This window comes from Pseudomonas sp. USTB-Z (genome assembly GCF_019691255.1).
Lineage (GTDB): Bacteria > Pseudomonadota > Gammaproteobacteria > Pseudomonadales > Pseudomonadaceae > Aquipseudomonas > Aquipseudomonas alloputida.
The window spans coordinates 57,672-115,342 of the sequence record NZ_JAECZP010000018.1 but is presented as its reverse complement, the minus strand read 5'-3'; the positions used below and the strand labels follow the sequence as shown (position 1 = coordinate 115,342).

Below are 57,671 nucleotides of genomic sequence, written 5' to 3'. Positions count from 1 at the left end.
AGGCCATCGGCCTGGCGGACTGCTTCCCGGTGGAACACATTCTCGGGCGTGACGAGGCTGCGCCGAAGCCGAGCCCGGATGGGCTGCTGAAGATTGCCAGCGCCTGGGGCGTGACGCCGAGCGAACTGGTGATGGTGGGGGATTACCGCTTTGACCTGGACTGTGGGCGGGCGGCGGGGGCGCGCACGGTGCTGGTGAACCTGCCGGACAATCCCTGGCCGGAACTGGTGGATTGGCATGCGGCGGATTGCCGAGCGTTGAAGGTGATGCTGGGCTGATGCGTGTGTTGGCCATGCGGGCCTCTTCGCGGGCATGCCCGCTCCCACAGGTATTGCGCACGTCTCGGGGCCTGTGGTGCCTCTGTGGGGGTGGGCGTGCCCGCGAAAGGGCCGGATCTGTCTATGCTGAACCCCATTCTTTGCTCTGATACGGAGACCCACCCATGAGCAGCAAGGCCATCTACGTACAACCCGGCGGCGGCTACGACAAGGTCGAGGTCGGCACCTGCGAGGCCCAGGCCCCCCAGGCCGGCGAGATTACCGTGCGCCTGCACGCCAGTTCCCTCAACTACCACGATTTCGCCGTGGTCAGCGGCATGTGGGGCCCGAGCGAGCGGCGCATCCCCATGGCCGATGGCGCCGGCGAGGTGGTTGCGGTGGGGGCTGGCGTCACTGAGTTCCAGGTCGGCGACAATGTGGTCAGCACCTTCTTCCCCGACTGGCTCGATGGCCAGGCCAATGTCGAGGGCTTTGCCCGGGTGCCCGGCGACGGCATCGATGGCTACGCCCGTGAACAGGTGACTGCCCGCGCCACCGCCTTCACCCTGGCACCCCAGGGTTTCAGCCATGCCGAGGCTGCCACCCTGACCACCGCCGGCCTTACCGCCTGGCGGGCGCTGATGAGCGATGATCACCTCAAGCCCGGCGACACGGTGCTGGTGCAGGGTACCGGCGGTGTGTCGATTTTCGCCCTGCAGTTCGCCAAGCTGGCGGGCGCGACCGTGATCGCCACCTCGTCCAGCGATGCCAAGCTGGAGCGCCTGAAGGCCCTGGGTGCCGACCACCTGATCAACTACAAGAGCACCCCGGCCTGGGGTGAGAAGGTGCGCGAGCTGACTGGCAACCGTGGTGTCGATCATGTGATTGAAGTGGGCGGCCCGGCGACGCTGGAGCAGTCGATGATTGCTGCGCGCATTGGCGGGCATGTTTCGCTGATCGGCATCCTTACCGGGGTGGCCGGGCAGTTGCCGTTGGTGCAGGCGCTGGTGCGGCAGATTCGGCTGCAAGGGGTGCTGGTTGGCAGCCGAGCGCAGCAGCAGGCGATGGTGCGGGCGATCGACGCCAACGGCCTGCGGCCGGTGGTGGACAAGCATTTCGAGCTGGAACAGATCGTCGAGGCGTTCCGTTACCAGGAGAGCAACCGGCATTTCGGCAAGATCTGCCTGACCTGGTGAAGTGAGGGCAGGGTAGCTGGATGTAACGGCCACCCTGCACGCCACTCTGTTCGTAGCATCAAGCCCGAGGCCTTGCACTGCCTGACAGTCAGTCCGGCAGTAGCCGGTCTCGGCTGTTGGACAGGTGCAGGCACACTGCCGCCCGAGCGGCATCCGGGTCTTGTCGGCGGATGGCATTGAGGATCGCCTCATGCTCCAGGTTGGCCAGGTACGCTTGCCGCGCCAGCTTGGCCCCCGCGCGCTCGGCCAGGGCCATGCGGTTGCGCGGTATCAGGCCGTTACCCAGTTGCAGCAGCATCTCGGTGAAATACAGATTGCCGGTGGCCTCGGCAATCAGCAGGTGAAAGCGCCGGTCGGCTTCGATGCAGCTGTCGCCGGCAGCGGCCAGGTCCTGATAGTCATCCAGCGCCTGGCGCATGCGCGCCAGTTGCCCTTCATCACGACGCAGTGCGGCCAGCGCGGCAGCCTGGCCCTCAAGGCCAATACGCAGCTCCAGCAGGTCGCGCACATTCGCCGCGCTCTCCGCCGCAACGCGCAGGCCGGCCTGGGCCTGGCGCTCCATCACGAACGTACCGATCCCGTGGCGCGGCTCCACCAACCCCGAGGCCTGCAGCTTCGACAAGGCTTCGCGAACCACTGTGCGGCTGACCCCGTGCTCGCGCACCAAGGTGTTTTCCGAAGGCAGTTTGTCGCCTGGTTTGAAGGTGCCCAGCAAAATCTGCTGGGTCAGGCTGGAAACCAGGTCGTGGGCACGGCTGTGGCCGCGTTTGCGCGCGTGTTCGGGTTCCATGTGTGATCCGCTTCTTGATTGGCTTGTACGACAAGTTAATCGATAGAAATATTTTTTGCCGATTTTTCGCGCATCCAATTCAGCATGTAGTTGATCTGTTTTTGCACGTTAGGATCAAATTGGCATTGTGACAGCTTGTATTTTGCTATTTTGCCGACGTTAATGATCTTGTCGTACAACCTCGCTGCGAATAAGCTCCTCCCCACTGCCATGTCAGACAACCCGACCCGCACAAAAACAATTAGTGGGAGATCCGCAAGTGAACGACACCCTCGCTCCGTCTGCCCGGCATGAAGGCGACGCGTTGGCCAGTGCCGTGGCCAAGGTCAAGCGCCACGTCCTGCCGCTGTTCGTCATCATGTTCATCGTCAACTACCTCGACCGCGTCAACATTGGCTTCGTCCGCCCGCACCTGGAAAGCGACCTGGGCATCAGCGCTGCGGCCTTTGGCTTTGGTGCCGGGCTGTTCTTCATCGGTTACGCGCTGTTCGAAGTCCCTTCGAACATGCTGCTGCAAAAGGTCGGTGCCCGGCTGTGGCTGACCCGTATCATGTTCACCTGGGGGCTGGTGGCCACGGCCATGGCCTTCGTGCAGAACGAAACCCAGTTCTACGTGTTGCGTTTTCTGCTCGGAGTGGCCGAAGCAGGCTTCTTTCCTGGCGTGATCTACTACTTCACCCGCTGGCTGCCGGCGGCAGAGCGCGGCAAGGCCATTGCCATCTTCCTCAGTGGCTCGGCGCTGGCTTCGTTGATTTCCGGGCCGCTGGCCGGGGCGTTGATGCAGATCCAGGGCCTGGGCCTGCATGGTTGGCAGTGGATGCTGTTCATTGAAGGCATGGCCTCGGTGGTGCTGTGCTTCTTTGTGTTCTTCTGGCTCGACTCCAAGCCGCAGGACGCCAAGTGGCTGAGCAAGGCCGAGCAGGACGCGCTGGTCGCCACCATCGACCGCGAGCAGCAAGCGCGTGAGGCCATCGGCGCGGTCAGGCCGTCGGCCTGGAGCCTGCTCAAGGACCGCCAGATCGTGCTGTTCTGCCTGATCTACTTCTGCATCCAGCTGACCATCTATGCCGCCACCTTCTGGCTGCCCAGCATCATCAAGCGCATGGGCGACCTCAGTGACATGCAGGTCGGTTTCTTCAACTCGATCCCTTGGCTGATCTCGATCCTGGCCATGTACGCCTTCGCCGCCGGTTCCGCGCGCTGGAAGTTCCAGCAGGCCTGGGTGGCCGGCGCCCTGCTGGTCGCTGCCACGGGCATGTTCATGTCCACCACGGGTGGGCCGGTGTTCGCCTTCGTCGCCGTGTGCTTCGCCGCGATCGGCTTCAAGTCAGCGTCGTCACTGTTCTGGCCAATCCCCCAAGGCTACCTGGACGCCCGCATCGCTGCGGCGGTGATTGCCCTGATCAACTCGGTCGGCAACCTCGGCGGTTTTGTTGCCCCCACCACCTTCGGCTTGCTGGAGCAGCAGACTGGCTCGATCCAGGGCGGGCTGTACGGCCTGGCGGTGACCTCGGTGCTGGCGGCGATTGCCATCTTCTTCGTACGCACTCGCCCCAAGGGCGCCCCTTCCGATGACCTCAAGGCCCCTTCGGCCCTGGGCCAGACCCACTGATGACTGCGAGACAACAACCATGAATATGCAGACCAATCCCCCCGTACATGCCAGCACCCCGGTGGTCACCGACCTGCGCGTGGTCCCCGTGGCCGGCCATGACAGCATGCTGCTCAACCTCAGTGGCGCCCATGGCCCGTACTTCACCCGCAACGTGGTGGTGCTGCGCGACAGCGCCGGCAACACCGGCCTGGGTGAAGTGCCCGGTGGCGAGAAGATTCGCCAGACCCTGGAGGACGCCCGCAGCCTGGTGGTCGGCCAGCCGATCGGCCATTACCAGCGTGTGCTCAATGCCATGCGCCAGACCTTCGCCAACCGCGACTCGGCGGGCCGCGGCCTGCAGACCTTCGACCTGCGTATCACCGTGCATGCGGTGACGGCCATTGAGTCGGCATTGCTCGACCTGCTCGGCCAGCACCTGAATGTGCCGATGGCGGCGCTGCTGGGCGAGGGCCAGCAACGCGATGCGGTGAAGATGCTCGGTTATCTGTTCTACATCGGCGACCGCCAGCAGACCGACCTGGCCTACCGCAACGAAGCCGACAGCGATGACGACTGGTTCCGCCTGCGCCACGAAAAGGCCCTGACCCCGGAAGCAGTGGTGCGGCTGGCCGAGGCCGCCAAGGCGCGCTATGGCTTCAGCGACTTCAAGCTCAAGGGCGGCGTGCTGCGTGGTGAAGAAGAGATGGAGGCCGTGACAGCGCTGGCCGAACGCTTCCCCGAAGCGCGCATCACGCTCGACCCCAATGGCGCGTGGTCGCTGAAGGAGGCCATCGCCCTGTGCCGTGACAAGCACAATGTGCTGGCCTACGCCGAAGACCCCTGTGGCGCCGAGAACGGTTACTCGGGCCGCGAGGTGATGGCCGAGTTCCGCCGCGCCACCGGGCTGCCCACTGCGACCAACATGATCGCTACCGACTGGCGACAGATGGGCCATGCCATTCAGTTACAGTCGGTGGACATTCCGCTGGCCGACCCTCACTTCTGGACCTTGCAGGGTTCGGTTCGGGTGGCGCAGATGTGCAACGACTGGGGGCTGACCTGGGGTTCTCATTCCAATAACCACTTCGACATTTCGCTGGCGATGTTCACCCAGGTGGCGGCTGCGGCGCCGGGTGAAATCACTGCGATCGATACCCACTGGATCTGGCAGGATGGCCAGCGGCTGACGCGTGATCCGCTGCGCATTGTCGATGGGCATGTGCGGGTACCGGCGCGGCCGGGCCTGGGCGTGGAACTGGACGAAGACCAGCTGGCCAAGGCCCATGAGTGCTACCGCAACATGGGGCTGGGCGCGCGCGATGACAGCGTGGCGATGCAGTTCCTGATCTCGGGTTGGAGCTTCGATAACAAACGACCTTGCCTGGTACGGTAAGGCGGCTGGCCGCTCCCACCGGGATTGCGCAAGATTCTAGAAATTGAGCAAGCCAGTTGTTTCCACAGGCCCCACACCAGCCTGAAGCCAGGTGCAATCCCTGTGGGAGCGGGCTTGCCCGCGAAGCATCCAACACAGTGCATGGCACCGGCTCCGCCGGTTTTCGCGGCTAAAGCCACTCCCACAGGGATTGCACCTGGCTTCAGGCTGGTGTGGGGCCTGTGGGGGTGGCAGGCCCTCAAGCGGCTTCAAAAAAGGCCCGCGCCATTGCAACGAAAGACCCCAGCACCGGGTTGGGGTTGTCCTGGCAGAACGCCAGGAAGATTTCTGCCTGTTGCTCCATCCCCTCCAACGGCCGGAATACCACCTGCTCCAGGCGCAGTGCCTGGGCAGAGGCCGGCACCACGGCACAGCCCAGTCCCACATTGACCAGGCCCAGAATCGAATGAGTCTGACCCAACTGGTGCAGGTAGCGCGGCTGCACTTCGTGCCGCGCAAACAGGTTGGCAATACGGTCATGGAAATACCGCCCTTCGTTGGCGCTGTACATCACGAACGGCTGCTGGTCGAAGTCGCTGGGTGTCAGCCGTTCGTGGTTCGCCAGCGCGTGCCCGGCGGGCAGGGCGGCGACGAAGGGCTCGCGGTGGATTGGCAAGTACTCCACCCGCGCGCTGGGCAGTACCTGGCGCACCAGCCCGACATCGATCAGCCCTGCTTCCAGGTCATGCACCTGAGTGCTGGAGACGCGCTCGCTGAGCACCAGCTCGATGTCCGGCAGCGTCTGCCCGGCGTGCACCAGCAAACGGGGGACCATGCTGTACGCCCCAACGGCGGTGAAACCCAGGGTCAGGCGGCCTGCTTCGCCGTGGGCGATGCGCCGCGCGGAGTGGCTGGCCGATTCGGCAATCTGCAAAATGCGCCGGGCATCCTCGAGGAAGCTCGCGCCCGCCAGGGTGAGCCGCGCCTGACGGTTGTTGCGCTCGAGCAGCAGCACACCCAAGGCATGCTCGAGCAGCTGGATCTGGCGGCTAAGCGGTGGCTGGGTCATATGCAGGCGGGTGGCAGCGCGGCCGAAATGCAGCTCTTCGGCCACGGCCACGAAGCAACGCAGCTGGTGCAATTCCACGATTCAAATCCTGAATTATTCAATCCAGCATCTATATTAGACCTGTATCAAATGCAGGCCTAGCATCGACTCATGTCTTCTCAATGCCGGAAGCCCGCGATGACTCACACCCCGATTGAAGTGCTGCTGACCCAGCCCGTACCCGAGGCGATCGATGCCCAACTGGTCAGCGCCTACCACGTGCATCGGTTGTACCAGCAGCACAACCCGCAACAGCTGCTGGACGAAGCCGCACCGCGCATCCGCGGCGTGGTCACCGGCGGTGCCAAAGGCCTGTCTACCGCGCTGATGGACCAGTTGCCTGCCCTTGAGATCATCGCCATCAGTGGCATCGGTACCGATGCGGTGGATCTGCGCCATGCGGCCAGCCGCGGCATCCATGTCACCACCACCCCGGGGGTGTTGACGGCCGACGTTGCCGACCTGGCCATGGGGTTGATCATCAGCAGCCTGCGTCGCCTGGGCGAGGGGGAGCGGCTGGTGCGCGATGGCTTGTGGGGCAAGGTCGACCTGCCGCTGGCGCGCAGGGTCAGTGGCTGCGCGCTGGGCATCGTCGGCCTTGGCCAGGTGGGCAAGGCCATCGCTCGCCGTGCCGCCGCCTTCGACATGAGCATCGCCTACAACGGCCGGCGCGAGCAGCCAGAAACGGGCTATCGCTATGAGCCGGATCTGGTTGAGTTGGCGCGCTCGGTGGATGTCCTGGTCGTGGCCGCTTCTGCTGACGGCGGGCAAGTGCTGGTGACGGCCGAGGTGCTGGAGGCGCTGGGGCCTCAGGGTTACCTGGTCAATGTGGCACGTGGCAAGTTGGTCGATGAAGACGCGCTGGTGGAAGCGTTGCGCGAGCAGCGTATCGCCGGGGCAGGGCTGGATGTATTTGTCGATGAACCACAGGTGCCGCCGGCATTGCTGGACCTGAACCAGGTCAGCCTGCAACCGCACCGGGGCAGCGCGACGCTGCAGACCCGACTGGAGATGGGGCGCATGGTGCTGGACAACCTTCAGGCCTGTTTCCGAGGTGAAGTGCCACCGAATCGGGTGATCGACAGTTAGCCCCCTTTCGCGTGTACAGGTACTACAAGGCCCTTGCGGCCACCCCTTCTGCGTACAAGAACAATCGCTTCCATCGAGAAGCAAGAGGGTCCACATGAACAGCAAATCCGCCGTTGCCGCACCGCAGGCCGTGGCCGGGATCGGTCGCCATCGCTTCCTGGTGCTGGCGCTGATCTTCGTCATTACCGTCATCAACTACGCCGACCGCGCCACCTTGTCGATCACCGGCACCGAGGTGCTCAAGGACCTGGGGCTCGATCCGGTCATGCTGGGCATGATCTTTTCTGCCTTCGCCTGGGCCTACACCCTCGGCCAAGTGCCGGGGGGCTGGCTGCTCGACCGCTTCGGTGCCCGCCGCGTGTACGGTATCAGCCTGATCCTCTGGTCGCTGTTTACCTTGCTGCAAGGCACTGTGGGCTGGATGGGGCTGGCCGGCGTCTCGGCAGCGGTGGCACTTTTTTCAATGCGCTTCATGCTTGGGCTGGTGGAGTCGCCGGCCTTCCCGGCCAACTCGCGCATCGTCAGCTGTTGGTTCCCGACCCAGGAGCGTGGCACTGCATCGGCACTGTTCAATTCGGCGCAGTACATGGCGGTGGTGGTGTTCGCCCCCTTGATGGCATGGATGACCCATGCAATGAGCTGGGAGCAGGTGTTCATCTGGATGGGGCTTCTGGGCTTGCTGCTGAGCCTGTTCTGGTTCCGCTTGTACCATGAGCCCCACAGCGCACCTGGGTTGAGCCGTGAAGAGCTGGAATACATGCGCGAAGGTGGCGCCCTGGTCGACCTGGAAAAGGAACGCAAGGCTGCCAAGAGCAAGCCGACCCGGGCAGAGCTTGCGCAACTGTTCACCAGCCGCAACCTGTGGGCGGTGTACCTTGGCCAGTACTGCATCACTGCGCTGACTTACTTCTTCATCACCTGGTTCCCGATCTACCTGATCAAGGGCCGTGGCATGACCATCATGGAGGCCGGCTGGGTGGCCGCACTGCCGGCAATCTGTGGTTTCACTGGCGGTATTCTGGGTGGCTTCGTATCCGACTGGCTGATCCGCCGTGGCGTGCACCCGTCCAGGGCGCGCAAGACCCCGTTCATCATCGGCATGGGGCTGTCCACCAGCCTGGTGCTGGCCAACTATGTGGATGGCAACGCGGCGGTCATAGCCCTGATGACCCTGGCGTTCTTCGGCAAGGGCCTGGCTGCGGTGGGCTGGGCGGTGCTGTCGGACGTGGCGCCGAAGAAGATGGTCGGCCTGTGCGGTGGCGTGTTCAATGGCATCGGCAACATTGCCGGCATCGTCACCCCGTTGGTGATTGGTTACGTGGTTGCCAGCACCGGCTCGTTTCACAACGCACTCTGGTTCGTGGCCGCCCATGGCGTGCTGGGGATCCTCGCTTACCTGTTGCTGGCCAGGCGCTTCGAGCGTACCGGGCAGGCGTAGGCAGACGCCTTGGCAACAGAGGCCCCGGGAAACCGGGGCTTTTTTGTTGGCGGCTTGCAGAAGCGGGTTCATCGAGCGTCGGCGTGCGGCGAAGATATCGGCACCGGCAACACATCCAAATGAAAAACAAAAGCACCAAATGGCCCGGTGGCGCGATCGGGCATGCCATTCGCGACATCTGGCGCTATTGGAAATGCCCTGTCGTGATCGAACAGTTCCGGGGCGTTCTCGTGTAATTAGCCACAGCCCTGCGGGGCTTAAATGAACCCCGAACCGCACTGACACCTTGCTCTGTGACGCGTGCCAAATATCAACAACAGCGCGCGAGCAACGTGTCGACTTATTGATTTCAAAGGAGATATTTTTCGCCTACGCCTGCCCGTCCTTCCTTGTGTCAGCAAAAAGAGAACAACATCAATGAACACCGTGGGATCTGATGGCAACCTTGCACAAGGTTTCAAGCCACGTCACGTAACGATGCTGTCCATCGCCGGCATCATCGGCGCCGGACTTTTCGTCGGCTCTGGCCATGCCATCGCGGCAGCCGGGCCAGCAACCATAATTTCCTATTTCGTGGCCGGGACCTTGGTGGTACTGGTCATGCGCATGCTCGGCGAAATGGCCGTGGCGCACCCCGACACCGGATCGTTTTCCACCTATGCCGACCAGGCCATTGGCCGCTGGGCCGGCTATACCATCGGCTGGTTGTACTGGTGGTTCTGGGTACTGGTGATTCCTATCGAAGCATTGGCCGCCGGGCATGTGCTGAACGCCTGGTTCCCGCAGGTGGACAGCTGGATCTTCGCCCTGGCTTCGGTGTTGCTGCTGGCCGGTACCAACCTGTTCAGCGTGGCCAAGTACGGCGAGTTCGAGTTCTGGTTTGCCATCCTCAAGGTCACCGCCATCCTGGGCTTCATCGGCCTGGGCTTCGCCGCGCTGATGGGCTGGCTGCCCAACCGCGAGGTCAGTGGGCTGAGCGGGCTGATGGCCGAGTACGGCGGCTTTGCGCCGAAGGGCTGGTCGGCGGTGGTCGGCGCGTTCATCACTGTGATGTTCAGCTTCATCGGCACCGAGGCAGTGACCATTGCCGCGTCCGAGTCCAGCGACCCGTCGCGCAACATCGCCAAGGCCACCCGCTCGGTGATCTGGCGTATCAGCACCTTCTACATCCTGTCGATCTTCGTGATCATTTCGGTGGTGCCGTGGAACGACCCGCAGCTGGCGGTGGTGGGTTCGTACCAGCGTGCGCTGGAAATCATGAACATCCCCAACGCCGCGTTCATGGTCGACCTGGTGGTGCTGGTAGCCGTTACCAGCTGCATGAATTCGTCCATCTACATCGCTTCGCGGATGATGTTTTCGCTGGCCAAGCGCGGTGACGCCCCGGCCTTCCTCAACAAGACCTCCAAGGTCGGTGTACCGCGTGCTGCGGTGTTCGGCAGCACCCTGATCGGTGCGGCCATCGCGGTCCTCAACTACTTCGCGCCGAAGGGCGTGTTCGAGTTCCTGCTGGCCAGCTCCGGCGCCATCGCCCTGTTGGTGTACATGGTTATCGCTATCTCGCAGCTGCGCATGCGCCGCCGACTGGAGCGCGAGAACACCGAACTGAAGTTCCGCATGTGGCTGTTCCCGTACCTGACCTGGGCGGTGATCATTTTCATTGCCGGGGCGCTGGCGGTGATGATGTACACGCCTGAGCATCGGGCGGAAGTGAGCTCGACATTGGGCCTGGCGATCGTGATTTCCTTCCTGGGGATCGTGACGTCGAGGGGCCATGCGCAACCGGTGGCAGCGCGATCGATGGGGTGATTCAGTTCACCTGGCTGTAAGGCAAAGGGCACCCGAGGATGGGTGCCCTTTGTTTTTCTGGGCCAGACGAAGGTTCAGCAGCAAGACATGGGGCGGTTCTTCTGGTGTGCTCCAGCAGACTTTTCAAGTAAGGAAACTGGCATGACCACGTGTAAACTCATCCTGCCCGTGCTGGCCGCCGTGGAGAGTTGTGATGCCGTACTTACCCACCGTTCGGCTGTCGACAGAGGCGCGCGCCCGACCAATATTGCGCCTGGTGACTTTATGCAGTATGTGGTGCGCTTCACCGTTTCGTCACTCTCGTGCAGGGATGCTTTGCACGGATACAAGAGCGCTTTGCGCTAAGAGAAAGGAGCTTTTTATGCACGACGAAGGCAGTTCAACTATAGCGAATGGCGCAGCCGTCGAGTTGCCGCCTGGTGTGTTTCCACCGATGGCGGGCTACACCATCGGAGATCTTCTGGCGGTAGCCAATGCCCCTTTCGAGGCATTGCTGAATAATCACGATACCGACCCTGGGCTGATTCGTGAAACGGTTACTGCGCTGGCCCAGCACTTGTACGCGGCATTCGAAAGAGAGGACGCCCAGTACCAGATTGCCACGTGGTATCAAAAGCCGTACGACCAGCCTGGGAAGCGCCAGCGCAGTATTGAGACCATCGCAGAGCAGTTCGGCGTCATCACGCTGAAGGCAACGGCTGAATCATTGAAGGGGTCACCGTTGCTCGGCCTGGGCAAGGCGTTCTATATGAGCCTTGTCGATGCCGCCGGGCAGGCCATAAAGACGCATATTCTGAAGTTGAATCAGGGCTGATGATCTGCCGATGTTCACCCTCGTAGTGTCCGTCACTACCACGCCCGCCCCTGACCTCACCGTTGCGCTCGCTGCCCTGGTCGAAACCGATACGCTGCGACCACACCTGCCAGCGCACCATGCGTGATGAGGCGATGACGAGCGGTGTTATGCACCTGCATGCGTAGCTTGGGGGCGGCGGCGATGACCTGGCGTAAACGGGCAGGGATACCCAGGGCGTCCTTGACCGTTTTCAGAAACTTGCAGCCAGTGTCCTGAAGCTCATGGCGTGACGCCCTTCAGCGCATACAGGTTTGCGTGGCGTTACTGCGTGGCACTCGGCTGGGCAACTTTGCCTTGCCTCAGGCCGAGGCCCAGCAAGCAGCTGGGAGCGAGGTAAAGATCATGCGTTGAACCCCGTCGACAGTATCGGGTTTGGCATTGACCAGAATCTAGCGGCGCATGTTTTAGGGACGCGTCGAACCAGGGAGATGGCGAAATGGACAATAACTGGGGTACGGGTAGAGCGGGCGGCGGCCTGGATGGTGGATATACCGGGTCGCTCGATCATGCAATCTCCAACCTGCATGTCGGGCGCAGTCAGGGGCGCCAGCAAGGTCGTAAAGAGGGCTTCGACGAGGGGCGCTCTCAAGGCTATGCGCAAGGCTGGGACGCAGGGGTGGTATGTGCCAACCAGAAACTGGAGCCGCTCAGGGGGTACGTGAGGCAGTACTTCGAGGAGGCGGTGCAGCTTCGGGCTGTTGTGCAGCGCCAGAAAACCATCATCGACCTGATGTACCAGCAATTGTCCCAGGTCGCCGGCGCGGCCAAGCGCGCTGAGGCTAAACCGACGGCTAGCGAGTCCGAAGCATTTGCAGCCTTGCAGAGCAGTAATGAGTTGCTCAAGGCAAGGCTCGAGGTGATGGACATGCATTATGCAGCTGCGCTCGAGCAGTCCAGGCTGAGGCAGCTGCAATACAAGCGCAGCCTGGTGTTCATGCGGGCGGTGCAAGGGCTACTGGAAGAACTGGTTCACGGCGATAACCCCGAAGCGCGGGACATCCGGCAACGCTTTGTGAAGCGTTACCAGGACCAGGTTGCAAGGGATTTGTGTGCAGGCGAAATCCAGGTCGCCCCTGAACTGGATGAGGTGTTCGGCAAGCAGCTGCCGGAAACGCAGCGGTTCATCATGGACATGCTGCAGTCGGCTGCTCCCGAACAGGATGGTGACGAATCTGCCCCGGCGCCATGAATGACATGCGCGACACAAGGCCGCTACAGGGATTGCGCCAGATGTAATTGATCAGCCCTCAGGGGCCAGGGTGCTGGCTGTTTCGCTGGCGGGGCTGTCGGAGGCAGTTGGGGGACTCGTGGCGCCAGCAGCCAGGGCCTCGACAGGCATACAGACCAAGGCCGCGCACACCTGGGCGGGGTATTGCTGCCTCTCGTAGCGCTGGGCGTTGCGGGACGACTTGGCGAAATGGCCAAGAACGCCATGCGCCCTGAGGTCAAGCAGGTCGATCGGGGTAAGCTCGCTTCGCAGGCCGTGTGCCGTCCATTCCCTGCAACGATTGGGTCAACGCTAGGCCATCCACCACGCGGTTTCGTATCGGGGTAGGCGGGTGGTTCGCGCAAGATGCCTAGTGTAAAAATAAATGAGGTGTTTTCTCATTCTCGTTCGGCATGTAGAGAAGGCCGGATTACAGGCCAGCCCGCCGACCCCCGACACGGAGCGAGAGAATGAGTTTTACCCCGGTTCCACAGCGCCACCCCTTGAGTCGTGCCCTGCATGCTGCACTGTTGGGCCTGGCAGTCAGCACCTACGCACTGCCGTCGCTTGCACAGCCTTTGAGCGCTGATCACAACAGCCCGCTCAAGCAATGGAGCATTCCCGCGGGCCCGCTGGCGCCGGCACTGGACCGCTTTGCGCGCGAGGCGGGTATCAGCCTTTCGTTCGATGCGCAGAACGTGGCCGACCGCAATACCAACGGGGTGCAGGGCGCGCTGGATACACAGTCGGCGCTGTCGTCGCTGCTGCGCGGAACCGAGTTGCAGTTTGAGCCGCAGGGCCCCAATGCGTACCTGGTAATACCGCAGCCTAAGCCTGCCGGCCCGCTGGAACTGGGCGCGACCGAGGACTACCGCCTGGCACCTGTCATCATCAATGCCAAGGTCAAGGCCAGCGCCGACGATGACGCCAACTCGGTGGTTGCCAAGGAGCTGTGGGTTGGCGGCAAGGTAGCGACCAGCATCCTCAACACGCCCGCGTCCGTGTCGGTGGTGACCAACAAGGAAATGCAGCAGCGCAGCGTCAGCACCACCGAAGAGGCGCTGCAGTACACGCCCGGCGTGGTCAGCGACTACTACGGTTCGGACGACCGCAACGACTACTTCCTGATCCGCGGCTTCCAGGCCACCACCTACCGAGACGGCCTGACCCTCAGCTCGATGCGCGGTGTGCGCGAAGACCCTTACGCCTACGAGCGTATCGAAATTCTGCGGGGTGCCAACTCCACCCTGTTCGGCCCGGCAGACCCGGGTGGCTCGGTCAACTTCGTGACCAAGCAACCGCGCTTCGAGAAGTTTGGCCAAGGCTACGTGACCTACGGCTCCTATGACCATGCCGAAACCGGGATCGATGTAGGCGATGCACTGAACGACGAACAAACCCTGGCCGGCCGCTTCACGGCCAAGATGCAGAACAGCGACCGCGAGTACGACCATTCGCAGGACGATAACCGCTTCGTGATGGGCGGCCTGACCTGGGCGCCGACCGACTTCACCTCGGCCACGGTGGTGCTGGATTACCTGAAGACCAACAGCTCGCCGAACAGCGGTGGCTACCCGCTGGACAAGGAGTACGACCGCAGTGACTTCTACGGCGAGCCCGGCTACAACTTCCACGATGTCGAGCGCACCAGCCTGAGCGGCAACATTACCCACGACTTCGACAACGGCTTCACCCTGCGCAGCAACCTGCGCTACAGCGAGCTGACCGATGACTTCGGCTATGTCTACCTGAGCGACAACGCTTCGCGTGTTGGCACCACCATTCCACGCTACGTCTTCGGCACCGACAGCGATGCCGACCAGCTCAATGGCAACTTGATGCTGCAGTACGATGCCCAGTTCGAGCACATCGACAGCAGCACGCTGGTGGGCGTCGAGTACCTCGACTCGACGACCAAACAGAGCTCGGTCTACGGCCTGGCGCCCTCCATCGACATCGCCAACCCGGTATTCACTGGCGTGCCCGGCGGCATCACGCCCTATACCCGCAAAAAGAATGACGCCACCACCAAGGCGGTTTTCCTGCAGCAGAACCTGTCGTTCTTTGACCGCGTCATCGCGACCGCAGGCGTGCGTAACGACTCGATGGACCTGTCGAGCAAGGAATACATCGGTGGCGAGCAGACGGAAAAGGACAACTTCTCCGAAACCTCCTACCGCGCGGCACTGACCTATATCGTCAACGATGAAGTGTCGACCTACGTGAGCATGGTGGAGTCCGTCTCGCCCCCGCAAGTGGGCGTTACCCCGCAGACCGGCAAGCAATACGAAGTGGGCATCAAGTACTCGCCCATGGGCATGGACGCACTCTTCTCCGCCGCTGTTTATGACCTGACCCAAGAGAACGTCACCATTGCCGTGGTGTTGCCAAGCGGCATCATCGAGCAGCAGACGGTGGGCGAGTCACGCGTGCGTGGCCTTGACCTGGAAGCCAAGGCACAAGTCACGCAAGACATCAGCGTGATTGGTGCTTACTCCTACATGGAGTCCGAGGTGCTGCGCGGGTCGCTGTATGACGGCTCTTCCTTGAAGGGCAATGAGTTCACGACTGCGCCCAAACACACCGCATCGCTGTGGAGCTACTACGACATACCTGGCACTGACGTGAGCGTCGGCCTGGGCGCGCGGTATGTGGGGGCGTACTACATGGATGCTGCCAATACCAAGAAGAGCGATGGGACCACGTTGTTTGATGCGGCGCTGAACTACAAGATCGCCAAAGGAACCGACCTGGCGCTGAATGTGAGCAACCTGTTTGACGAGCAGCATGTGGTGGGGTCGGGGACGGCGAATTACTACAACCCGGGGCGTGAGGTGACGGCGAAGGTGAGTTATAGCTGGTAAGGCGGCCAGGGGATGGCACGGGTTGCGCCCCTGTTCGCGGGTGAACCCGTGCCCACAGGTGCGCAAGACCCTGAAGCTTGCAATGAACCCCCGTATCTTCAAAGAGACTGACTTTTGAGCCGGTGTTTTTAGACCTTCAAATCGGCGCCGCTAAAACCGTTGCGCTGATAAAAGCGCTCCAGCTCACGGGCTTCCGGCTCCCTGCCGGTGAATATCTTCAGGTACTCGGGAATGTAGCGCATGCGCTGGGCCAGGGGCTCCCGGGTTTTCATGCTGATGTAACCGATTTGCGTCAGGTAGATGGAACGGGCGCGGGTAATCGCAGCATCGTGTTCAAAGCCGAAACGGTCGAACATCTGCCGCAATGCCTCGACGCGTTGCGCGTCTGCCTGGCCGATTTCCTGCGCCACTTCCGGCGACTGCAGCGCCCAACTGCGCATGGCGAACTCGAATTGCGAGTCGAACAATTCGCTGTTCAGCCAGCAGTCGAAGACGTTGAGAATCGCCTCGGTGATGGACTCGGCATAGGCCTGGGATTTGGTCACCAGGTTGAAGGTGTTCTTGTTTTTCCATTGCTCGATCAAGGCCACGAGCAAGGCATCGCGGTCTTCGAAAAACCAGTAGAAGCTGGTGCGCGACAAATTCAGTTTTTTGGCCAGCGGCATCACGCGCACGGCATCCACACCTGACTCGGTCAGGCTTTCATAGGCCGCATTGAGCCAGCCTTCCAGTGAACCTCGGCCTGCTGCTTCCGCCTTTGAGGTGGTTCCTTTCATGGGCATTTCTTCCCTTTTCAATGTGCGCTTTGTGGCAACTGTACACCATCGTCAAGAGTATTGACACCTGTGTACATACGGGCATATTGTCGGCGTGCCTGATGACCTGTTTGCGAGACCGATATGAAAAACGATCCGCTACTTCAGCCTTATCGCCTCAAGCATTTGACCCTGCGCAACCGCATCATCACCACGTCCCACGAACCGGCCTACCCGGAAGACGGGATGCCGAAAAAACTCTACCGTGCCTACCACGTTGAACGTGCCAAAGCCGGCGTAGCCATGACCATGACCGCAGGCTCCGCCGCGATCTCCCGTGACAGCCCACCCGTGTTCAACAACATTCTGGCCTACAAGGACGAAGTGGTCGGCTGGATGAAAGACCTGACCGACGAGTGCCACGAACATGGTGCAGCGGTGATGATCCAGCTCACTCACCTGGGCCGGCGTACCCGCTGGGACAAAGGCGACTGGCTACCGGTGGTGTCGCCCTCCCACAATCAGGAACCTGCCCACCGCGCTTTCCCCAAGCAGCTTGAACAGTGGGACATCGACCGCATCATTCGCGATTATGCCGATGCCGCCGAACGCATGAAGGCCGCCGGCCTGGATGGCATCGAGCTGCAAGCCTACGGCCACTTGATGGACCAGTTCTGGTCGCCACTGACCAACGAACTGGAAGGGCCGTACGGCGGCTCGCTGCAAAACCGCCTGCGCTTCACCTTCGATGTGCTCACGGCCATTCGCAAGCGCGTGGGCCCGGAGTTTATTGTCGGCATTCGCTACACCGGGGACGAAGTGCTCGCCGGTGGCCTGCAAAAAGAGGAGGGCTTGCAGATCTCTCAACTGTTGAAAGACAGTGGCATGATCGACTTCCTCAATGTGATTCGCGGCAACATCGCCACCGACGCCGGGCTGACCGACATCATCCCGATCCAGGGCATGCGCAATGCCCCGCACCTGGACTTTGCCGGCGAAATCAAGACGCTGACCGGCTTCCCGACCTTCCATGCAGCAAAAATTCCCGACGTGGCCACGGCGCGTCATGCCATTGCCTCGGGGTTGGTGGACATGGTCGGCATGACCCGCGCGCACATGACCGACCCGCACATCGTGCGCAAGATCATCGAAGGCCGTGAAGACGATATCCGCCCTTGCGTAGGCGCCAACTATTGCCTGGACCGCATTTACAACGCAGGCGCGGCCTACTGCATCCACAACGCCGCGACCGGGCGTGAAACCACCATGCCTCATGAAATACCCAAGGCTGTGCAAAAGCGCAAAGTGGTGATTATCGGCGCCGGCCCTGGCGGCCTGGAGGCGGCACGTGTGGCAGGCGAGCGCGGCCACGAGGTGGTGGTGTACGAGCTGGCGGACAAACCCGGCGGGCAGATTCGCCTGACCGCACAGTCCGAGCGGCGCAAGGAAATGATCAGCATCATCGACTGGCGCATGGCGCAATGCGAGCGCCTTGGCGTGAGGTTCCACTTCAACACCTGGGCAGACACCGCGATTGTGCTCGATGAAAATGCCGACGTAGTGATCGTGGCGACCGGGGGCATGCCGCACACCGAAGTGCTGGAGCACGGCAATCAGTTTCTGGTTTCAAGCTGGGACATCATTTCCGGCGACGTGAAGCCTGGGCGCAATGTGCTGGTGTACGACGATGCGGGCGACCACGCCGGCCTGCAAGCCGCCGAATTCATAGCCCGCAGTGGCGCCAAGACAGAAATCATGACCCCCGACCGCTCGTTCGCGCCAGAAGTCATGGGCATGAACCTGGTGCCCTACATGCGCGCGTTACAGCACCTGGACACCACCTTTACCGTCACCTACCGGCTCAAGGCCGTGGAGAAACAAGGCGACCAATTGCTGGCCACGATCGGCACCGATTACAGCGACCTGACCAAAACGCGCCTGGTGGATCAGGTGGTGGTCAACCACGGCACCCGGCCGCTGGACGAGCTGTATTTCGACCTCAAACCCCTGGCCAGCAACGAAGGTGCCTTGGAGTACATGGACCTGATTGTCGGCAAGCCGCAAACCGTTGTCAGCAACCCCGAAGGGCGCTTCCAGCTGTTCCGCATTGGTGATGCAGTGGCGTCGCGCAATACCCATGCGGCCATCTACGATGCCCTGCGGCTGGTCAAGGACCTCTAGCCGCCCTGCGTCGCCCACAACAATAAAGACAGCCGTCACCAGATTTAGAAACCTTTTAGTTACTGCCCCGAAAGTTGGTCTGACTCAGCGGAGGTTGTTGCATGCAAACGGGTTCTGATTCCATTGAGCTGCTCACGGCGTTAACCGAACGCGACCTGCGCTTTCGCAGTGATGCCAAGGTCACTGAACATGCCATCGCGCCGGTCGACACGGCGTTACTCGATGCGTATGCCGCCATCGATCGCAAAGCCTTGCGCCATTACCGCCTGGAGCGCATTCGCGAGCAACTGCGCGCCCAGGATTACGCCGGCATTCTGTTGGCCGATCCGATCAATATTCGCTATGCCACCGACACCAATAACCTTGGTTTGTGGGTGATGCACTCGCCCAGCCGCTATGTGTTCGTCGCCACCGACGGCCCGGTGGTGCTGTTCGAGTTCACCAGCAGCCGGCACAACAGCGAGCACGTTGAAACCATCGATGAAATTCGCCCGGCGATTCCCTGGCTGTATTTCCTCGCGGGCCCCCGCGTGCAGGAAAAAGCCGAGCGCTGGGCACAGGAGGTGGCGGACCTGATGGCCCGCCACGGTGGCGGCAATCGCCGCTTGGCGGTCGACCGCTGCGACCCTTGGGGCGCGCAGCGCCTGACACACCAAGGCATTGAACTGTTCGATGCGCAGCCATTGATGGAGCAGGCACGCTTGATCAAATCGGCTGAAGAAGTGGCCAGCCACCGGGTGTCCATGGGCGTGTGCGACCTGGCAATCGCCCGGATGCGCACAAGCCTGGTGCCGGGGGTTACTGAAAACCAGCTGTGGAGCATCATGCACGGCACCAACGTCGCGCACGGCGGAGAGTGGGCCGAAAGCCGCCTGCTCAGCTCCGGGCCGCGCACCAATCCGTGGTTTCAGGACGCCACCGACAAGGTCATCAAGGCCGGTGAAATGGTCTGTTTCGACACCGACATGGTCGGGCCCGGCGGTTACCTTTCAGACATCTCGCGCAGCTTCATCTGCCCCGGCAAGGCGCCGACCATGGCCCAACGCGACTTGCTGGACATCGCCTCGCAGCAGATCAACCACAACGTCGAACTGCTGCGCCCGGGCCTGTCCTTTCGGGAGTTCGCCGAGCGCTGCTGGCCGGTGCCCCAGCGCTTCGAGCACAACCGCTACATGATGATGCTGCACGGCGTCGGGCTGGTGGACGAGTACCCCAGCGTCGCCTACGCGGTGGATTTTGCCGAGTGGGGGTACGACGGCCTGTTCGAGGAAAACATGGTGGTGTCGGTGGAAAGTTACATCGGTGAGCAAGGTGGTGGGGAAGGGGTGAAGCTCGAAGAGCAGGTGCTGATCAGCGCCAACGGGCCGATCAAACTCTCGCGCACACCCTTGGTCGACGGCGATCGATAGCTGGAGCAAAACCATGAGCAGCATGACTGTGATCGAAACCGCACCCACCTTGGCGCCGCGCCCGGTGGCCAGCGCCGAACCGTTCTTGCGCCTGGAAGGCATTCATAAACAGTTTGGCCCTTACCCCGTTTTGCACGACGTGTGTTTTGAAATGAACAAGGGCGAGGTGGTGGCCATTATCGGCCCCAGTGGGTCGGGCAAAAGTACCTTGCTGCGCTGCATCAACCAACTGGAGCCGCCGACCAAGGGGCGGGTCAGCATGGATGGCGTGCACATCGAAGCTGGCAAGGCGTTGCCCCGTACAGAGCTGCTGAAGTTGCGCCGGCGCATTGGCATGGTGTTCCAGTCGTTCAACCTGTTCCCGCACTTGACGGTGCTGCGCAACGTCAGCCTGGCGCAAATCCGCACCTTGGGCCGCAGCGCCAAAGAAGCCGACGCCCGCTCCATGCAACTGCTCGAACGCGTTGGGCTGGCTGACAAGGCCCAGCATTATCCGGCGCGCTGCTCTGGTGGCCAGCAGCAACGGATCGCCATCGCCCGCGCCCTGGCGCTGGACCCTGAGCTGATGCTGTTCGATGAGCCGACCTCGGCGCTGGACCCCGAGTTGGGCCTGGAGGTGCTGGCGGTGATGAAAGAGCTGGCCGGCGAAGGCATGTCGATGATTGTCGTGACTCACGAGATGCACTTCGCCGAAACCGTGTCCGACCGGGTGGTGGTCATGGCTGACGGGCGCATCATCGAACACGGGCCGAGCCAGCGAGTGATGCGCGAGCCCGAGCATGAACGGGTGATCCAGTTCCTTCAGGCAGTGAGGAATCGCTGATGAAAGACATCCTGATGATGCTGTTGAACGGCATACCCTGGACCATTGCCGTTACCGTGCTCGCATTCTGCGTCGGCGTAGTGCTGGGGTTTCCCATCTGTGCCCTGCGCATGTCCAGGTTCAAGGTGCTGAGCATTCTCGCTGCCATGCTGGTGCTGACCCTGCGCTCAATCCCCCCGATTGTCTGGCTGTTCTTCATCTTCTTCGGCATCGGTGGCGGCTATATCAGCCTGTCGCCGTTTACCGCAGCGGTGGTTGGCCTGGGGTTGATCACGGCGGCGCATATGTCCGAGGTGTACCGCGGTGCCTTCGCGGCCATTCCCGCCGGCCAGTTCGAAGCCGCCCATGTGCTTAACCTGTCGGCGCCGCAACGGTTTTTCGATGTGGTGTTGCCGCAGTTGGTGCGTATCGCCATTCCCACCTCAGCCACCTACGCCATTGGCCTGCTCAAGGATTCGGCCGTGGCCTCGACGATTGGCGTTGGTGAAATCAGCTTTCAGGCTTACCAGGTTTCACAGCAAACCTTTCAGGGCCTGAGCGTCTACAGCGCGGCGGCGGTGGTGTACCTGGTGCTCAGCGTGCCAGTGGCCTTGTTCTCTCGTTGGCTGTCGGCCACGTTGAAACAGAGGATTGCCCGATGAGCGAACTGCTGACGATGTGGGGGCAATGGTTGCCGGAGTTGTGGAAGGGCTTTGTGCTGTCGATGCAGGTGACGGCCGTCAGCCTGGGCCTGGGCGTTGTGCTGGGGCTGTTGCTGGCACTGGGCGTTTCGTCGCCGAGCCGCTGGTTGCGTTACCCCTCGCTGGTGGTGGTGGAACTGGGGCGTGGCGCACCGGCGTTGATCCTGCTGCAGTATTTCTACTTTGGCCTGCCCAGCGTCAACCTCACCCTGACCTCGTTCTGGGCTGCTGCGCTGGCCATGGCGTACTGCACGGCGGCCTACACCAGTGAAATCATTCGCGGTGGCATCGAGTCGGTGGCCGCAGGGCAAACCGAGGCCGCCGAAGTGATCGGCCTCAACCGGTTCGACGCGCTGCGCTTTGTGATCCTGCCTCAGGCCTTGCGGGTGGCGCTGCCATCGCTGCTGGGGTTCTCGATCATGATGTTCCAGGCCTCGTCGCTGTGTTTCACCATCGCCCTGCCAGAAATTGTCAGCCGGGCGTCCTCCATTGGCTCTTCCACGTTCGAGTACATGCCGGTGCTGATACTGGCCGGTTTGATGTATGCCGCTGTCTGTGCCCCGGCGACCCTGGGTGTGGCAGCGCTGGAAAAAAGACTGGCCCCCAGCCAGCCATAACAACAAATCCACTCGCGCCGATTTCGGCTGCTGCTCTCTTATTGCAAAGGTGACGTCATGACTCGCTCATTCAAGCGTTTTACCCGTTGGATGTTCTTGTGCTCGACCTTGGCCGGCGCCCCGTACGCCTTGGCCGAATGCACCCCCGCGAACCAGTTTGAAACCATCACCCCGGGTGTGCTGACCGTGGCGGCGTATGTCTTCCCGCCTTACTCGATACCGGGGCCGAACAACCAGTTGAGCGGCGTGGACGGCGAGATCATCAAGCGTATCGCCGAGCGCGAATGCCTGAAAGTCAAAACCATGGTGGTGGACACGGCAGCCGTCGTCCAGGCAGTGGTGGCAAAGCGCGCCGATGTCGGCATTGGCGATTGGTATCGCACGGCAGAGCGCAGCAGGGCGTTGGGCTTGTCGGCACCCTTGTACCTGGACGTGATGGGCATCATTTCGGATGAGGGTTACACGAAGATTTCCGAACTGGATGGCAAGCGTATTGGCACCGTGCAGGGCTACCTGTGGGTGGACGATTTGAAGAAAGCCTTTGGCGACAACCTGGTGCTCTACCCGAACCCCGTGGCCATGGCCCAGGACCTGGCGTCCAGGCGCATCCAGGTTGGCGCGGACAGCTTCGCGGTGGCCGTGTCTTCGCAGCAGAAGGGCGGCTACCCCGGCAAGAGCATCAAGGTGTCCGAGCCCGATCAACGGGTCAAGGCCACGCTTGAGCCCGGGCAGAGCGCCTTCCCGTACACCAAGGCCAACGCCGCCCTAGGCGAGGCGCTGGGCAAGAACATCCAGGCCTTGCATGCCTCAGGCGAAATCGCAGAAATCCTCGCCTCGTTTGGCCTGGACCGCGAGGCTGCAAAAGTGGGTGAGCCGAGGATGATTCAGTAAAGATGACTAAATGAACGACCCAAATCCTGTGGGAGATTGCCCAGCCCTCCGGGCTGCGCTGTCGCGCAGAGAACAAGGCCCGTGAGCGCGCCGCATACCCTGTGGGAGCGGGCGTGCCCGCGAAGAATCCAACGCGGTGGTTGGCACCGGCTGTGCCGGTGTTCGCAGGCAAGCCCGCCCCTGCAGGTTTTCAGCCTGCGGCACACCTACTATCCGGGAACACTGAAACCATGGACGACGAAAACCCCGAAAAGCGCCTGTCCCTGACCGATGCCACCACCTTCGCCCGACAGCTCTGCCTGGCCCACGGCGCCAGCCACGCTGTGGCCTCGGCGCTTGCCGACGCCACGGTATCAGCCCAGGCCCATGGCCAACACGAACTCGGTTTCGGCCATTTGCCTGACTACCTCAGCGGTTTTGCCAGCGGCCGAATTGCCAAGGCGGCCGAGCCCATCGTGACTCAGGTCGCGCCGGCCATGATTCGCTGCGACGCGGCCCGAGGCATCGCGCAACTGGGGTTCGATCGCGCCTTCCCAGCGCTGTGCAGCAATGCGCATCAACTGGGTATCGCCCTGTTTGCGCAGTTCAACGCCTTCACCTGCGGCGAGTTGGGCTATTACACCCGTCGCTTGGCGCGCGAGGGGTTGGTTGCGTTGGCGTTCACCAATGGCTCACCGCTGCTCACCGTGGCCGGCCAGAGCCGGCCGCTGTACTCCACCAACCCCATCGCATTTGCCGCCGCCAGTGACACGGGGCGGTTACTGGCGATTGACCAAGCTAGCAGCGCCACGGCCTACGTAAACCTGGTGCGGGCCGCCGAAGCGGGGGAGGCGATACCGGCAGGCTGGGCGGTTGATGCACAAGGCAATGAAACGCGCAGCGCGCGAGAGGCATTGCATGGGACGTTGCTGGCGTTTGGGGGCGGTCGTGGGGCCAATATTGCGTTGATGGTTGAGGTGCTTGCGGCGGGGGTGACGGGGGCCAATTGGTCGCTGGATGCAGGCTATTTCCGTGCTGGTAGTGAATCGCCTGGGGCTGGGATGCTGGTGATTGGTATTGCTCCCAGGTTGCTGGATGAGTGCTTTGCTTTAAGGTTGGGCGAGCAGATGGCTCGGCTTGAAGCTTTGGGGGTTTACTTGCCGGGGAAGGGGAAAGAGCAAGCTTATGATTGTGCGGTTCGTGAGGGGATTAACTTGCCGTTATCGGCGTACGATGCGTTTAGGGGGCGGGTGGGGTAGTTATATCCTTTGCCATCGCCGGCCGCGGTAGCCTACCGGATCGGGGGGGGCTGTAGCTGAGCCGGGGTAATCTGAAACAAGTCGGTATCTATTTGTTTTGGCTGGTGAACAAATGTTTGGTCAACTTGCTTGGCATGCCAGTTGGAACGCTGCGTGGCCTGGATTCCGATGGACGGTGCTTTTTGAGGACCGCCCCCAAAAACGAATCGGCGCTGAATCTATCAAGCAAATGGTCATCCTGTAGATCGTTGCCCCTGCGCTTGCCGGTACAGGGGCTCCTAGCAAACGATGCCGTCAATGATTGCCGTGCTGGCTAAGCCGACTCTCGAAGTACTGCGCAGTTTCTTTGTCGGTGCAGTACAGGTAGCAACCCTTCATCCCGCGTGTCATCAGGGTTCGGTACGTATTTTTGATGATCAGGTCTGTTTCACTTTTCGCGAGGGTAGGTTGCTCTTTCATCATTTTTTTCCAGCCGCGAATCGATTTATCGTGCTTGTCGCGCTCATCTGGGGATGTCACGACCTTACCGTCACGTACGACTAGGTCTGGCCCGATGATCACCCCGACGTAGTCGACTTCCAAACCTTGGCAGGTATGAATGCAGCCAACCTGCTCGATGGAGTTCTCAGCGATGATCCATAGGCTGCCATCTTGATCCAGGTTCCATTGGCGTTTGTAGTCACCGATGACGATATCAGCAGCGGTGGGGTCTTTCTTGCTCAACCAAGGCCAGCAATAGCCCGCGACCACACGAGCTTTGTTTCCGTGGTTTTTCTCGTTGATTGCGTCATGCATCGCCTGAGGTGAGTCGAACACCTTAAACTCGTACTCTTGGGTCTCAAGCGTCGGATTTGCCGTCGAGCGAATGCCTAGCGTGTCATCCAGCCATGCCAGGTAACCGTCAGAACCACTGCAGCGAAACTGCGAAGACAGCACGTGTTCTTCAACCACAGCACCCTTGGCTTTTGCAAAGGCGCGTATCGCCTGCTTGCTGCCGATATCGCTCAAGGTTACACGCTGGTCTTCATCAATAAAGAAAATGGAGCATTTCGCTGAGTCAATCAGCTCCTTGATCTGGTTTTCCCCAAGGTTTCCATAAAGCCCGCTTTTCTCATTCAGCCGGTGAGCTTCGTCCACGATAAGCGCATCGAATGTGTTGGGCTCAGTATCGATGAATGCCCCAGAGCCTGAGAAGAAATTCGAGAAATGGCTGCGCTTGATGGTGCCAACCAGTTTGCTTTCGTAGACCTTGCGAGGGGCAGCATTCTTGGAGACGTATTTGCTCATCAGCTTCAATTCGGTGAGCTTCACCAGCAGATTGATAGCCAGGACAGTCTTCCCGGTGCCCGGCCCACCTTCGATGATCATCACCTTTGGTGCTTGGTCCGAGGCCTCGCTTGCCGCCGCCAGCGCCGACTCAAAAATTGCTTTCTGATCGTCAATCAATACGAACTCGGGTTTGCCTTTCATCAACCCCCCGAGGGCTTCGGCTAGCGCCTTGGATGGGCGAATTTTCCCTTCGGACAGCTCGTAAAGAACCTCTTTGTTGTCGCCATGACTTATATGCTTCTTCAGAAAGGTTCTGAGTTTACTGAGCTCTTCCGGGCCTTTTAGAAACAGCGGAGCCTTGCTGATGTGGGGCTCATAGTGGGCTGAATCTATGACCCCGTCACTGACGTAGTTATGGAGGTAGGCACACGGACGGATTTCAATGCTTTTGTCATACACTGCCTCGTTGAAGCCTTCCAGCAGCGCTGCATAAGACCATACCTGATAGGACGGGTGAATGGTCTCAATGAGGCCGCCACCCAATGTCGTTTTGACGATTGCGTCTTTGGTTGTGGCGTTGGCCTTACTCCATTGCTTCAGCTCAATCAGTACGGCCTTTTTTGCCTGGTTTTCGTCGCGACCGGTGAGTAGAAAGTCGATTCGCTTCGACGACTGCGGAATGTGCAATTCGATGGCCAGGCCTGCATCGCTCGGGAGGCCCTCATCTCTAAGGACCTTGGCCATGTACGTCAGAGACCCTTGCCACGACCTGATTTCCGAGGAGCCAACGTTCTTGCCGGTAGCTTCCTTGTAATGCCTGAGGATCACCTCCTCAATGTCATCGTTATCGTTGTCTTTAAGAAATTGCTGTTTGGTCGCAGCGTAAACGATCACGGGTTGTCCTTAGATGCGTGTTGGTCAGAGTCGGTCGTACTTTTTGCTGTTGCTTCTGGCTTTATCTACGGGGTACTTCCGGCTATTCGAGGCGAGTTTCTGAGTCACCGCCTCGTTGAGGTCAATGCCGAGTACGCTGCTCAGGCGAACCAGGTACATCAGTACGTCCGCCAGTTCATCCTTGACGGCTTGGCCGATTTCGGGATCTGTTGCGGCGGAAATTGAGTCGGCATCGCTCATCCATTGGAAAATCTCGCACAGCTCGCCTACCTCGCCAGTGAGTGCCAGGATGAGATTTTTGGGGGAGTGAAACTGCTGCCAGTCGCGATCATCAGCGAAACGCTGAAGGGATGCGGCAAGCTTCGTCATGTCAACCAGTGGCGCGGACGAGCTATCTGAGTCACTCACGGGGCTATCTCTTGGGTATCAGTGATGGGCAAAAGATCTGTAGGAAATCGGGTTTCGTATTGTAAGGCCTTTCGCTATTGACGCAGGCGTTTTGTTTTTCTCCCGCTCACTGTCTGCCAGCCGAATTGCTTGCCTGCATTCGCTATGTCATTTGAGGGAGGGAACGTGGGCCGCCTACAAGCGGATTTTCCAGTGCCTGGCGACAGCCTCCGCCGTTGCTGGCCTGGCAATTGGCGACAGGATGGTGACTGCCGTGGCGACGCACAGGATTCGTCGAAGACCGATATCGCGACTGATGGCGACACCCGGCCTGATTGACGCTGCACCAAGAGTCGAAATTCCATTTAAGGCATTGATTTATATGTACTTTGCATGAGGTTTTGTGGGCTGTATTTCATTGGGTACCCTGGGCTCAACGGAGGTTTTTAGCCCAGGAGATATGTGGGGAAGGGGCCTTGGGGGGGCGTCGAGCCCTGCCTTCTGCACATCACAGGTTTAGGAGGCCAGCCAAACCCTGTATAAATTTTCAGTGTTTGTGCTCGATCTTTCGCGCCAAACCGGTTAGAATGACCTCCGTTAGGAGGCTTTCCCATGCATACTATTGACGCCGTTGACCTTTTTTGTGGTGCTGGAGGGCTGACTGCAGGTCTGCTCAAAACCGGTATCAGCGTTCGTGCTGGCTACGACATTGATCGCAATTGCGAGTATGCCTATAAGACGAACAACGGCGCTGAATTCGTGGCCGAAAGCGTTGAGTCTGTAAAGGTTGGCGATGTTGCTGCTTGGTATCGAGACGGTCGGATCAAGCTCTTGGCGGGATGCGCTCCCTGCCAGCCCTTCTCGACCTACAATCAGGGGCGGGATACCAGCACTGATCGAAAGTGGCCGCTTCTGTATTCGTTTGAAAAGCTCATCAAAGGCATTAAGCCAGAGCTGGTCACCATGGAGAACGTCCCTGATGTTACCAAGCACAAGGTATATGTTGACTTTGTAAAGGGGCTGGAGGATGAGGGCTACCATATTTGGGCAGGGACCATCCACTGCATTGACTACGGACTTCCTCAGCAGCGTCGCCGACACGTACTGTTAGCTTCGAAATTTGGTCCCATAGCTATGATTCCGAAGACTCATGCAGGCAAGCCGGTGACAGTAGAACAGGCAATTGGACATTTTCCAAAGCTTGAAGCTGGTGGGTGTGATCCGAAGGATCCTCTGCACCGTGCGGCCACTTTAACTCCAACAAATCTTGAGCGCATCAAACGATCAACGCCAGGCGGCACGTGGAAAGATTGGCCAGAGTGGCTGCGCGCACCTTGTCATCGCAAGAGTAGCGGAAAGACTTACCCGAGTGTTTATGGTCGGATGCGCCACGATGAACCGGGGCCGACTATGACGACGTTATGCTATGGATTTGGCAACGGGCGGTTCGGTCACTATGATATGAAGCAACATCGCGCAATCTCTCTTAGAGAGGCTGCAACTTTGCAATCCTTTCCTGAAACTTATCAATTTATGCCGCCTCAGGAAATTACGTTCAAGGCAGTCGGTCGCATGATAGGAAACGCCGTCCCTGTCCGACTAGGTGAAATTATAGGGCTAAGTATTCAGCGTCACCTCGAAGAACTTGCTACCAATCAGTAGTAGGAGCAAATTCGCTTGAGTCGCAGCTCAAGTGAGGATGGTTCTATCGTTTCGCACTCCCAAACGATGATTACTCGCTAGCCCAGCGTTTCAAGCTGGGCAGACTTTCTAGCATCCCTTTCTACGTTAGCGTTAAGCTTTGGTATTCAGTGGTCTTGGCGAGTCTTTTGAGTAATTGTATATTTACAGCTCTGATGGCGGTGCCAAAAACACCCTCGCACGGATTTTGCTGATCTATATTTCGGTAGAAATATGTCCGGGCTTCCAGGAAGCGTTTTCTTGTGTAGCCTGAATTGGAAGCCCATTCGATGAGGTCAACGGCTAACCTCGATTTAAGGGCGGGTGCGCGCGCACTACAGATTTCATATCCTAGAGCGTATTTCTGAGTGTTCTGTCTCGTTTAATCATTCTCCAAATTAGGCTTGTAGTGCAGTAGGTGCTGCATATTTTTTCTTTCTTAGATATGAAGAAATTGACCATAACACGGATCTTAGATAGACTGTAGTTTGGTAGTGAACCTTGGAAAGGTACTCCGGCGAGGTATCTTGCCCGCACTGTTCAAATGATAGCCTCCCATGAGCTAGTGCATTTCTTTTATCTCTCACGTCTCGTAGTTGACGCAGCGTTTGACGGCCGTTTAAGTTTGGGTCTGCAGTTTGGAAACCGTACTTTTTAGCTGTCGTTTTTATTTCTGCGCAATCAACATTTCCGGAGAATATTTTTTCTCTATCATAACCAAGTCTAGTTATAGCAATTTCAATCGGGTGTGTTCTTCCATCCAAGGCTGAGCTATGACTGTCTTTGATGGCACGCTTGAAATGACTAAGTGCGATATTTTGTAAGTTTCCGCTTAATTGGTCAAAACCCAGGTTATCGCCGTCAACAGCTTTGTGGATCGCGTCAATTGCATTTGTCATAGTCGCTTCCACCAGATTGTAAAGAAGCAAGTAGGTGTTCGCGCGTAATGTTTTTGTGAGCTCGCGTGAGAGCTCAGCTCCTGAAATCGGAGCGATTTCACCGTCAATTTCGCCGGCAAGTGAAACAGAACGATTGTTCGCAATTATTTCTATGAAATCAATGTATCTACTTACCTCGGCGCTTCTTTGTCTAAATAGGTCGTAGAGTTCGACGACAAGAATTTCACTGTTGGTCATACTGGACCTCTCGACCCAGTAGGTTATCTCTGACAAAGTGGATTCGATTTACCACTTTTGGCCTGGAGTTGCTTGCGTCCGAGCGAGTGAGCGTCTTGAATTCATCACTTGCCAGCCATGCCATTGAAGCGGGAACTAATCCTGGAGCTATTCCTTGAGCAAGGGCTACACCGACTGAAATTGACTCAAATCGAATTCGAGGTACCGAAGAATTATTGGACGCTTTCTTGAATCCGTGAGGGAAAAATCTTAGAACGAAGTCAAGCATGTTTTCAAATATTGTGAGGAGCTCCTCCCGGTCAAAATCATGATTGTTCATATGGTCAAGGTATTCATCTAGGAATTCATCGACCCGCTTGTTGAATGCTTCATATCTATGTAGGTAGGCGTAAAATCTTAGTACCATCTCCTCATAGTCGCGATGATTGATTCTTACGTCACTGATAGGACAGAGCTGTCTGAAGCGTAGGTTGGCAGCAGTGTTTCTAACAAAGTCAGTGAACGGACCATCCTGTGAGCCGAATCGTTGCTCCATATCCTTTAATTTTGTTCCGCCAGTGTTAAGGCGATCAAAGAGCTGGCGACGCGCCTCTTCATCAACTTCCATTAACTCGATCATTCGCATTGTTTTGCGTCTAAATCTAAGCTGGCGTGAGACTGGGAAATCTTTAAAATAAAATCCGTTCAACATTGGCAACATTTTCAAATCATCAAGCTTGAACTCGTTACCTAAAAAACGTACAAGTGTTCTTATTCTTTGCGAGCCGTCAACTATTTCTAAGCGACCTTCGTTTTCGCCAGTGTGTACATCGGCGACATATAAATATGGTATTGGCAAATTAAGTAATATGGATTCAATAAATCTACCTTGCTGTTCCTCGCTCCAGACTAGCTCACGCTGATAATCTGGGATGAATAACTCAGCCTTGTCGGTTTCCTCTAGTTTATCTACATACTTTGATACGATTACTTCGATAGGGTACTCTCTTATATCAAAGTCTGTTTCTTTTTGTCTCTCAATGATTTGTTTTTCAGCTTCGATTTTTTGTTCGTCGCTAATAAGTGCGAACATTTCTCCCTGCTTCGCCATTAAAATTCCTTATCTGCTGATTTTTGGTAAAATTGTTAATTGGTGTTGCGAGGCTTTTTGGTTTGATCCATCTGTGCTGCCACCATTGGGTTAAGCTTACACCTTCCGACGGTGTATGAGTTGACAGGGTTCGATAGAACGGTTGCAGGGGCTGAGCCTTCGCGCCTCGGTAACTTGCCTCCCCCCCGGATGCTTCGCAAGGCGCTGGAAGGCATTTTGCCATTGATGGCGGTGAATGGAAGCCCTTTGCTAGCATGAAAGTCGGTATTTCCGAGTCAACGAAACCAATTTTTATCCCGCATTCGGGAGTGCCCGATAACCAGCCGGTAGCGCAGTAATTACTCAAGATTGGACGCCTAAGCCGCATGTGGCATGCCTGCAATCTAGCTTAATTGAACGGCCATTCGTGATCTGTCTCCTCTAGCAGTTGAGTCTCATTAATTCCCCACGTCATCCCGCCAAGAATGCTGAGTTTTATCAAAGACCAAGGCCCCTGCGAGCTGTGGGGAACGTCCTCTACGCGGGACTTTCGGCTCCTTACGTCCGGGAGCAAGGGCATCTCATGATCTGGTCTCCTGAGCACCGTTACCGGTGGGCGGGTGGGAGGCTGCATTGGCTGACGAGATCGGTGCCGCGAGATCCTGAGCCAGGTGTAGGCAGCAATGCAATGACCGGGGCATGCGTGACTCAGTCAGGCGCAGTCCATTCCTTGAACTGCGGCACCATATCGTTAAGAAAAGCGGTCACACTGCAATCGTTTCCCCCGGATTACAGATTCATGCCACCGGAAGAAATCACGCTCAAGTCCGCGGGCCGCATGATTGGTAATGCGGCTCCCGTAAGGTTGGGCGAAATCATTGGCCTGAGCATCCAGCGTCACCTTGAGGAGCAGGATCGACTAAAAATACCTTCCTGAGTCGAGCATCCAAGGAAATCACGTCCTTGGTCTCACACTCCCAAACGACGACAACCCGCCAGCCCAGTTCGCGCAGTTGTTCGGCTTTCCTACTGTCCCGCTCCACATTCGATGCAAATTTCGGTAGCCAGAAATCTTGGCGTGTTTTTGGCGTCGAGGCGTAACGACATCCCGGATGCCGGTGCCAATAACATCCGTGGACGAAAACCACCGTCCTTCGCTTTGGAAGGACGACGTCTGGACTTCCAGGCAGAGACTTCGAATGCAGACGGAATCGAAGTCCCATGCGATGGAGCAGGCGCCTCACGACCAATTCTGGCTGCGTGTGCTCCCGCTTGATCAAACGCATCCGATCGGACGCCGTGAACTGGTTCATAGTGGCTCTTCGCTGCTGAATTGCGGATCCACTTGTGTAACCATGCAGCCAAAGCCCAAACGAACACAACAGGGAAAAACAGCAATGGATGCAATAGTCGAAGCGGTTGAGGATCAGGAATTATTTTTGGAAATCGACCTCAACGTTTTGAATCACCTGGGGATAGGTCTATACAGCAGCACGCCCGCCGTAGTCACCGAGATCGTCGCCAACGCATGGGACGCCGACGCCCATGCCGTTACGGTAGACATTCAGCAAGACAAGATTATCGTTCAGGACGATGGCCACGGGATGGGGCACGGAGAGCTGCAGGCCCGATTCCTTCGCGTCGGGTATGCCCGCAGAGACCAACCGAAAGGCAATAAAAGCGACACTCTTGACCGTCCGGTGATGGGCCGAAAGGGAATCGGGAAACTGGCCATGTTCTCTCTAGCGGACCAAATCGACATTTGGTCAAAAAAAGCCGGGTGTCCTCCGGTCTCTGCTCGAATCAACGTCGAACAACTCAGGAAAGATATTCAGTCAGCCAAGAAATACTCCCTCGAAAAACTGGGCACAGACTATGACTGGGGAGACAAGACCGGAACACGCATCGTTCTTTCGAAGCTAACGGCGGGAACTGATAAAACGGAGAGTTTTCTCCGTCCCCGCATAGCGAGGCGTTTCAGTGTGCTGGGGGATATCCACAAATTTAAAGTAATCATTGATGGACATGAAATCACGACCCAAGATCGCGGGTATCATGCAGACGTCCAGTTTTGGTGGGATTTGGAGGATGAAACCAGATCCGAGCAAAAGCCTCTACTCAAGAATCTTGCGATCGACGAAGGTGGTAAGGAGTGTATAAAGCGCATAAACAACGTCGTAGTCGTCGAAAACCATGCCTATACCCTCCGAGGCTTCATCGCCACTGTCGCAAAGCCGAAGAGCTTGAAAAAGACTGATGACAACATCAATCAGATCTCACTGTTCGCCAATGGCCGGGTATTCCAAGAGGACTTGCTGAGGGACATCGGCAATGCCAAGGTGTTTAACAGCTACATCGTTGGTGAGATTCATGCGGACTTTCTCGATATGGATGGAACTGACCGGGCAACGGCAAACAGGGAATCGGTGAAAACCGGAGATCCTCTGGTAAGCGCTGTCCGCGCCTGGTTGAAGAATACTCTTGACGATATTGCGGACCAGTGGGATGACTGGAGACGCCAGCAGAATGTCGATAGCGACGATGAGCGCACCAAGCTGGCGCTGGAAAAATGGTACGCCTCTTTGACAGACGGCCGAGATAGGAAGCTAGCCCAGAAACTTATAACTCCCATCCTGTCGGCTGAGCACTCTAATGATGAAACCAAGAACAAGGACATCAAGCGAGACTTGGTACGTAGTGCGATTGTTGGCTTTGAAAAATTACGAATCCGGAAACAGCTGGACCAACTCGAAAAAGTCACCGATGTGTTGTCCGTCGAGTTTCAGAGGCTGTTTCTGAATCTCGATAGCGTTGAAGCGACCCACTATCACGAAATTACCCGCTCCAGATTGCAGGTGATTGAAAAGTTCGAAAAAGAAATTGCTAACACAGATGCGCTTGAGAAGGTTGCTCAAAACTATTTGTTCGACCACTTGTGGCTACTTGACCCGACTTGGGGGCCGGTAGGTGAAAGCAAGGTTATGGAGCAGACTCTTACCAAAGAGTTAAAAGACATTGCGCCTGATAATCCTACCGGTGCACGGATTGATATCGCCTACAGAACTTCGACAGGGCGTCACGTCATTGTGGAGCTGAAGAAGCCTGACAAAAAATCGGTAGATGTAGATGATCTTACGAAGCAAGGACGGAAATATCGAGGTGCGGTAACGGAATATCTCCGCAAGCATAGCGATATTGGAGGCCTAAATGGCCGCAGACCAGCCATCGATGTTGTATTTGTGACCGGCGAACTCCCTAGGACCAGCGACGGCGACGTTCTGGAAATTCTCAGAGTAAACCAAATGCAATCGTTCACTTACGAGGGAATGATCGTGAATGCGCGGAGAGCGTATCAGGAGTATTTGGATGCATCGCCGAGTGTTTCCATCATTGATGACATCGTATCGAACATAACCTAATCACGCATGCCCTGCCTTATGGTCAAATAAGGCAGGGTAGCTTTTATTTAGGGTGGATTTTTTCTGTCTTACAGGCCGCTTTTGGCAGAAGGCGAAAAGGAGACAGGTTTATTTTCACAACGTGAGCAAATCGCAGTAGAACCTATCCAGCTTTTTATAAGGTGAAGTGGGTTTTAACTTTGATTTGATGTCGATTAATTGATGTCCCTTTTGCCAAATGGCTTCCTACGCTACTTTTTACTCAAATGACTTCTCCTTGTGTCCCTGTCTAGTCAGATGAGATCCCGATGAAAGCCGTGGCTTTGGGGTTGTCCTCGAAGCCGCTGTTTATGATAATCCTTTAAGATAAGCACTTATATTTATTTACGGAGTAAAACATCAGCCTTGCTCTGTTAAGGTGGTGAATGGTTACCTGGGTCTTCGAGTTTAATTTCGGGCGATTGAGCATTTGGTCTTTCGTGATACCTGAAAAGCTATTGGGTCAGAAGTCCACTCATCGATATCCCAGCAGAGTAGAGCCTCAATCTCGCCGCCAGTAGCTGTTGGTTCTCCGTTATTACGAGAAAGTCTAATTTTCGAGACGATAATTAGGCCGGTTGATCCCTTATGCGTTCGATGGAGGCTTACTTCATTTTTTGTCATTAGCACCGAATCGCAGAAGTCACTGGTCGTACCTTTAACCTCGACCAAAAGCTCCTCGCCAGCTTTCTTGGCTAATATGTCAAATGACTCAGTTGCTGAAGTGTCTTGAGATTCATATCCATTTACTAACAGGTGTTGTATCGCCAGTGCCATAGCATGCCGCTCAATTACCTGCCGCTCCTTTGCTGTCAGTCCTCGGCCTTGCTTCCCTGCTCTGTTTCTTAATGGCTTGGCGATTACAGAAATTTCCTCGGCGCTTTGGTCGCCAGGGGATAAATCTCGTTGTTCAATTTGAGCAAGATAAATTTCGTTTAGACGTTCCGCAGCTTTGAATAATAGTAGGTCAAGATCGGTAGTAGTTAATTCTGAGGCGGCAATGCGCTTGGCGAATCCCGTGGCTTTCTCAAATGTTCGCGGAAGTGGCGCTTTTGCACCCAGAGAAATTTTGTCATCAAAAGGGATGAGCGACTTCCATTTCTGCTGAACGATAAGTCTAGCCCATGAAGTACGTGTCTTAAGTTCATCATCAGATACCGGCCGGAGATCACCTCCGCGCCAGATAGTGCTTCCACACCCTACGGTAATAAAAACAGCGGAGCCGTTTGCTGCAAAGTGAACTACCAGATAGAAACCTTCTCTAGGGGTAGGGGACATTGCCTTCGAGAAGACGCGCACCCACGGAGCTTCCGTCTTTCGCCCGATACCATCCGAGCCTTCAACAGCAAGATCATCGAAAACGCTATCGAATGCCTTCCGCAGAGCTGGTAAACGGCTGCGTAACTCTCCCGCAAGTACTGACCGAATGAGATGCCCCCGCTCTTGCATGTCGGGTGTGTTGGATGACGAATACTTGGGCTGCAAGCTGCAAATTTGGCCTAACGTGATTTCCACTAAGAAGCTCCCAGTCTTACGCAATCTGCGTTCCAGATGCGGAAATCGTGACCAATTTTCGTCCAGGTCAGAGGATTTCCATCAGAGGGTAGGAAGCTATCAATTTATCGCTTTCGGTTCATCCTAATAGTGCATGCATAACCAACCGGCTCCGCTTTTGCCCAATTGAGATCAGTTTCTGGTGCGCATCTGCCTATGGGCAAGGTGTCTGTCTGGGTTGATTGCTTTCGGTGCCAATTTTGGGGATCGATTCTCTTTCATGGATTGAAAGCCCATGACTTCTTTAGACGTCGAGCAAGGAGCCGGATCGTCAGTCCGTAGTAATACCGGGTTGCCTCACTGTGCTGGCTAATTCGATGTTTGAGGAACCAAGCTACGTGCTTTCTTTACCAAGCCCTAGGCGTTTCCCGTTGCCAGCGCGGCGCATCAATGCGACGGTTGCTGAGAAAGACCGCATCCCTCGGCGTTGATCGTGTGGCGTAACAGGGGCCAAGCAGCTGACGCTGACCCCTTTAAACATCGCGGTGCGTGATTCAACGCATCATGCCGAGTTCTGCATCATCCAATAGCGCTTTGCCCAAAGCACAGAGGTAATGCGCCGCCCAGATGAGTTTGGGCTTGTCTTCCATCAGCCCGTCGATGGTCAGGTCCCTTGCGTAGCCCATCAGTTCCGAGGCCTGTTCGCGGGCGTTTTGGCAAGGAATGCCGGCTTCGATGCGGAACAGTGGGTGGGTCTGGTTCTCGCCTTGAAAGAAGATGGTTTTACCCACTGTGCAATGGGTGTCTTCGGTTGTCATTGTTCAATCTCCCTGGTTGTGCTGATGCGCCGGTAAGCCGGGCTTCCACAGTTTCTCCGCTCGGTATGCGAATCAATGCATCGGTTGCGGGTTGGCTGTTTGCTGTATTTGCGTCAGCGCGGATTCGAGTAGCCGCCGCAGGGTTTCAAGCTCGTGCATCGAGGCCATGATCAAAACCGACGCGGGTGACTTGGGCTGCATCAGTATTGCCTGCTGGGCTACGGCTTCTGCACAGAGCGCGTAGTCCGAGGCCATCATGATCGTGTCTTCCAGGGAGTGGAGGTGGTGAGGCGGGTCAGGAACGATCTTTAGCATTTTACTGTGTTCTCGATAGGGGCCACCGCCAACCCGCTGTCAAACGGAATGGTGGCAGCTGTGCATGGGTTGACAGACCGGCGAACACAGAAACCGGCGCACGCAAGCGTGCCCCATGCACAACCGCCATGAACGGTTATGCGCGCTGTGTATCGTTGCGGCCTGTCAAAGCCGGTCGTTGATGAGCAACGACCCACCGAGACTAAAACCCTGAAAAAATGACCGCAACGGAAAACAGGCGCAGGCAGTATCTTTGGGAAACGCCCTACAAGAAAGGGGTTAAATCCGATTTTTTCGACCCGCAGCGCGCAAATGCCAGGCACAAAAAAAGACGCCCGAGGGCGTCTTCTTCTTTGGATTTGGTGGAGCCGGGGGGATTTGAACCCCCGTCCGCCAGTACTCCGCTGTCGGTACTACATGCTTAGCCGTGTCTACTGATTTAATCCGCAGCCGCCCGACGGGCAGGGTGCTTTGGATGAGTTGTGTAAGTTTTAGTCACTTCGCCCACAACGTGCTACGCGACGATCCTGTTCTGTATGACAATCATTTCGGGTTTACAGGCATCCCCTAGTGATTGCTGGAGCCGAAGCTACCAGAAGCAAAGGTCACTTACGCTGCGAGAGCGTAGGATTCCTCGCCGTAGGTTTCGTCATTGGCAACTATAGAAGTTGCAACAGTGGATTTACGAGTTCTGTTACCAACTCGGCATGCACCTAGAGTTTCGCTACCGGCGTCGAATCCTAATCGGCCCCGCACTAGCTCTTGGCTAACGCACCTTACGGCGCGTGGGATGGAGTATACGCCATTGCGCGGGCGACGTCGACAGCCGGTCCAGTCGCCCGCTTTTGGGCTCACGCGCCGCCGCTGCTACTGCCGCTGCCTTTCTCGGTTTTTTCCAGGCGCTCCAGCACTTTGCTGGTAATGGCAATGCATTCCTTGGTGTCGCCCGAGGCCTGGGCGGCCTTGGCTTTGTCGACGTGCTCGGTGATGGCTTTGTCCAGGCCTTCGGAAGTGGCGCCGGCGGTGGCCATGCTGTCGTCGATCTTTTGCAGGTTGGCGGCGCAGAGGTCATCGGCGGCGAACACCGGCGAAGCCAGCAGGGTGGCGGCCGCGAACAGGGCCGAAAGTGCGGTACCTTTCATGGGTGTCTCCTCTGGGGCCTCTGGAAGGTGGGCCTGTAAGGTGGACTGCGGGGGATTGGCGGGGGTTCAATCGGGATGGTGGCGGGGCGATATTGAGGTGGGGGATGGCACCGGCGTTGCAGGTGTTCGCGGGTGAACCCGCGGATACGGTGGGCTGTGTACAGCCACCGATGTGTGGGCATCACCAATCGGTGTAGGGGCGGGTTTACCCACGAATGCGGTGGTGGCTGCGACGGTGGATGATGGGTAGGGATTGGCTAGCAGGGCCGGCCTTTTCGCGGGTAAACCCGCTCCTACGGGGGGGGCTGTTTACAACCACCGATGTGTGTCCATCATCAATCTGTGTAGGGGCGGGTTTACCCGCGAATGCGGTGGTGGCTGCGACGGGGGACGGCGAGTAGAAATTGGCCAGCAGGGCCGGCCTCTTCGCGGGTAAACCCGCTCCTACGGGGGGGCTGTGTATAACCACCGATGTGTGGGCACCACCAATCGGTGTAGGGGCGGGTTTATCCGCGAATGCGGTGGTGGCTGCGACGGTGGACGACGGGTAGAGATAGGCCAGCAGGGCCGGCCTCTTCGCGGGTAAACCCGCTCCTACGGGGGGCTGTGTATAACCACTGATGTGTGGGCACCACCAATCGGTGTAGGAGCGGGTTTACCCGCGAATGCGGTGGCGGCTGCGACGGTGGACGGCGGGTGGAGATTGGCCAGCAGGGCCGGCCTCTTCGCGGGTAAACCCGCTCCTACGGGGGGCTGTGTACAACCAACGATGTGTGGGCACCACCAATCTGCGTAGGAGCGGGTTTACCCGCGAATGCGGTGGTGGCTGCGACGGTGGACAGCGGGTGGAGATTGGCCAGCAGGGCCGGCCCTTTCGCGGGTAAACCCGCTCCTACGCAGCGCTCCCCACCTATATCAACGCGTTAGAGACTGCGTGGCCGGGTGACGCGGTCTACCAGGTACACCAGGCCGTGGTAGTCGATGCCGCTGTGGCTCGACAGGCCTATCTCGCAGGTGCGGCTTGTGGAAATACCTTCGCTGCAATACTGCACGGCGTCCTTCAGGCTGCGCAGCGAGTGGGCGTTCAACTCGGGAGTGGTAAAGCCTTTGTCACCGGCAAATCCGCAGCAATGGATGCCTTCCGGGATCACCACCTGTTTGCTGCAGCGCCGCGCCAGGTCGATCAAGGCCTGGCTTTCGCCCAGGTGCTGGGTGCTGCAGGTCACATGCACAGCTACTGGTTCGTCCTGGGGGGTGAACTCCAGTCGGTCAAGCAGGTGGGTGCGGATGAAGCGCACCGGGTCGTAAAGGTCCAGCCGGGTGTCGCTCAGGTCCTGCACCAGGCGCAGGGTGCAGGGGCTGGTGTCGCAATAGATCGGGTCGAGGCCGCCGCGGCTGGCGTGCAGCAGGGCGGTGATCAGCTCCTGGCGCTTGTGTTCGGCCTGCTCGGGGTAGCCCTTGGAGGCGAACGGTTGGCCGCAGCACAGGCTGTCGGCGTTGTCGGGGAACACCACCTGGTAACCGGCCTTTTCCAGCAGGGCGCGGGTTTTGTCCAGCAACGAGCTTTGCTCGCGGTCGGCATAGGCCGGGCCCATTACCCGGGAAACGCAGGCGGCCAGGTACACCACGCGGGGGCGTGCGTCGTTGCTGGTGGCGCCGAAGGCCAGGGGGCGCAACGGTTGCGGCATGGCCGGGGTCCATTGGGGCAGGCGGCCTTTGCTGGCTTTGCTCAGCGAGGCGCTCAGGCGGCCCAGGCGCGGGGCGCCTAGCAGCTTGCGTGCGGTGTTGGCGGCGGTCAGGGTCAGGCGCGCACCGCTTAGGGCAGTGTGGAAATGCTCGGCCAGCCAGTCGGCGGTTTTAGCGTGGTCGGCGGCCTGGCTGCGCAGTTTCTTCACCAGCTCGCCGGTGTTGATGCCGACCGGGCAGCGCTGGGCGCACAGGCCGGTAGCGGCGCAGGTGTCGATGCCCTGGTACTGGTAGCTTTGCATCAGTTCACGGGTATCGATGCCGGCGCGCTGCTTGGCCTGGATGTCACGCCACATGACGATGCGCTGGCGCGGGCTGAGGGTCAGGCCCTTGGACGGGCACACCGGTTCGCAGAAGCCGCACTCGATGCACTTGTCGACGATTTCGTCGGCGGCAGGCAGCGGCTTGAGGTTTTTCAGGTGGATATCCGGGTCTTCGCTCAACACCACGTCGGGGTTGAGGATGCCGTTGGGGTCGAGCAGGCGCTTGAGCTTCCACATCAGCTGGTAGGCGTCTTGGCCCCATTCCAGCTCCACGAACGGTGCCATGTTGCGGCCTGTACCGTGCTCGGCCTTCAGCGAGCCGCCAAACTCCACCGCCACCAGTTGCGCCACGTCGTCCATGAACGCCTGGTAACGGGCGACTTCTTCGGCGCTGTTGAACCCCTGGGTAAAGACGAAGTGCAGGTTGCCTTCCAGCGCGTGGCCGAAAATGATCGCTTCGTCATAGTGATGCTTGTCGAACAGCTGGATCAGGCGGTTGACGCCTTCGGCCAGTTGCTCGACGGGGAAGGTCACGTCTTCGATGATGACCGTGGTGCCGGTCTGGCGCACGGCACCGACGGCGGGGAAGGTGTCCTTGCGGATTTTCCACAACTGGTTGTACACGGCCGGGTCTTCGCTGAAGTCCACTTGCTGTTCCAGCGGGAAGTCGGCGATCGAGGCCATGATCTGCTGCAGTTGCTCGTGCAGCAGGCTCTGGCTGGCGGCGCGGGATTCGATCAGCAGGGCGCAGGCATTGTCCGACAGGCCTTTTACCCACAGCGGCATGCCGGGCATGTTCTGCACCGAGCGCAGGCTGCGGCGGTCGAGCAGTTCCACGGCCGAGACCGGCTGCTGCTTGAGCACGGGTACCGCGCGGCAGCAGCTTTCGACGCTGGGGAACACCAGCAAGGCGCTGGCCTTGTGCGGGTGGTCGGGCACGGTGTCGTACGTGACGGCGCTGATGAAGCCCAGGGTGCCCTCGGAGCCGACCAGCAGGTGCTGCAGGATGTCCAGCGGCTGGTCGTAGTCCACCAGTGCGTTCAGTGACAGGCCGGTGGTGTTCTTCAGCCGGTATTTGTGCCGGATGCGTTCGGCCAGCGCTGTGTTGGCGCGGGTTTCGCGGCCCAGGCGGGCCAGTGCTTCCAGCAGCTCGGCGTGGCTGCTTTCGAAGGCGGCGACGCTGGCCGGGTCTTCGCTGTCCAGGCGGGTGCCGTCGGCCAGCACCAGGCGCAGGCCCGCCAGGGTGTGGTAGGTGTTCTGCGCGGTGCCGCAGCACATGCCACTGGCGTTGTTGGCGACGATGCCGCCGATCTTGCAGGCGTTGATCGAGGCCGGGTCGGGGCCAATCTTACGCCCGAAGGGGGCCAGCCAGGCGTTGGCCTGGGCGCCGATCACGCCGGGTTGCAGGCGAATCTGCTCGCCCTGGCGACGGATTTCGCGGCCGTTCCAGTTATCGCCGAGCACGATCAGCACCGAGTCGCTGATGGCCTGGCCAGACAGGCTGGTGCCGGCAGCGCGGAAGGTGACCGGCACCCGCTCGCGCTGGGCCAGTTTGATCAGGCCGACCACTTCGTCCTCGGACTCGACGCGCACCACCAGCTTGGGGATCAAGCGGTAGAAGCTGGCGTCGGTGCCGAAGGCCAGGGTGGACGTGGGGTCGTCGAAGCGGCGTTCGGCGGGGATCAGGCGCTCGGCATCACGCAGGAACGCGGCGGGCAGGCTCATGCAGTCTCCTCGCGGGGCTGTGGCGTCTGTGCGCTACATGCCCCGGGTCATTCAGGCGGTGGTTCTTGCAGGCGTTCAGGCGCCCAGTTCGCGTACCAGCGAGTCGCGGGTGATCTCGCTGATCGACTTGGCACCGGTCAGCACCATGGCCACGCGCATTTCCTTTTCGAACAGCTCAAGCAGGTTTTTCACGCCGGCCTGGCCATGCACGGCAAGGGCGTAGAGGAAGGCACGGCCGATCAGGACGGTGTCGGCACCCAGGGCGATCATGCGCACCACGTCCAGGCCACTGCGAATGCCCGAGTCGGCCAGAATCTTCAGGTCGCCTTTGACCGCGTCGGCAATGGCCGGCAGGGCACGGGCACTGGACAGCACGCCGTCGAGCTGGCGGCCGCCGTGGTTGGACACCACGATACCGTCGGCACCGAACTTGACCGCATCGCGGGCGTCATCGGCATCGAGAATGCCTTTGATGATCATCGGGCCGTCCCAGAACTCGCGGATCCACTCCAGGTCTTTCCAGGAAATGGACGGGTCGAAGTTGTTGCCCAGCCAGCCGATGTAGTCGGCAAGGCCGGTGGGGTTGCCACGGTATTTGGAGATGTTGCCCAGGTCATGCGGGCGGCCCATCACGCCCACATCCCATGCCCACTCGGGGTGGGTCATGGCTTGCAGCACGCGACGCAGCGGACCGTTCTTGCCGCTCATGCCAGAGTGGGCGTCGCGGTAGCGGGCACCGGGTACGGGCATGTCCACGGTGAACACCAGGGTCTTGACGCCGGCAGCCTTGGCCCGCTCCAGGGCATTACGCATGAAGCCGCGGTCCTTGAGCACATACAGCTGGAACCACATTGGCCGGTTGATGGCGGGCGCCACTTCTTCGATCGGGCACACCGACACAGTCGACATGGTGAACGGGATGCCATGGGCGGCGGCCGCGCGTGCGGCCTGCACTTCGCCACGGCGGGCGTACATGCCGGTGAGGCCGACCGGGGCCAGGGCCACCGGCATGCTCAGGGTTTCGTCGAACAGCTTGGTTTCCAGGCTGAGCTCGGACATGTTGTTCAGCACGCGCTGGCGCAGGGCGATGCCGGCCAGGTCCGAGACGTTGTGGCGCAGGGTGTGCTCGGCGTAGGCGCCGCCGTCAGCGTAGTGGAACAGGAAGGGGGGCAGCTTGCGTTGGGCCGCGGCGCGATAGTCGGTAGAGGCAGAAATGATCATGGATTCTCGCTGCGTTGCTTGTGGGAGTGCCGGGCGCGCGACGGCGCCCGGCCCCTTTCACTTTAGTGATGAACCAGCATGCCGGTCAGCCAGTAAGCCTGGACCAAGGTGATCAGGCCGACGATGGTGGCGAAGAACAGGCTGTGCTTGACGGTGAAGCGGAACAGGTCGGATTCCTTGCCGACCAGGCCGGTAGCGGCGCAGGCCACGGCGATCGATTGCGGCGAGATCATCTTGCCGGTTACGCCGCCGCTGGTGTTGGCTGCCACCAGCAGGGTGTCGTTGACCCCGATCTGGTGCGCGGTGGTGGCCTGCAACGAGCTGAACAGGGCGTTGGACGAGGTGTCCGAGCCGGTCAGGAACACGCCCAGCCAGCCGAGGAACGGCGAGAAGAACGGGAACGCGGCGCCGGTACCGGCCAGCACCAGGGCCATGGTCGAGGACATGCCCGAGTAGTTGGTGACGAAGGCAAAAGCCAACACCATGCCGATCGACAGAATTGGCCAGCGCAGTTCCCAGAAGGTTTCTTTGAAAGTGGTAAGACCAGTTTTGAAGTTGATCTTCAGCACCGCCATTGAGATCAGCGCCGAGAGGAAGATCGCGGTGCCGGTGGCGGAGATCGGGTCGAGCTTGAACACCGCCGGCATGGCGGTCGGCGCGGCAACGATCGGTGCGGTCTTGATCACCAGCTGGTCGAGGTGCGGGATGGCGAAGTTGAACACGAAGTTGTACATCGCGCCGCCCGGAGCGAAAGCCGCCTTGAACGGCTTCAGGGTCCAGATGGTGACCAGCACGGTGAGGATCAGGAACGGCGACCAGGCCTTGAAAATCTCGCCAAAGCTGTACGGGCTAGGCTGGCTGCCGCTTGGCTGCACCACGGCTGCGCCGACACTGCCTTTGGCCTCGCTGAACGCACGCTTGGGCTGCCAGACTTTCAGGAACAGGGTGAGGCAGATCAGGCTGGCCAGTGCCGAGGTGATGTCTGGCAGTTCCGGGCCGATGAAGTTCGAGGTGAAGTACTGGGTGACGGCAAAGCTCAGGCCTGCGACCAGGGCGGCAGGCCAGGTTTCCTTCACGCCACGCAGGCCGTCCATCATGAACACCAGCCAGAACGGCACGAACAGCGACAGCAACGGCAGCTGGCGGCCGGTCATGGCGCCGATGTGGAAGGCGTCGATACCGGTGACCTGGCCGGCCACGATGATCGGGATACCCAGGGCGCCGAAGGCCACTGGCGCGGTGTTGGCGATCAGGCACAGGCCGGCAGCGTACAGCGGGTTGAAGCCCAGGCCCACCAGCAGTGCGGCAGTGATGGCCACCGGTGCGCCAAAGCCCGCCGCACCTTCGAGGAAGGCGCCGAAGCAGAAGCCGATCAGCAGCACTTGCAGGCGCTGGTCGTCGGTAATCGACAGCACCGAGCTGCGGATCACTTCGAACTGGCCGCTCTTGACCGTGAGTTTGTACAGGAACACCGCGGCAACGATGATCCAGGCAATTGGCCAGAGGCCATAGAGGAAGCCGTAACCCGCGGCGGCGAGGGCCATGTCGACAGGCATCTGGAAGGCGAAGATCGCCACCAGGATCGACAGCGCGAGGGTGATGCTGCCCGCTACGTGGCCCTTGAGGCGGAACACGGCGAGGGCCAGGAAGAAGAACACGATAGGGATGACCGCCGCCAGTGCGGACAGGCCAAGACTACCAAGCGGGCTATAGAGTTGTTGCCAGGTTTGCATATGGGGTGGCCCCTAATTGTTGTTGGTCAGGCACTGGCATTGGATAATTGGTAAGACCAATTTACAATGGCTGGGCGCTAGGTTAAAAGCGCTGCCGTGGGTGTGTCAATTTGTCCCGTGCAAAACTTTGGTCGCGTGCCGATGAGCGGGCGTCTGATGTGCTCGGAAAATCGCGGCTTGATGGGTGTTTGCGTGGCCTGGATCGGCGAGAATAGGCACCCCCTGAAATTTGCCGGGGGTTTGTGGAGAGCATGTGATGGTTTTTGATCAGGTACGCCAACGGCGCCTGTCCGACGACATTGTCGATCGGCTGGAAGGGATGATTCTGGAAGGCACGCTGACCTCGGGGCAGCGGCTGCCGGCCGAGCGCGTCCTGGCCGAGCAGTTTGGTGTGTCCCGCCCGTCACTGCGTGAGGCGATCCAGAAGCTGGTGGCCAAGGGGCTGCTGGTCAGCCGTCAGGGCGGGGGCAATTTTGTGGCGGAGTCGTTGGGGTCCACCTTCAGCGACCCGTTGCTGCAGTTGCTCGAGCACAGTGCCGAAGCGCAGCGTGATCTGCTCGAGTTCCGCCATACCCTGGAGGCGTCCTGCGCCTATTACGCTGCCCAGCGTGCCACCGAGCCGGACCGGGCACGGTTGAAGGCGGCCTTCGATACGCTGCAGGACTGCTATGCCAGGGTCGATGAGGTGACCCGTGCGGAGGAGGGCGCGGCTGATGCGCGCTTCCACCTGGCGATCGCCGAGGCCAGCCATAACGCGGTGTTGCTGCACACCATCCGGGGTTTGTTCGACCTGCTCAAGCGTAACGTGGTGACCAACATCGGCGGCATGTACCAGCAGCGCACCGAAACCCGGGACATGCTGATCAGTCAGCACCGGGAACTGTACCTGGCGATTGTCGAGGGCAGGGCGGAGGATGCGCGAGAGGTGTCCAGCCGGCACATTTTGTATGTGCAGGAGGTGCTGCATGAGGCGCACGAAGAAGCGCAGCGGGTGGCGCGGGCAGAGCGGCGCAGCGGGCGCTGAGACTTTTAAAGGCAGTACCGGCCTCTTCGCGGGCAAGCCCGCTCCCACAGAATAGGCGCCGGGCTTGAATCTGGTGCCATTCCTGTGGGGCGTGCGTGCCCGCGAAGAGGCCGCTCCCACAGGATAGGCGCCGGGCTTGAATCTGGTGCCATTCCTGTGGGAGCGGGCTTGCCCGCGAAGAGGCCGGAACAGGTTGAAGAGTAGTTACTCTTCCTTGCCCTTGTTCCGCACAGCCCGCTGCAGCTCGCGGTTGGAATCGCGTTCGCGCATGGTGTCGCGCTTGTCGAATTCCTTCTTGCCCTTGCCCAGTGCGATTTCGCACTTGATCAGGTGCTTGCTCCAGTACAGCGCCAAAGCCACACAGGTGTAGCCTTTTTGCGCCACAGCCGCTTCCACGCGCTCGAGCTCGCGCTTGTTCAGCAGCAGCTTGCGGGTGCGTGTAGGGTCGGCGATGACGTGGGTGCTGGCCGTGGTCAGCGGGGTGATGTGGCTGCCGAACAGCCAGGCCTCACCGTCCTTGAGCAGCACGTAGCTGTCAGTCAGGTGCGCCTTGCCGGCTCGCAGGCTTTTTACTTCCCAGCCGGACAGGACCAGCCCGGCCTCGAACTTGTGTTCGATGAAGTAATCGTGTCGCGCTTTCTTGTTTTGCGCGATGGTCCCGGTCGGATGTTTTTTTTGCTTAGCCATAGGGGCGGCATTATAGGCAAGTCCGCGCGTCGTCCGCTATGGGATTTCGGTGTGCTTGAGCCACTGGAATGAATACCGGACAATACAAACCCTGTCATACGCACAGAACCTGTTTTCGGCACGCTGCGAAGCGCCGCCACCCAGCCTTGGAAGTGACGCCTGGATGACTACCCATATTCAACGCTCCGCCCTGCTGCCATACCCCGCCCAGGCGCTTTACGATCTGGTCAACGATGTGGCCAGCTACCCTGAGTTTTTGCCGTGGTGCTCGGCCTCGACGGTGATCGAAACCAGCGATACACACATGCGTGCCAAGCTCGAAGTGGCCAAGGGGGGCATGAGCCAGCACTTCGTGACGCGTAACGTGCTGGTGCCGGGGCAGTCCATCGAGATGAACCTCGAAGAAGGGCCATTCACCCAGCTGCATGGTGTTTGGGTGTTCAAGCCGCTGGGTGAAAAAGCCTGCAAGATCAGCCTGGACCTGTCCTTCGATTACGCCGGGCCGATTGTGCGCGCCACGTTGGGCCCGCTATTCAATCAGGCGGCGAATACGCTGGTCGATGCGTTCTGCCAGCGTGCCAAGCAATTGAATGCCTGACGGATAAGGTGCAAACAAAAAGCCCGGACCAGGTCCGGGCTTTTTTGCATCTGCTGTTCCCGCTTAGCGGGTTTCCAGCGGTGCGGGGGTCGGGACCGGGGTGGTCTCGATGGTGTCGATCTCGCGCTGGATGGACTCTTCGGTCGAACCAGGCTTGGCCGGTTTTTCTACAGGTTGCGCTGCCGGCTGTTCGGCCTGGCCTGGCTCGGTGGCCGGGCTGACGGTGGTGTCGCTGCTGCCACCGAGGATTTCCTGATCGCGGCTGACGCCTGGCATGAAGTCGCCAGACAGGCTGACCAGTTGATCGCTTTCGTTGAAAAATACACTCATGCGTTCTTGCTGGCGCTTACCGCCACCAGGCTGCAGGCTGTACAGGTAATCCCAACGATTGGTGTTGAAAGTGTCCTGAATCAGCGGGTTGCCCATGATAAACCTTACTTGCCGTCGGGTCATTCCCGGGCGTAATTGGTCTATCATGTCTTGCGTGACGACATTGCCCTGCTGGATGTCGATTTTGTAAACCCCGGGAAACGAGCAACCGGCGAGTGCGAGCAGTCCCACTAGGGTGAGGCTGGTTAGCAAGAGCTTGGTGTTTTGCATCGGTGGGCGACTTCCACTATCTTGGCTGGACAACGTAAACCCCGATCATACCCGTATTAAGAGAAGCTGCGAAGCAGCATCGGCGAGAAAGCTGACCATGGTTGAAAATAGCGAATTGCGCAAAGCCGGCCTCAAGGTGACCCTGCCTCGAGTCAAGATCCTTCAGATGCTCGACTCTACCGAGCAGCGTCACATGAGTGCAGAGGATGTCTACAAGGCGCTGATGGAGGCTGGCGAGGATGTAGGCCTGGCCACCGTCTATCGCGTGCTGACCCAGTTCGAGGCGGCGGGTCTGGTGGTTCGCCATAACTTCGACGGCGGTCATGCAGTGTTCGAGCTGGCTGATGGCGGTCACCACGACCACATGGTGAACGTGGATACCAGTGAAGTCATCGAATTCATGGACGCCGAAATCGAGAAGCGCCAGCGCGAAATCGTGGCCGAGCATGGCTTCGAGCTGGTGGACCACAATTTGGTCCTGTACGTGCGTAAGAAGAAGTAACGATTTTTCGTTATGGATAGCAAAGGCGACCTTCGGGTCGCCTTTGTGCTTTCTGGGGCTGAAAGATGTGTTGTCCGTGCCGGCCTCTTCGCGGGCGCGCCCGCTCCCACAGGTACACCTCAGGTTTCAGATCCTGTGATCACCCTGTGGGAGCGGGCGTGCCCGCGAATCGTCCTGGAAAAGCAAGGCTCAGGCCTTGCCGCTCACTACCATCTTGCGTGCATGGGCCAGGGACTCCTTGGTCAGGTCGATCCCGCCGAGCATCCGCGCCACTTCTTCCACGCGCTCACGCTTGCCAAGGCTAGCCACGGCGGTGTGGGTGGTGTCGCTGTTGCGCACCTTGTGCACGAACAAATGGTGATGCCCCTGCGCCGCCACCTGCGGCAGGTGGGTCACGGTCAGTACCTGGCCGCGCTCGCCCAGGCGCCGCAGCAGTTGGCCGACGATTTCTGCCGTTGGCCCGCCAATACCCACGTCGACTTCGTCGAACACCAGGGTAGGAATGCGCGAGGTCTGCGCGGTAATGACCTGGATCGCCAGGCTGATGCGCGACAGTTCGCCACCCGACGCCACCTTCGCCAGGCCCTTGAGCGGCTGGCCAGGGTTGGCACTGACCAGCAGTTCGATCTGCTCCAGCCCATGGGGTGACAGTTCGGCGCCTTCGTTCGCTGTCAGTTCGATGCAGAAGCGCCCGCCAGGCATGCCCAGGCGCTGGATTTCCTGCTCCACCGCGCCTGCCAGCTGCTGCGCTGCTTGCTGGCGCAGGCCGCTGAGTTCGCGCGCCTTCTCTTTATAGTGCTGGGCGTAGGCGGCAAGCTCTTCGCCCAGCCGCTCGATCGACTCGTCACTGGCGTTAAGGCCTTCCAGCTCCTCCATCAGTTGCTGTTGCAGGTGGGGCAGCTCGGTGGGGTGCACCCGGTGTTTGCGCGCCAGGGTGTAGATGGTGTCCAGGCGCTCTTCCAGGGCTTGCAGACGCATCGGGTCGGCGTCGAAATTGTCGAGGAAGCGGTTGAGTTCGCCCACGGCTTCCTCGACCTGAATCTGCGCGCTGGCGATCAGGTTGGCTGCTTCGTTCAGTGCCTTGGGCGAGTTGGTGGCGGCACCCAGGCGGTTGAGGCTGGAGGTGAGGGCGCTCAGCACATTGCCCGAATCACTCTCGCTGCACTGGTCGATGACCTGGCGGCAGATGCCGAACAGGGCTTCGGCGCTGGTCAGGTTCTTGTGTTCCTGTTCCAGCTGCTCCAGTTCGTGCTCGCCCAGGCCGAGGTTGTCCAGTTCTTCCAACTGGTAACTGAGCAGCTGGTGGCGGGCGCGCTGCTCGTCGCCCGAGTTGGACAGGCGCTCCAGCTCCAGGCGGGTCTGGTTCCAGCGCTTGGCTGCAAGCTGTACCTGGCGGGCCAGGTCGACGGCGCCGGCATACTCGTCAAGCAAGCGGCGGTGGGTGTCGGTCTTGAGCAGGGACTGGTGCTCGTGCTGGCTGTGGATATCGATCAGCAGTTCGCCCAGCGCCTTGAGGTCGCCGAGCGGGCAGGGCGTGCCGTTGATGTAGCCGCGGCTGCGGCCTTCGGCGGTGATCACCCGGCGCAGGATGCACAGGCCTTCGTTGTCCAGGTCGCGCTCGGCCAGCCAGGTGTGCGCTTCGGGAATGTCCACCAGGTCGAAGGTGGCCAGGATGTCCGCTTTGTCGGTGCCGGGGCGCACCACGCCGCTGTCGGCACGGTCGCCCAGGGCAAGGCCGAGGGCGTCGAGCATGATCGATTTGCCGGCACCGGTCTCGCCGGTGATGACGGACATGCCACGGGCGATCTCGAGGTCGAGGTGCTCGACGATGGCGTAGTTGTGAATGGACAGGTGCACCAGCATGGGGGCGGCTCCCGGAAATCAGGTCTGGTTATTTATACAGTACTTTTTTCAGGCCTGCCAATGCCCCTTCGCAGATTCTGTTGCAGCCTCGAAAACCACCTTGCCCCTTGAACCTGGTTTTTCCGGCCCCATATAGCCGACATCCAAGGCGAGCCTGGCTCGCAGTCCACAAAATTGCGCAGGAGAGACCCCATGGCTGATGAGCAGCTGAACGAGAAAGACCTTAACGTGGAAGAAACCGGTGCAGGCAATGCAGCTGATACCCGTGTTCTGGAGCTCGAGGAACAGCTGGCCGCAGCCAAGGACCAGGCGCTGCGCGCCGTTGCCGACCTGCAGAACGTACGCCGTCGTGCCGAGCAGGATGTGGAAAAAGCCCACAAGTTCGCCCTGGAGAAGTTCTCCAGCGACTTGCTGCCGGTGATCGACAGCCTGGAACTGGCCCTGGCTCACTCCAGTGCCGAGGATGAGCACGTCAAGCAGATCCGCGAAGGGGTCGAGCTGACCCTGAAGATGTTCCAGGACACCCTCAAGCGCTACAACCTTGAAGCTGTCGACCCGCACGGCCAGCCGTTCAACCCTGAGCACCACCAGGCCATGGCCATGCAGGAAAACGCCGAGGTCGAGCCAAACAGCGTGCTGAACGTGTTCCAGAAGGGCTACCTGCTGAACGGCCGCCTGCTGCGCCCCGCCATGGTGGTGGTCAGCAAGGCGCCGAGCGCGGCGCAACCCTCGATCAATGAAAAGGCTTGAAATCCTTCGGGGCATCCCCATCTAGGTGTCAAGCCTTCAAGTATTACCGCAGTTGGCCAAAGTAGTCGCTGCTACCAAATTCAAGTTTCGGGAGAGTTAACATGGGTAAAATCATCGGTATCGACCTGGGGACCACCAACTCGTGCGTCTCCATTCTGGAAAACGGTAACGTCAAAGTCATCGAAAACGCCGAAGGTGCGCGTACTACCCCTTCGATCGTGGCCTACGCCAACGATGGCGAAATCCTGGTTGGCCAGTCGGCCAAGCGCCAGGCTGTCACCAACCCGCACAACACCCTGTTCGCAGTGAAGCGCCTGATTGGCCGCCGCTTCGAAGAAGATGTCGTGCAGAAAGACATCAAGCTGGTGCCGTACAAGATCGTCAAGGCGAACAACGGTGACGCCTGGGTCGAGGCTGCTGGCAAGGAAATGGCTCCGCCGCAGATCAGCGCCGAAGTCCTGAAGAAAATGAAGAAGACCGCCGAAGACTACCTCGGCGAGCCAGTCACCGAAGCGGTCATCACCGTTCCGGCCTACTTCAACGACAGCCAGCGTCAGGCGACCAAAGACGCCGGCCGCATCGCTGGCCTGGACGTAAAACGCATCATCAACGAGCCGACTGCCGCTGCACTGGCGTATGGCATGGACAAGGCCAAGGGCGACCACACCGTCATCGTTTATGACCTGGGTGGTGGTACCTTCGACGTTTCGGTCATCGAAATCGCCGAAGTCGACGGTGAGCACCAGTTCGAAGTACTGGCTACCAACGGCGACACCTTCCTGGGTGGCGAAGACTTCGACATGCGCCTGATCGACTACCTTGTCGACGAGTTCAAGAAAGAGTCGGGCATGGACCTGAAGAACGATCCTCTGGCCCTGCAGCGCCTGAAAGAAGCCGCAGAAAAAGCCAAGATCGAGCTGTCGTCCGCTCAGTCGACCGACGTCAACCTGCCGTACATCACTGCAGATGCCACCGGTCCTAAGCACCTGAACGTGAAGATCTCCCGCGCCAAGCTGGAGTCGCTGGTCGAAGACCTGGTCAAGCGTACCATCGAGCCTTGCCGCATTGCCCTGAAAGACGCCGGCATCGACGCCAGCAAGATCGACGACGTGATCCTGGTCGGCGGTCAGACCCGCATGCCGCTGGTGCAGAAAGAAGTGGCCGACTTCTTCGGTAAAGAAGCGCGCAAGGACGTGAACCCGGACGAAGCCGTCGCCATGGGTGCTGCCATCCAGGGTGCGGTACTGGCCGGTGACGTAAAAGACGTCCTGCTGCTGGACGTCAGCCCGCTGACCCTGGGTATCGAAACCATGGGTGGCGTGATGACCGCGCTGATCGAGAAGAACACCACCATCCCGACCAAGAAGTCGCAGGTGTTCTCGACTGCCGACGACAACCAGAGCGCCGTGACCATTCACGTGCTGCAAGGTGAGCGTAAGCAGGCTGCGCAGAACAAGTCGCTGGGCAAGTTCGACCTGGCTGACATTCCGCCAGCACCGCGTGGCGTGCCGCAAATCGAAGTGACCTTCGACATCGACGCCAACGGCATCCTGCACGTAGGTGCGAAAGACAAGGCCACCGGCAAGACTCAGTCGATCGTGATCAAGGCCAACTCCGGCCTGTCGGACGAAGAGATCGAGCGCATGGTGCGTGACGCCGAGGCCAACGCCGAGGAAGACCGCAAGTTCGAAGAGCTGGCGGCTGCCCGTAACCAGGGTGACGCGCTGGTGCACTCGACCCGCAAGATGGTCGCTGACGCAGGTGACAAGGTTACCGCTGAAGAGAAAACCGCCATCGAGGCCGCCGTTGTTGCCCTGGAAGCCGCTGTCAAAGGCGACGACAAGGCTGCCATCGACGCCAAGGTTGAAGAGCTGTCCAAGGTCTCTGCCCCGGTTGCCCAGAAGATGTACGCCGAGCAGTCGGCTGAACAGCCTCAGGGTGGCGCGCAGCAGGCCGAGCCGGAAGCCAAGCACGATGACGTGGTTGACGCCGAGTTCGAAGAAGTGAAAGACAACAACAAGCAGTAATCCCTGCATGTTGTCGGCCGGTTCACCGTCGTTTGCCGGTGAGCTGGTAGGATGTCGCCGCGCGGGGGCTTGCTCCCGCGTTGGCGTATCTGGAATTCGAGAATTTTTACAGCATCTGTCAGCGGCTCTTGAGGGTCGCACGCGGGTGCTGATGGCGTGGCGCAGATGCCACACGCCCAACAAGGTGCAAATGACCTATGTCCAAGCGTGATTATTATGAGGTCCTGGGTGTCGAGCGCGGCGCCACTGAAGCGGACCTCAAGAAGGCTTACCGCCGTTTGGCGATGAAGTACCACCCGGACCGCAACCCGGGCGATAAAGAATCGGAAGACAAGTTCAAGGAGGCCAACGAGGCCTACGAAGTACTGTCAGACGCGAGCAAGCGTGCGGCCTTCGACCAGTATGGCCATGCGGGTGTCGACCCAAGCATGGGTGGCGGTGGTGCCGGCTTTGGTGGTGCCAATTTCTCCGACATCTTCGGCGATGTGTTCAGCGACTTCTTCGGCGGCGGTCGCGGTGGTGGTCGAGGCGGTGCCCAGCGCGGCAGCGACCTGCGCTACACCCTGGAGCTGAACCTGGAAGAAGCGGTGCGTGGCACCACGGTCAGCATCCGCGTGCCTACCCTGGTCAACTGCCAGCCTTGCGACGGTTCCGGTGCCAAGAAGGGCTCGACCCCGTCGACCTGCCCGACCTGTGGTGGTATCGGCCAGGTGCGCATGCAGCAAGGCTTCTTCTCGGTGCAGCAAACCTGCCCGCGCTGCCATGGCCAAGGCAAGATCATTACCGACCCGTGCACTTCGTGCCATGGTGAAGGGCGTGTCGAGGAATACAAGACGCTGTCGGTCAAGGTGCCGGCAGGTGTCGATACCGGCGACCGCATCCGTCTGTCGGGTGAGGGCGAGGCCGGTACTCATGGTGGCCCGACTGGCGACCTGTACGTGGTGATCAGCGTGCGTGAGCACGAAATCTTCCAGCGCGATGGCAAGCACCTGTACTGTGAAGTGCCGATCAGCTACACCGATGCTGCCCTGGGCGGCGAGCTGGAAGTGCCGACCCTGGATGGTCGCGTGAAGCTGAAGATTCCGGAAGGCACCCAGACCGGTAAGCAGTTCCGTCTGCGTGGCAAGGGTGTTGCCCCGGTGCGTGGTGGTGGTGCGGGTGACCTGCTGTGCCGTGTGGCCGTAGAAACCCCGGTCAATCTCAGTCGCCGTCAGCGTGAGCTGCTCGAAGAGCTGCGTGATTCGCTGGAAGGCGACAGTTCCCACTCGCCCAAGGCCAGCGGCTGGTTCGATGGTGTGAAGCGCTTCTTCGGCGATCTCTGACAAGGAACAGGTTATGCGACGTATTGCAGTGATGGGCGCGGCGGGGCGGATGGGCAAAACCCTCATCGAAGCCGTGCAACAAACCTCGGGCGCGGGGCTGACCGCAGCGATCGATCGCCCTGACAGCTCGTTGGTCGGGGCTGATGCCGGAGAGCTGGCGGCACTTGGCCGAATTGGCGTGCTGTTGTCCGACGACCTGGCCAAGGTTGCCGACGAGTTCGATGTACTGATCGACTTCACTCACCCCTCGGTGACCCTGAAGAACCTCGCGTTCTGCCGCAAGCATGGCAAGGCGATGATCATCGGCACGACCGGTTTTACAGTCGAAGAGAAGCAGCTGTTGGCCGAAGCTGGCAAGGACATTCCAATTGTGTTCGCCGCCAACTTCAGCGTGGGTGTCAACCTTAGCCTCAAGCTGCTGGATATGGCTGCGCGGGTGCTGGGCGATGATGTCGATATCGAAATCATCGAGGCGCACCACCGGCACAAGGTCGATGCGCCATCGGGTACTGCACTGCGCATGGGTGAAGTGGTTGCCAATGCGCTGGGCCGTGATCTGCAGGAAGTGGCCGTGTATGGTCGTGAAGGGCAGACCGGTGCGCGCGATCGCAAGACCATCGGTTTCGCTACCGTGCGTGCCGGCGATGTGGTGGGCGATCACACCGTGTTGTTCGCTGCTGAAGGCGAGCGCCTGGAAATCACCCACAAGGCCTCCAGCCGCATGACCTTCGCCAAGGGGGCCGTACGTGCGGCGCTGTGGCTGGATGGGCGCGAACCTGGGCTGTACGACATGCAGGATGTGCTTGAACTGCGTTAAGTCGTGAGTGGGGTGTTGGCTGCTTCGCGGGCTTGCCCGCTCCCACAGGTACAGCGTTGCTCTTGGGCTGGTGCGATCCCTGTGGGAGCGGGCGAGCCCGCGAAGAGGCTGGCGTGGATGTCAGCCTGTCGCATCGATGTGTTTTAGAGACACATATCCGGTAGACCGAAAACACACTTTTCTGTAAGCTACAGCTTTAGTGTGTCCACTAAAAGCGCGCAGCGAATTGAATTCAGCACATGAAAGCGGGGTGACGTGTCCATACGTCACTCCGCTTTTTTGCAACCTGCGATCGCCCTTTCATGCTTGATTTACGGGAGGTCTTCTTGACAAAGCCAGCCATACTCGCCCTTGCCGACGGCAGTATTTTCCGCGGTGAAGCCATCGGTGCCGACGGTCAGACCGTTGGTGAGGTGGTATTCAACACCGCTATGACCGGCTACCAGGAAATCCTTACAGACCCTTCCTACGCGCAGCAAATCGTTACCCTGACCTACCCGCACATCGGCAACACCGGTACTACCCCGGAAGACGCCGAGTCGAACCGCGTCTGGTCCGCTGGCCTGGTCATCCGTGACCTGCCGCTGCTGGCCAGCAACTGGCGTAATACCCAGTCGCTGCCTGAGTACCTCAAGGCTAACAACGTCGTTGCCATTGCCGGCATCGACACCCGTCGCCTGACCCGTATCCTGCGTGAAAAGGGCGCCCAGAACGGCTGCATTCTGGCGGGTGACAACATCAGCGAAGAAGCGGCCATCGCCGCTGCCCGCGGCTTCCCGGGCCTGAAGGGCATGGACCTGGCCAAGGTCGTCTCCACCAAGGAACGTTACGAGTGGCGCTCCAGTGTGTGGGAGCTGAAAACCGACAGCCACCCGACCATCGACGCTGCCGACCTGCCGTACCACGTGGTTGCCTTCGACTATGGCGTCAAGCTGAACATCCTGCGCATGCTGGTGGCCCGCGGCTGCCGCGTGACCGTGGTGCCAGCCCAGACCCCGGCCAGCGAAGTGCTGGCACTCAACCCGGACGGCGTGTTCCTGTCCAACGGCCCGGGTGACCCTGAGCCGTGCGACTACGCGATCCAGGCGATCAAGGAAATCCTCGAAACCGAGATCCCGGTATTCGGCATCTGCCTCGGCCACCAGCTGCTGGCCCTGGCTTCCGGCGCCAAGACCGTGAAAATGGGCCACGGCCACCACGGTGCCAACCACCCGGTCCAGGACCTGGATACCGGTGTGGTCATGATCACCAGCCAGAACCACGGCTTCGCCGTTGACGAGGCGACCCTGCCGGGTAACGTTCGCGCCATTCACAAGTCGCTGTTCGACGGCACCCTGCAGGGTATCGAGCGTACCGACAAGAGCGCGTTCAGCTTCCAGGGCCACCCTGAAGCGAGCCCGGGCCCGACCGACGTCGCGCCTCTGTTCGATCGTTTCACCGATGCCATGGCCAAGCGCCGCTGAGCATCCTGCTTCAAGGCCCCGGGCCGGCACCTGCCGCGCCCGGCAGCGCCTGACCCAGATTGTTCAAAGCGGCTTGCCGACTGACCCCGGATTTGAGTGACCACCATGCCAAAACGTACAGACATCAAAAGCATCCTGATTCTCGGCGCTGGCCCGATCGTGATCGGCCAGGCCTGCGAATTCGACTACTCCGGCGCGCAGGCCTGTAAAGCCCTGCGCGAGGAAGGTTTCCGCGTCATCCTGGTGAACTCCAACCCAGCCACCATCATGACCGACCCGGCCATGGCCGACGCCACCTACATCGAGCCGATCAAGTGGCAATCGGTGGCCAAGATCATCGAGAAAGAGCGCCCGGACGCCGTCCTGCCGACCATGGGTGGCCAGACCGCCCTGAACTGCGCCCTGGACCTGGAGCGCCACGGCGTTCTGGAGAAGTTCGGCGTAGAGATGATCGGTGCCAACGCTGACACCATCGACAAGGCCGAAGACCGCTCGCGCTTCGACAAGGCCATGAAGGACATCGGCCTGGAGTGCCCGCGCTCCGGTATCGCCCACAGCATGGAAGAGGCCAATGCGGTCCTCGAGAAGCTCGGCTTCCCATGCATCATTCGCCCGTCGTTCACCATGGGCGGCACCGGCGGCGGTATCGCTTACAACCGTGAAGAGTTCGAAGAAATCTGCACCCGTGGTCTGGACCTGTCGCCGACCAAAGAGCTGCTGATCGACGAATCGCTGATCGGCTGGAAGGAATACGAGATGGAGGTGGTCCGCGACAAGAAGGACAACTGCATCATCGTCTGCTCGATCGAGAACTTCGACCCGATGGGTGTGCACACCGGTGACTCGATCACGGTTGCCCCGGCACAGACCCTGACCGACAAGGAATACCAGATCATGCGCAACGCCTCGCTGGCGGTGCTGCGTGAAATCGGTGTGGAAACCGGCGGTTCCAACGTCCAGTTCGGCATTTGCCCGAACACCGGCCGCATGGTCGTCATCGAGATGAACCCGCGCGTATCGCGTTCGTCCGCCCTGGCCTCCAAGGCCACCGGCTTCCCGATCGCCAAGATCGCCGCCAAGCTGGCCATTGGTTACACCCTCGACGAGCTGCAGAACGACATCACTGGCGGTCGCACCCCTGCGTCCTTCGAGCCGTCGATCGACTACGTCGTCACCAAGCTGCCACGCTTCGCCTTCGAGAAATTCCCGAAAGCCGACGCCCGCCTGACCACCCAGATGAAATCCGTGGGTGAAGTCATGGCCATCGGCCGTACTTTCCAGGAATCCCTGCAGAAAGCCCTGCGCGGCCTGGAAGTCGGCGCCTGCGGCCTCGACCCGAAAGTCGACCTGGCCAGCCCGGAAGCCGCCAGCATCCTCAAGCGCGAACTGACCGTGCCGGGTGCCGAGCGTATCTGGTACGTGGCTGACGCCATGCGTTCGGGCATGACCTGCGAAGAAATCTTCAATCTGACCGGCATCGACATGTGGTTCCTGGTGCAGATGGAAGACCTGATC

Annotated in this window: 49 protein-coding genes, 1 other RNA gene and 1 pseudogene (2 of these 51 cut by a window edge); 30 read left to right on the top strand and 21 right to left on the bottom strand. The window is 59.5% G+C overall.

What is annotated here, in order from left to right; genetic code table 11:
• Together I8746_RS19995 and I8746_RS19990 are read left to right on the top strand one after the other, a co-directional pair.
• Positions 1 to 278, top strand: partial view of an HAD family hydrolase gene (locus tag I8746_RS19995; protein ID WP_003249853.1) — the 3' end only. It extends 313 nt beyond the left edge of the window; 278 of the gene's 591 nt are visible here — the last part of the coding sequence; its start codon lies off the left edge, out of view; the stop codon is at positions 276 to 278.
• 164 nt (positions 279 to 442) lie between these two features.
• On the top strand, positions 443 to 1,453 hold the full coding sequence (locus I8746_RS19990) for an NAD(P)-dependent alcohol dehydrogenase (RefSeq protein WP_010955388.1): 1,011 nt from the start codon (positions 443 to 445) through the stop codon (positions 1,451 to 1,453).
• An 88-nt stretch (positions 1,454 to 1,541) separates the two neighbouring features.
• Here I8746_RS19990 and I8746_RS19985 read toward each other — a convergent pair whose 3' ends face one another.
• Entirely contained in the window at positions 1,542 to 2,243 is a 702-nt protein-coding gene (locus I8746_RS19985) for a FadR/GntR family transcriptional regulator (protein ID WP_003249857.1), read from the bottom strand.
• A gap of 259 nt (positions 2,244 to 2,502) precedes the next feature.
• On the opposite strand from I8746_RS19985, the gene I8746_RS19980 reads away from it, so the two are divergent.
• A complete protein-coding gene (locus I8746_RS19980; protein ID WP_088513243.1) occupies positions 2,503 to 3,855 on the top strand; it encodes an MFS transporter in 1,353 nt (450 codons plus the stop codon).
• 19 nt (positions 3,856 to 3,874) lie between these two features.
• Positions 3,875 to 5,230 carry a glucarate dehydratase gene (gene gudD, locus I8746_RS19975; protein ID WP_221100974.1) on the top strand — a complete coding sequence of 452 codons (1,356 nt, stop codon included), beginning with the start codon at positions 3,875 to 3,877 and terminating at the stop codon, positions 5,228 to 5,230.
• Positions 5,231 to 5,468: 238 nt separating this feature from the next.
• On the opposite strand, the gene I8746_RS19970 is transcribed toward gudD, so the two are convergent.
• On the bottom strand, positions 5,469 to 6,356 hold the full coding sequence (locus I8746_RS19970) for a LysR substrate-binding domain-containing protein (RefSeq protein ID WP_012053780.1): 888 nt from the start codon (positions 6,354 to 6,356) through the stop codon (positions 5,469 to 5,471).
• Positions 6,357 to 6,455: 99 nt separating this feature from the next.
• Between I8746_RS19970 and I8746_RS19965 the strand changes: the two genes are divergently transcribed.
• The 7 genes from I8746_RS19965 (at position 6,456) to I8746_RS19935 (ending at position 15,580) form a co-directional block, all read left to right on the top strand.
• Positions 6,456 to 7,406 (top strand): 2-hydroxyacid dehydrogenase, encoded by a 951-nt coding sequence (locus tag I8746_RS19965; RefSeq protein ID WP_041168528.1) that lies wholly within the window; start codon positions 6,456 to 6,458, stop codon positions 7,404 to 7,406.
• A 94-nt stretch (positions 7,407 to 7,500) separates the two neighbouring features.
• Positions 7,501 to 8,844: an MFS transporter gene (locus I8746_RS19960; RefSeq protein ID WP_012053778.1), complete on the top strand. Its 1,344-nt coding sequence runs from the start codon at positions 7,501 to 7,503 to the stop codon at positions 8,842 to 8,844.
• Between the two features lie 417 nt (positions 8,845 to 9,261).
• Positions 9,262 to 10,653, top strand: coding sequence for an amino acid permease (locus tag I8746_RS19955; RefSeq protein WP_003249863.1), 1,392 nt, complete (start codon positions 9,262 to 9,264; stop codon positions 10,651 to 10,653).
• 141 nt (positions 10,654 to 10,794) lie between these two features.
• Entirely contained in the window at positions 10,795 to 10,998 is a 204-nt protein-coding gene (locus I8746_RS19950) for a hypothetical protein (protein WP_017147970.1), read from the top strand.
• Between the two features lie 16 nt (positions 10,999 to 11,014).
• Entirely contained in the window at positions 11,015 to 11,467 is a 453-nt protein-coding gene (locus I8746_RS19945; protein ID WP_003249866.1) for a hypothetical protein, read from the top strand.
• A gap of 478 nt (positions 11,468 to 11,945) precedes the next feature.
• A complete protein-coding gene (locus I8746_RS19940) occupies positions 11,946 to 12,698 on the top strand; it encodes a hypothetical protein (RefSeq protein WP_221100973.1) in 753 nt (250 codons plus the stop codon).
• A gap of 488 nt (positions 12,699 to 13,186) precedes the next feature.
• A complete protein-coding gene (locus I8746_RS19935; RefSeq protein WP_221100972.1) occupies positions 13,187 to 15,580 on the top strand; it encodes a TonB-dependent siderophore receptor in 2,394 nt (797 codons plus the stop codon).
• Between the two features lie 128 nt (positions 15,581 to 15,708).
• Here I8746_RS19935 and I8746_RS19930 read toward each other — a convergent pair whose 3' ends face one another.
• A complete protein-coding gene (locus I8746_RS19930) occupies positions 15,709 to 16,356 on the bottom strand; it encodes a TetR/AcrR family transcriptional regulator (RefSeq protein ID WP_129932622.1) in 648 nt (215 codons plus the stop codon).
• A gap of 123 nt (positions 16,357 to 16,479) precedes the next feature.
• Here I8746_RS19930 and I8746_RS19925 point away from each other — a divergent pair, with 123 nt between their 5' ends.
• The 7 genes from I8746_RS19925 to I8746_RS19895 all read left to right on the top strand — a co-directional run bounded on the left by I8746_RS19925 (position 16,480) and on the right by I8746_RS19895 (position 24,174).
• A complete protein-coding gene (locus I8746_RS19925) occupies positions 16,480 to 18,516 on the top strand; it encodes an NADH:flavin oxidoreductase (protein WP_004576153.1) in 2,037 nt (678 codons plus the stop codon).
• Positions 18,517 to 18,617: 101 nt separating this feature from the next.
• Positions 18,618 to 19,925 carry a Xaa-Pro peptidase family protein gene (locus I8746_RS19920; RefSeq protein WP_014592431.1) on the top strand — a complete coding sequence of 436 codons (1,308 nt, stop codon included), beginning with the start codon at positions 18,618 to 18,620 and terminating at the stop codon, positions 19,923 to 19,925.
• A 13-nt stretch (positions 19,926 to 19,938) separates the two neighbouring features.
• Positions 19,939 to 20,748 (top strand): amino acid ABC transporter ATP-binding protein, encoded by an 810-nt coding sequence (locus I8746_RS19915; protein ID WP_192907650.1) that lies wholly within the window; start codon positions 19,939 to 19,941, stop codon positions 20,746 to 20,748.
• On the top strand, positions 20,748 to 21,389 hold the full coding sequence (locus I8746_RS19910) for an amino acid ABC transporter permease (protein ID WP_192907651.1): 642 nt from the start codon (positions 20,748 to 20,750) through the stop codon (positions 21,387 to 21,389). The genes I8746_RS19915 and I8746_RS19910 overlap by 1 nt, the downstream gene beginning before the upstream one ends.
• Entirely contained in the window at positions 21,386 to 22,045 is a 660-nt protein-coding gene (locus I8746_RS19905) for an amino acid ABC transporter permease (protein ID WP_144180677.1), read from the top strand. Before I8746_RS19910 ends, I8746_RS19905 begins: the two co-directional genes overlap by 4 nt.
• 57 nt (positions 22,046 to 22,102) lie before the next feature.
• Positions 22,103 to 22,936 carry an ABC transporter substrate-binding protein gene (locus I8746_RS19900; RefSeq protein ID WP_221100971.1) on the top strand — a complete coding sequence of 278 codons (834 nt, stop codon included), beginning with the start codon at positions 22,103 to 22,105 and terminating at the stop codon, positions 22,934 to 22,936.
• Positions 22,937 to 23,166: 230 nt separating this feature from the next.
• Complete coding sequence (locus I8746_RS19895) at positions 23,167 to 24,174, top strand: Ldh family oxidoreductase (protein WP_221100970.1); 1,008 nt, start codon at positions 23,167 to 23,169, stop codon at positions 24,172 to 24,174.
• 294 nt (positions 24,175 to 24,468) lie between these two features.
• Here the strand turns inward: I8746_RS19895 and I8746_RS19890 are convergent, their stop codons facing one another.
• Both I8746_RS19890 and I8746_RS19885 read right to left on the bottom strand, forming a co-directional pair.
• Positions 24,469 to 26,337 (bottom strand): DUF2075 domain-containing protein, encoded by a 1,869-nt coding sequence (locus I8746_RS19890; protein WP_221100969.1) that lies wholly within the window; start codon positions 26,335 to 26,337, stop codon positions 24,469 to 24,471.
• A gap of 24 nt (positions 26,338 to 26,361) precedes the next feature.
• Complete coding sequence (locus I8746_RS19885; protein WP_221100968.1) at positions 26,362 to 26,745, bottom strand: nucleotide pyrophosphohydrolase; 384 nt, start codon at positions 26,743 to 26,745, stop codon at positions 26,362 to 26,364.
• 591 nt (positions 26,746 to 27,336) lie between these two features.
• Between I8746_RS19885 and I8746_RS19880 the strand changes: the two genes are divergently transcribed.
• Positions 27,337 to 28,386, top strand: coding sequence for a DNA cytosine methyltransferase (locus tag I8746_RS19880; RefSeq protein WP_221100967.1), 1,050 nt, complete (start codon positions 27,337 to 27,339; stop codon positions 28,384 to 28,386).
• Positions 28,387 to 28,532: 146 nt separating this feature from the next.
• Here I8746_RS19880 and I8746_RS27655 read toward each other — a convergent pair whose 3' ends face one another.
• From I8746_RS27655 to I8746_RS19865, 3 genes are all read right to left on the bottom strand, one after another.
• Positions 28,533 to 28,691 (bottom strand): hypothetical protein, encoded by a 159-nt coding sequence (locus tag I8746_RS27655; RefSeq protein ID WP_221100966.1) that lies wholly within the window; start codon positions 28,689 to 28,691, stop codon positions 28,533 to 28,535.
• 111 nt (positions 28,692 to 28,802) lie between these two features.
• Complete coding sequence (locus I8746_RS19870; RefSeq protein WP_221100965.1) at positions 28,803 to 29,540, bottom strand: MAE_28990/MAE_18760 family HEPN-like nuclease; 738 nt, start codon at positions 29,538 to 29,540, stop codon at positions 28,803 to 28,805.
• Positions 29,527 to 30,630, bottom strand: a complete 1,104-nt coding sequence (locus I8746_RS19865; protein WP_221100964.1) for a DUF262 domain-containing protein — start codon at positions 30,628 to 30,630, stop codon at positions 29,527 to 29,529. The genes I8746_RS19870 and I8746_RS19865 overlap by 14 nt, the downstream gene beginning before the upstream one ends.
• A 562-nt stretch (positions 30,631 to 31,192) precedes the next feature.
• Between I8746_RS19865 and I8746_RS27650 the strand changes: the two genes are divergently transcribed.
• Complete coding sequence (locus tag I8746_RS27650; RefSeq protein ID WP_409078015.1) at positions 31,193 to 31,546, top strand: DNA cytosine methyltransferase; 354 nt, start codon at positions 31,193 to 31,195, stop codon at positions 31,544 to 31,546.
• Here I8746_RS27650 and I8746_RS19860 read toward each other — a convergent pair.
• A complete protein-coding gene (locus I8746_RS19860; RefSeq protein WP_221100963.1) occupies positions 31,485 to 31,922 on the bottom strand; it encodes a very short patch repair endonuclease in 438 nt (145 codons plus the stop codon). The two genes, I8746_RS27650 and I8746_RS19860, sit on opposite strands and share 62 nt — an antisense overlap.
• Between I8746_RS19860 and I8746_RS19855 the strand changes: the two genes are divergently transcribed.
• Positions 31,809 to 34,028: an ATP-binding protein gene (locus tag I8746_RS19855; protein ID WP_259674173.1), complete on the top strand. Its 2,220-nt coding sequence runs from the start codon at positions 31,809 to 31,811 to the stop codon at positions 34,026 to 34,028. The two genes, I8746_RS19860 and I8746_RS19855, sit on opposite strands and share 114 nt — an antisense overlap.
• Positions 34,029 to 34,454: 426 nt before the next feature.
• Here the strand turns inward: I8746_RS19855 and I8746_RS19850 are convergent, their stop codons facing one another.
• The 9 genes and pseudogenes from I8746_RS19850 to I8746_RS19815 all read right to left on the bottom strand — a co-directional run bounded on the left by I8746_RS19850 (position 34,455) and on the right by I8746_RS19815 (position 44,503).
• Positions 34,455 to 35,561, bottom strand: a complete 1,107-nt coding sequence (locus tag I8746_RS19850) for an MrcB family domain-containing protein (protein WP_221100961.1) — start codon at positions 35,559 to 35,561, stop codon at positions 34,455 to 34,457.
• Between the two features lie 257 nt (positions 35,562 to 35,818).
• Positions 35,819 to 36,058 (bottom strand): annotated as a pseudogene (locus I8746_RS27645) (hypothetical protein).
• A 36-nt stretch (positions 36,059 to 36,094) separates the two neighbouring features.
• On the bottom strand, positions 36,095 to 36,358 hold the full coding sequence (locus tag I8746_RS19845) for a DUF3077 domain-containing protein (RefSeq protein ID WP_221100960.1): 264 nt from the start codon (positions 36,356 to 36,358) through the stop codon (positions 36,095 to 36,097).
• Positions 36,359 to 36,430: 72 nt separating this feature from the next.
• The gene (locus tag I8746_RS19840) at positions 36,431 to 36,673 is read right to left on the bottom strand and encodes a hypothetical protein (RefSeq protein ID WP_003249899.1); all 243 of its coding nucleotides are present in this window, start codon (positions 36,671 to 36,673) and stop codon (positions 36,431 to 36,433) included.
• A 360-nt stretch (positions 36,674 to 37,033) separates the two neighbouring features.
• Positions 37,034 to 37,425, bottom strand: a transfer-messenger RNA (tmRNA) gene (gene ssrA, locus I8746_RS19835).
• A 99-nt stretch (positions 37,426 to 37,524) separates the two neighbouring features.
• Entirely contained in the window at positions 37,525 to 37,815 is a 291-nt protein-coding gene (locus I8746_RS19830; protein WP_004576166.1) for a hypothetical protein, read from the bottom strand.
• Between the two features lie 923 nt (positions 37,816 to 38,738).
• Positions 38,739 to 41,549, bottom strand: coding sequence for an FAD-binding and (Fe-S)-binding domain-containing protein (locus I8746_RS19825; protein ID WP_221100959.1), 2,811 nt, complete (start codon positions 41,547 to 41,549; stop codon positions 38,739 to 38,741).
• Between the two features lie 75 nt (positions 41,550 to 41,624).
• Positions 41,625 to 42,770 (bottom strand): FMN-dependent L-lactate dehydrogenase LldD, encoded by a 1,146-nt coding sequence (lldD, locus tag I8746_RS19820; RefSeq protein WP_003249907.1) that lies wholly within the window; start codon positions 42,768 to 42,770, stop codon positions 41,625 to 41,627.
• Between the two features lie 62 nt (positions 42,771 to 42,832).
• Entirely contained in the window at positions 42,833 to 44,503 is a 1,671-nt protein-coding gene (locus I8746_RS19815; protein WP_010955372.1) for a lactate permease LctP family transporter, read from the bottom strand.
• A gap of 256 nt (positions 44,504 to 44,759) precedes the next feature.
• Between I8746_RS19815 and I8746_RS19810 the strand changes: the two genes are divergently transcribed.
• Complete coding sequence (locus I8746_RS19810; RefSeq protein ID WP_003249911.1) at positions 44,760 to 45,527, top strand: FCD domain-containing protein; 768 nt, start codon at positions 44,760 to 44,762, stop codon at positions 45,525 to 45,527.
• Positions 45,528 to 45,731: 204 nt separating this feature from the next.
• On the opposite strand, the gene smpB is transcribed toward I8746_RS19810, so the two are convergent.
• Positions 45,732 to 46,214 carry an SsrA-binding protein SmpB gene (gene smpB / locus I8746_RS19805; protein WP_003249914.1) on the bottom strand — a complete coding sequence of 161 codons (483 nt, stop codon included), beginning with the start codon at positions 46,212 to 46,214 and terminating at the stop codon, positions 45,732 to 45,734.
• 163 nt (positions 46,215 to 46,377) lie between these two features.
• On the opposite strand from smpB, the gene I8746_RS19800 reads away from it, so the two are divergent.
• Positions 46,378 to 46,812: a type II toxin-antitoxin system RatA family toxin gene (locus I8746_RS19800; protein ID WP_003249916.1), complete on the top strand. Its 435-nt coding sequence runs from the start codon at positions 46,378 to 46,380 to the stop codon at positions 46,810 to 46,812.
• A gap of 63 nt (positions 46,813 to 46,875) precedes the next feature.
• On the opposite strand, the gene I8746_RS19795 is transcribed toward I8746_RS19800, so the two are convergent.
• The gene (locus I8746_RS19795) at positions 46,876 to 47,412 is read right to left on the bottom strand and encodes an outer membrane protein assembly factor BamE (protein WP_003249918.1); all 537 of its coding nucleotides are present in this window, start codon (positions 47,410 to 47,412) and stop codon (positions 46,876 to 46,878) included.
• A gap of 97 nt (positions 47,413 to 47,509) precedes the next feature.
• Here I8746_RS19795 and fur point away from each other — a divergent pair, with 97 nt between their 5' ends.
• The gene (fur, locus tag I8746_RS19790; protein ID WP_003249922.1) at positions 47,510 to 47,914 is read left to right on the top strand and encodes a ferric iron uptake transcriptional regulator; all 405 of its coding nucleotides are present in this window, start codon (positions 47,510 to 47,512) and stop codon (positions 47,912 to 47,914) included.
• Positions 47,915 to 48,103: 189 nt separating this feature from the next.
• Here fur and recN read toward each other — a convergent pair whose 3' ends face one another.
• Positions 48,104 to 49,777 carry a DNA repair protein RecN gene (recN, locus tag I8746_RS19785; protein WP_004575778.1) on the bottom strand — a complete coding sequence of 558 codons (1,674 nt, stop codon included), beginning with the start codon at positions 49,775 to 49,777 and terminating at the stop codon, positions 48,104 to 48,106.
• A 192-nt stretch (positions 49,778 to 49,969) separates the two neighbouring features.
• On the opposite strand from recN, the gene grpE reads away from it, so the two are divergent.
• The 6 genes from grpE to carB all read left to right on the top strand — a co-directional run.
• A complete protein-coding gene (gene grpE, locus I8746_RS19780; RefSeq protein WP_012053755.1) occupies positions 49,970 to 50,527 on the top strand; it encodes a nucleotide exchange factor GrpE in 558 nt (185 codons plus the stop codon).
• Positions 50,528 to 50,628: 101 nt separating this feature from the next.
• Positions 50,629 to 52,554 carry a molecular chaperone DnaK gene (gene dnaK / locus I8746_RS19775; RefSeq protein ID WP_010955366.1) on the top strand — a complete coding sequence of 642 codons (1,926 nt, stop codon included), beginning with the start codon at positions 50,629 to 50,631 and terminating at the stop codon, positions 52,552 to 52,554.
• 197 nt (positions 52,555 to 52,751) lie between these two features.
• Positions 52,752 to 53,876: a molecular chaperone DnaJ gene (gene dnaJ, locus I8746_RS19770; RefSeq protein ID WP_003249931.1), complete on the top strand. Its 1,125-nt coding sequence runs from the start codon at positions 52,752 to 52,754 to the stop codon at positions 53,874 to 53,876.
• 13 nt (positions 53,877 to 53,889) lie between these two features.
• Entirely contained in the window at positions 53,890 to 54,693 is an 804-nt protein-coding gene (gene dapB / locus I8746_RS19765; protein ID WP_012053753.1) for a 4-hydroxy-tetrahydrodipicolinate reductase, read from the top strand.
• 326 nt (positions 54,694 to 55,019) lie between these two features.
• Positions 55,020 to 56,156, top strand: a complete 1,137-nt coding sequence (carA, locus tag I8746_RS19760) for a glutamine-hydrolyzing carbamoyl-phosphate synthase small subunit (protein ID WP_003249935.1) — start codon at positions 55,020 to 55,022, stop codon at positions 56,154 to 56,156.
• Between the two features lie 105 nt (positions 56,157 to 56,261).
• Positions 56,262 to 57,671: the beginning of a carbamoyl-phosphate synthase large subunit gene (gene carB / locus I8746_RS19755; RefSeq protein ID WP_003249937.1), read on the top strand. Its footprint extends 1,812 nt past the window's final position; 1,410 of the gene's 3,222 nt are visible here — the first part of the coding sequence; its start codon is at positions 56,262 to 56,264; the stop codon falls past the right edge of the window.

Bases quoted from the DNA above. Each gene is read 5' to 3' on its own strand.
- I8746_RS19905 (WP_144180677.1), top strand. From the start codon at position 21,386: ATGAGCGAACTGCTGACGATGTGGGGGCAATGGTTGCCGGAGTTGTGG.
- I8746_RS19915 (WP_192907650.1), top strand. From the start codon at position 19,939: ATGAGCAGCATGACTGTGATCGAAACCGCACCCACCTTGGCGCCGCGC.
- I8746_RS19795 (WP_003249918.1), bottom strand. From the start codon at position 47,412: ATGCAAAACACCAAGCTCTTGCTAACCAGCCTCACCCTAGTGGGACTG.
- I8746_RS27650 (WP_409078015.1), top strand. From the start codon at position 31,193: ATGATCTGGTCTCCTGAGCACCGTTACCGGTGGGCGGGTGGGAGGCTG.
- I8746_RS19825 (WP_221100959.1), bottom strand. From the start codon at position 41,549: ATGAGCCTGCCCGCCGCGTTCCTGCGTGATGCCGAGCGCCTGATCCCC.
- I8746_RS19800 (WP_003249916.1), top strand. From the start codon at position 46,378: ATGACTACCCATATTCAACGCTCCGCCCTGCTGCCATACCCCGCCCAG.
- I8746_RS19865 (WP_221100964.1), bottom strand. From the start codon at position 30,630: ATGGCGAAGCAGGGAGAAATGTTCGCACTTATTAGCGACGAACAAAAA.
- gudD (WP_221100974.1), top strand. From the start codon at position 3,875: ATGAATATGCAGACCAATCCCCCCGTACATGCCAGCACCCCGGTGGTC.
- I8746_RS19960 (WP_012053778.1), top strand. From the start codon at position 7,501: ATGAACAGCAAATCCGCCGTTGCCGCACCGCAGGCCGTGGCCGGGATC.
- I8746_RS19870 (WP_221100965.1), bottom strand. From the start codon at position 29,540: ATGACCAACAGTGAAATTCTTGTCGTCGAACTCTACGACCTATTTAGA.
- I8746_RS19815 (WP_010955372.1), bottom strand. From the start codon at position 44,503: ATGCAAACCTGGCAACAACTCTATAGCCCGCTTGGTAGTCTTGGCCTG.
- smpB (WP_003249914.1), bottom strand. From the start codon at position 46,214: ATGGCTAAGCAAAAAAAACATCCGACCGGGACCATCGCGCAAAACAAG.
- I8746_RS19910 (WP_192907651.1), top strand. From the start codon at position 20,748: ATGAAAGACATCCTGATGATGCTGTTGAACGGCATACCCTGGACCATT.
- I8746_RS19845 (WP_221100960.1), bottom strand. From the start codon at position 36,358: ATGACAACCGAAGACACCCATTGCACAGTGGGTAAAACCATCTTCTTT.
- I8746_RS19950 (WP_017147970.1), top strand. From the start codon at position 10,795: ATGACCACGTGTAAACTCATCCTGCCCGTGCTGGCCGCCGTGGAGAGT.
- I8746_RS19840 (WP_003249899.1), bottom strand. From the start codon at position 36,673: ATGCTAAAGATCGTTCCTGACCCGCCTCACCACCTCCACTCCCTGGAA.
- lldD (WP_003249907.1), bottom strand. From the start codon at position 42,770: ATGATCATTTCTGCCTCTACCGACTATCGCGCCGCGGCCCAACGCAAG.
- I8746_RS19955 (WP_003249863.1), top strand. From the start codon at position 9,262: ATGAACACCGTGGGATCTGATGGCAACCTTGCACAAGGTTTCAAGCCA.
- I8746_RS19830 (WP_004576166.1), bottom strand. From the start codon at position 37,815: ATGAAAGGTACCGCACTTTCGGCCCTGTTCGCGGCCGCCACCCTGCTG.
- I8746_RS19940 (WP_221100973.1), top strand. From the start codon at position 11,946: ATGGACAATAACTGGGGTACGGGTAGAGCGGGCGGCGGCCTGGATGGT.
- I8746_RS19985 (WP_003249857.1), bottom strand. From the start codon at position 2,243: ATGGAACCCGAACACGCGCGCAAACGCGGCCACAGCCGTGCCCACGAC.
- fur (WP_003249922.1), top strand. From the start codon at position 47,510: ATGGTTGAAAATAGCGAATTGCGCAAAGCCGGCCTCAAGGTGACCCTG.
- I8746_RS19855 (WP_259674173.1), top strand. From the start codon at position 31,809: ATGCAGACGGAATCGAAGTCCCATGCGATGGAGCAGGCGCCTCACGAC.
- dnaJ (WP_003249931.1), top strand. From the start codon at position 52,752: ATGTCCAAGCGTGATTATTATGAGGTCCTGGGTGTCGAGCGCGGCGCC.
- I8746_RS19930 (WP_129932622.1), bottom strand. From the start codon at position 16,356: ATGAAAGGAACCACCTCAAAGGCGGAAGCAGCAGGCCGAGGTTCACTG.
- I8746_RS19925 (WP_004576153.1), top strand. From the start codon at position 16,480: ATGAAAAACGATCCGCTACTTCAGCCTTATCGCCTCAAGCATTTGACC.
- I8746_RS19945 (WP_003249866.1), top strand. From the start codon at position 11,015: ATGCACGACGAAGGCAGTTCAACTATAGCGAATGGCGCAGCCGTCGAG.
- I8746_RS19920 (WP_014592431.1), top strand. From the start codon at position 18,618: ATGCAAACGGGTTCTGATTCCATTGAGCTGCTCACGGCGTTAACCGAA.
- I8746_RS19810 (WP_003249911.1), top strand. From the start codon at position 44,760: ATGGTTTTTGATCAGGTACGCCAACGGCGCCTGTCCGACGACATTGTC.
- dapB (WP_012053753.1), top strand. From the start codon at position 53,890: ATGCGACGTATTGCAGTGATGGGCGCGGCGGGGCGGATGGGCAAAACC.
- I8746_RS19880 (WP_221100967.1), top strand. From the start codon at position 27,337: ATGCATACTATTGACGCCGTTGACCTTTTTTGTGGTGCTGGAGGGCTG.
- grpE (WP_012053755.1), top strand. From the start codon at position 49,970: ATGGCTGATGAGCAGCTGAACGAGAAAGACCTTAACGTGGAAGAAACC.
- I8746_RS19860 (WP_221100963.1), bottom strand. From the start codon at position 31,922: ATGAACCAGTTCACGGCGTCCGATCGGATGCGTTTGATCAAGCGGGAG.
- I8746_RS27655 (WP_221100966.1), bottom strand. From the start codon at position 28,691: ATGGGCTTCCAATTCAGGCTACACAAGAAAACGCTTCCTGGAAGCCCG.
- dnaK (WP_010955366.1), top strand. From the start codon at position 50,629: ATGGGTAAAATCATCGGTATCGACCTGGGGACCACCAACTCGTGCGTC.
- I8746_RS19935 (WP_221100972.1), top strand. From the start codon at position 13,187: ATGAGTTTTACCCCGGTTCCACAGCGCCACCCCTTGAGTCGTGCCCTG.
- recN (WP_004575778.1), bottom strand. From the start codon at position 49,777: ATGCTGGTGCACCTGTCCATTCACAACTACGCCATCGTCGAGCACCTC.
- I8746_RS19990 (WP_010955388.1), top strand. From the start codon at position 443: ATGAGCAGCAAGGCCATCTACGTACAACCCGGCGGCGGCTACGACAAG.
- I8746_RS19895 (WP_221100970.1), top strand. From the start codon at position 23,167: ATGGACGACGAAAACCCCGAAAAGCGCCTGTCCCTGACCGATGCCACC.
- I8746_RS19965 (WP_041168528.1), top strand. From the start codon at position 6,456: ATGACTCACACCCCGATTGAAGTGCTGCTGACCCAGCCCGTACCCGAG.
- I8746_RS19900 (WP_221100971.1), top strand. From the start codon at position 22,103: ATGACTCGCTCATTCAAGCGTTTTACCCGTTGGATGTTCTTGTGCTCG.